The sequence below is a fragment of the Raineyella antarctica genome (assembly GCF_900092135.1).
GTDB classification, from domain to species: Bacteria; Actinomycetota; Actinomycetes; order Propionibacteriales; family Propionibacteriaceae; genus Raineyella; species Raineyella antarctica.
On the sequence record NZ_FMYF01000009.1, the window covers coordinates 1 to 56,875 of the forward strand.

Annotated in this window: 49 protein-coding genes and 1 pseudogene (1 of these 50 cut by a window edge); 28 read left to right on the forward strand and 22 right to left on the reverse strand. The window is 70.8% G+C overall.

From position 1 onward, the window contains the following. Window positions 1–84: 84 nt before the first annotated feature. The 5 genes and pseudogenes from GA0111570_RS12755 to GA0111570_RS12775 form a co-directional block, all read left to right on the forward strand. Window positions 85–2,253: pseudogene (locus tag GA0111570_RS12755) on the forward strand (MMPL family transporter); the annotation flags it as partial. A 722-nt stretch (window positions 2,254–2,975) separates the two neighbouring features. After that, window positions 2,976–5,570, forward strand: coding sequence for a YhgE/Pip domain-containing protein (locus tag GA0111570_RS17705; protein WP_092611901.1), 2,595 nt, complete (start codon window positions 2,976–2,978; stop codon window positions 5,568–5,570). 65 nt (window positions 5,571–5,635) lie between these two features. Then, complete coding sequence (locus GA0111570_RS12765) at window positions 5,636–6,355, forward strand: RelA/SpoT domain-containing protein (protein WP_092611904.1); 720 nt, start codon at window positions 5,636–5,638, stop codon at window positions 6,353–6,355. Window positions 6,356–6,360: 5 nt separating this feature from the next. Further along, on the forward strand, window positions 6,361–6,651 hold the full coding sequence (locus GA0111570_RS12770; RefSeq protein WP_139283244.1) for a hypothetical protein: 291 nt from the start codon (window positions 6,361–6,363) through the stop codon (window positions 6,649–6,651). Between the two features lie 96 nt (window positions 6,652–6,747). Next, window positions 6,748–7,572 carry a tyrosine-protein phosphatase gene (locus GA0111570_RS12775; RefSeq protein ID WP_217634159.1) on the forward strand — a complete coding sequence of 275 codons (825 nt, stop codon included), beginning with the start codon at window positions 6,748–6,750 and terminating at the stop codon, window positions 7,570–7,572. A 46-nt stretch (window positions 7,573–7,618) separates the two neighbouring features. Here GA0111570_RS12775 and GA0111570_RS12780 read toward each other — a convergent pair whose 3' ends face one another. From GA0111570_RS12780 to GA0111570_RS12815, 8 genes are all read right to left on the reverse strand, one after another. Further along, window positions 7,619–8,677, reverse strand: coding sequence for an alanine racemase (locus GA0111570_RS12780; RefSeq protein WP_245703199.1), 1,059 nt, complete (start codon window positions 8,675–8,677; stop codon window positions 7,619–7,621). A gap of 46 nt (window positions 8,678–8,723) precedes the next feature. Beyond that, window positions 8,724–10,106, reverse strand: coding sequence for an FAD-binding oxidoreductase (locus GA0111570_RS12785; RefSeq protein WP_092611911.1), 1,383 nt, complete (start codon window positions 10,104–10,106; stop codon window positions 8,724–8,726). Between the two features lie 84 nt (window positions 10,107–10,190). Further along, window positions 10,191–11,306 (reverse strand): lipid II:glycine glycyltransferase FemX, encoded by a 1,116-nt coding sequence (locus tag GA0111570_RS12790; RefSeq protein ID WP_092611914.1) that lies wholly within the window; start codon window positions 11,304–11,306, stop codon window positions 10,191–10,193. A gap of 87 nt (window positions 11,307–11,393) precedes the next feature. Next, entirely contained in the window at window positions 11,394–13,346 is a 1,953-nt protein-coding gene (locus GA0111570_RS12795) for a bifunctional metallophosphatase/5'-nucleotidase (RefSeq protein ID WP_092611917.1), read from the reverse strand. Between the two features lie 261 nt (window positions 13,347–13,607). Next, on the reverse strand, window positions 13,608–15,359 hold the full coding sequence (locus GA0111570_RS12800) for an FAD-binding oxidoreductase (RefSeq protein ID WP_092611920.1): 1,752 nt from the start codon (window positions 15,357–15,359) through the stop codon (window positions 13,608–13,610). Further along, on the reverse strand, window positions 15,356–16,318 hold the full coding sequence (locus GA0111570_RS12805) for a lysophospholipid acyltransferase family protein (RefSeq protein ID WP_092611923.1): 963 nt from the start codon (window positions 16,316–16,318) through the stop codon (window positions 15,356–15,358). Before GA0111570_RS12805 ends, GA0111570_RS12800 begins: the two co-directional genes overlap by 4 nt. Window positions 16,319–16,396: 78 nt before the next feature. Next, window positions 16,397–17,182 carry an SDR family NAD(P)-dependent oxidoreductase gene (locus GA0111570_RS12810; RefSeq protein ID WP_092611926.1) on the reverse strand — a complete coding sequence of 262 codons (786 nt, stop codon included), beginning with the start codon at window positions 17,180–17,182 and terminating at the stop codon, window positions 16,397–16,399. Between the two features lie 10 nt (window positions 17,183–17,192). Continuing rightward, the gene (locus tag GA0111570_RS12815) at window positions 17,193–18,005 is read right to left on the reverse strand and encodes a deoxyribonuclease IV (protein WP_092611929.1); all 813 of its coding nucleotides are present in this window, start codon (window positions 18,003–18,005) and stop codon (window positions 17,193–17,195) included. A 197-nt stretch (window positions 18,006–18,202) separates the two neighbouring features. Here GA0111570_RS12815 and GA0111570_RS12820 point away from each other — a divergent pair, with 197 nt between their 5' ends. The 3 genes from GA0111570_RS12820 (at window position 18,203) to GA0111570_RS12830 (ending at window position 21,752) form a co-directional block, all read left to right on the forward strand. Further along, window positions 18,203–18,658: a DUF3592 domain-containing protein gene (locus GA0111570_RS12820; protein ID WP_092611932.1), complete on the forward strand. Its 456-nt coding sequence runs from the start codon at window positions 18,203–18,205 to the stop codon at window positions 18,656–18,658. Window positions 18,659–18,743: 85 nt separating this feature from the next. Then, on the forward strand, window positions 18,744–19,805 hold the full coding sequence (gene mgrA / locus GA0111570_RS12825; RefSeq protein ID WP_281245213.1) for an L-glyceraldehyde 3-phosphate reductase: 1,062 nt from the start codon (window positions 18,744–18,746) through the stop codon (window positions 19,803–19,805). Between the two features lie 99 nt (window positions 19,806–19,904). Further along, the gene (locus tag GA0111570_RS12830) at window positions 19,905–21,752 is read left to right on the forward strand and encodes an AMP-dependent synthetase/ligase (RefSeq protein ID WP_092611935.1); all 1,848 of its coding nucleotides are present in this window, start codon (window positions 19,905–19,907) and stop codon (window positions 21,750–21,752) included. Window positions 21,753–21,850: 98 nt separating this feature from the next. Here the strand turns inward: GA0111570_RS12830 and GA0111570_RS17860 are convergent, their stop codons facing one another. Then, entirely contained in the window at window positions 21,851–22,537 is a 687-nt protein-coding gene (locus GA0111570_RS17860; RefSeq protein WP_217634160.1) for a DUF805 domain-containing protein, read from the reverse strand. Between the two features lie 224 nt (window positions 22,538–22,761). Between GA0111570_RS17860 and rpsF the strand changes: the two genes are divergently transcribed. The 4 genes from rpsF (at window position 22,762) to rplI (ending at window position 24,623) form a co-directional block, all read left to right on the forward strand. Beyond that, on the forward strand, window positions 22,762–23,055 hold the full coding sequence (rpsF, locus tag GA0111570_RS12840; RefSeq protein WP_092611938.1) for a 30S ribosomal protein S6: 294 nt from the start codon (window positions 22,762–22,764) through the stop codon (window positions 23,053–23,055). A gap of 146 nt (window positions 23,056–23,201) precedes the next feature. Further along, complete coding sequence (locus tag GA0111570_RS12845) at window positions 23,202–23,798, forward strand: single-stranded DNA-binding protein (RefSeq protein ID WP_092611941.1); 597 nt, start codon at window positions 23,202–23,204, stop codon at window positions 23,796–23,798. 124 nt (window positions 23,799–23,922) lie between these two features. Continuing rightward, complete coding sequence (rpsR, locus tag GA0111570_RS12850; protein WP_092611944.1) at window positions 23,923–24,156, forward strand: 30S ribosomal protein S18; 234 nt, start codon at window positions 23,923–23,925, stop codon at window positions 24,154–24,156. A gap of 20 nt (window positions 24,157–24,176) precedes the next feature. Then, window positions 24,177–24,623: a 50S ribosomal protein L9 gene (gene rplI, locus GA0111570_RS12855; RefSeq protein WP_092611947.1), complete on the forward strand. Its 447-nt coding sequence runs from the start codon at window positions 24,177–24,179 to the stop codon at window positions 24,621–24,623. A 165-nt stretch (window positions 24,624–24,788) separates the two neighbouring features. On the opposite strand, the gene GA0111570_RS12860 is transcribed toward rplI, so the two are convergent. From GA0111570_RS12860 to GA0111570_RS12870, 3 genes are all read right to left on the reverse strand, one after another. Then, entirely contained in the window at window positions 24,789–26,108 is a 1,320-nt protein-coding gene (locus GA0111570_RS12860) for an MATE family efflux transporter (RefSeq protein ID WP_092611950.1), read from the reverse strand. Between the two features lie 124 nt (window positions 26,109–26,232). Next, window positions 26,233–27,174, reverse strand: coding sequence for a hypothetical protein (locus GA0111570_RS12865; protein ID WP_092611953.1), 942 nt, complete (start codon window positions 27,172–27,174; stop codon window positions 26,233–26,235). Between the two features lies 1 nt (window position 27,175). Further along, window positions 27,176–27,874: a cytochrome b N-terminal domain-containing protein gene (locus GA0111570_RS12870; RefSeq protein WP_092611957.1), complete on the reverse strand. Its 699-nt coding sequence runs from the start codon at window positions 27,872–27,874 to the stop codon at window positions 27,176–27,178. A 60-nt stretch (window positions 27,875–27,934) separates the two neighbouring features. On the opposite strand from GA0111570_RS12870, the gene GA0111570_RS17400 reads away from it, so the two are divergent. Together GA0111570_RS17400 and GA0111570_RS12880 are read left to right on the forward strand one after the other, a co-directional pair. After that, window positions 27,935–28,174, forward strand: a complete 240-nt coding sequence (locus GA0111570_RS17400; RefSeq protein ID WP_139283245.1) for a hypothetical protein — start codon at window positions 27,935–27,937, stop codon at window positions 28,172–28,174. Window positions 28,175–28,349: 175 nt separating this feature from the next. Beyond that, a complete protein-coding gene (locus tag GA0111570_RS12880; RefSeq protein WP_092611963.1) occupies window positions 28,350–28,733 on the forward strand; it encodes a nuclear transport factor 2 family protein in 384 nt (127 codons plus the stop codon). 140 nt (window positions 28,734–28,873) lie between these two features. On the opposite strand, the gene GA0111570_RS12885 is transcribed toward GA0111570_RS12880, so the two are convergent. Further along, the gene (locus tag GA0111570_RS12885) at window positions 28,874–30,064 is read right to left on the reverse strand and encodes an amino acid aminotransferase (RefSeq protein WP_092611966.1); all 1,191 of its coding nucleotides are present in this window, start codon (window positions 30,062–30,064) and stop codon (window positions 28,874–28,876) included. Window positions 30,065–30,261: 197 nt separating this feature from the next. Here GA0111570_RS12885 and GA0111570_RS12890 point away from each other — a divergent pair, with 197 nt between their 5' ends. Further along, window positions 30,262–32,073 (forward strand): DUF885 domain-containing protein, encoded by a 1,812-nt coding sequence (locus GA0111570_RS12890; protein WP_092611969.1) that lies wholly within the window; start codon window positions 30,262–30,264, stop codon window positions 32,071–32,073. Here the strand turns inward: GA0111570_RS12890 and GA0111570_RS12895 are convergent. After that, window positions 32,044–32,607: a GNAT family N-acetyltransferase gene (locus tag GA0111570_RS12895; RefSeq protein WP_175557482.1), complete on the reverse strand. Its 564-nt coding sequence runs from the start codon at window positions 32,605–32,607 to the stop codon at window positions 32,044–32,046. The two genes, GA0111570_RS12890 and GA0111570_RS12895, sit on opposite strands and share 30 nt — an antisense overlap. A gap of 181 nt (window positions 32,608–32,788) precedes the next feature. Here GA0111570_RS12895 and GA0111570_RS17865 point away from each other — a divergent pair, with 181 nt between their 5' ends. Both GA0111570_RS17865 and GA0111570_RS12905 read left to right on the forward strand, forming a co-directional pair. Then, complete coding sequence (locus GA0111570_RS17865) at window positions 32,789–33,487, forward strand: arsenate-mycothiol transferase ArsC (protein ID WP_092611975.1); 699 nt, start codon at window positions 32,789–32,791, stop codon at window positions 33,485–33,487. Between the two features lie 5 nt (window positions 33,488–33,492). Further along, entirely contained in the window at window positions 33,493–34,008 is a 516-nt protein-coding gene (locus GA0111570_RS12905) for an SRPBCC domain-containing protein (RefSeq protein ID WP_092611978.1), read from the forward strand. 116 nt (window positions 34,009–34,124) lie between these two features. Here the strand turns inward: GA0111570_RS12905 and GA0111570_RS12910 are convergent, their stop codons facing one another. Further along, on the reverse strand, window positions 34,125–34,778 hold the full coding sequence (locus GA0111570_RS12910) for an NADPH-dependent F420 reductase (protein ID WP_092611981.1): 654 nt from the start codon (window positions 34,776–34,778) through the stop codon (window positions 34,125–34,127). Between the two features lie 10 nt (window positions 34,779–34,788). Next, window positions 34,789–35,625: an undecaprenyl-diphosphate phosphatase gene (locus GA0111570_RS12915; RefSeq protein WP_092611984.1), complete on the reverse strand. Its 837-nt coding sequence runs from the start codon at window positions 35,623–35,625 to the stop codon at window positions 34,789–34,791. 196 nt (window positions 35,626–35,821) lie between these two features. Here GA0111570_RS12915 and GA0111570_RS12920 point away from each other — a divergent pair, with 196 nt between their 5' ends. Next, complete coding sequence (locus GA0111570_RS12920) at window positions 35,822–37,048, forward strand: PucR family transcriptional regulator (RefSeq protein ID WP_092611987.1); 1,227 nt, start codon at window positions 35,822–35,824, stop codon at window positions 37,046–37,048. Here the strand turns inward: GA0111570_RS12920 and GA0111570_RS12925 are convergent. Together GA0111570_RS12925 and GA0111570_RS12930 are read right to left on the reverse strand one after the other, a co-directional pair. Continuing rightward, window positions 36,997–38,226, reverse strand: coding sequence for an FAD-dependent oxidoreductase (locus GA0111570_RS12925; RefSeq protein ID WP_092611990.1), 1,230 nt, complete (start codon window positions 38,224–38,226; stop codon window positions 36,997–36,999). The two genes, GA0111570_RS12920 and GA0111570_RS12925, sit on opposite strands and share 52 nt — an antisense overlap. A 239-nt stretch (window positions 38,227–38,465) precedes the next feature. Beyond that, window positions 38,466–39,800: an HNH endonuclease signature motif containing protein gene (locus GA0111570_RS12930; RefSeq protein WP_175557484.1), complete on the reverse strand. Its 1,335-nt coding sequence runs from the start codon at window positions 39,798–39,800 to the stop codon at window positions 38,466–38,468. Window positions 39,801–40,008: 208 nt separating this feature from the next. Between GA0111570_RS12930 and GA0111570_RS12935 the strand changes: the two genes are divergently transcribed. The 5 genes from GA0111570_RS12935 (at window position 40,009) to GA0111570_RS12955 (ending at window position 47,755) form a co-directional block, all read left to right on the forward strand. Then, the gene (locus GA0111570_RS12935; protein ID WP_092611996.1) at window positions 40,009–40,857 is read left to right on the forward strand and encodes a YhfC family intramembrane metalloprotease; all 849 of its coding nucleotides are present in this window, start codon (window positions 40,009–40,011) and stop codon (window positions 40,855–40,857) included. Between the two features lie 61 nt (window positions 40,858–40,918). Continuing rightward, on the forward strand, window positions 40,919–43,687 hold the full coding sequence (locus GA0111570_RS12940; RefSeq protein ID WP_217634161.1) for an MGH1-like glycoside hydrolase domain-containing protein: 2,769 nt from the start codon (window positions 40,919–40,921) through the stop codon (window positions 43,685–43,687). A 48-nt stretch (window positions 43,688–43,735) separates the two neighbouring features. Next, complete coding sequence (locus tag GA0111570_RS12945; RefSeq protein WP_092611999.1) at window positions 43,736–44,569, forward strand: glucose 1-dehydrogenase; 834 nt, start codon at window positions 43,736–43,738, stop codon at window positions 44,567–44,569. 194 nt (window positions 44,570–44,763) lie between these two features. Then, window positions 44,764–47,175 (forward strand): nitric-oxide reductase large subunit, encoded by a 2,412-nt coding sequence (locus GA0111570_RS12950; RefSeq protein WP_217634162.1) that lies wholly within the window; start codon window positions 44,764–44,766, stop codon window positions 47,173–47,175. A gap of 109 nt (window positions 47,176–47,284) precedes the next feature. Then, complete coding sequence (locus GA0111570_RS12955; protein ID WP_092612002.1) at window positions 47,285–47,755, forward strand: hypothetical protein; 471 nt, start codon at window positions 47,285–47,287, stop codon at window positions 47,753–47,755. Between the two features lie 108 nt (window positions 47,756–47,863). Here GA0111570_RS12955 and GA0111570_RS12960 read toward each other — a convergent pair whose 3' ends face one another. Continuing rightward, entirely contained in the window at window positions 47,864–49,453 is a 1,590-nt protein-coding gene (locus GA0111570_RS12960; RefSeq protein ID WP_092612005.1) for a DHA2 family efflux MFS transporter permease subunit, read from the reverse strand. A 169-nt stretch (window positions 49,454–49,622) separates the two neighbouring features. Here GA0111570_RS12960 and GA0111570_RS12965 point away from each other — a divergent pair, with 169 nt between their 5' ends. Beyond that, a complete protein-coding gene (locus GA0111570_RS12965; protein ID WP_139283246.1) occupies window positions 49,623–50,438 on the forward strand; it encodes a HEAT repeat domain-containing protein in 816 nt (271 codons plus the stop codon). A gap of 31 nt (window positions 50,439–50,469) precedes the next feature. On the opposite strand, the gene GA0111570_RS12970 is transcribed toward GA0111570_RS12965, so the two are convergent. Beyond that, window positions 50,470–51,120, reverse strand: a complete 651-nt coding sequence (locus GA0111570_RS12970; RefSeq protein WP_092612011.1) for a VOC family protein — start codon at window positions 51,118–51,120, stop codon at window positions 50,470–50,472. A 165-nt stretch (window positions 51,121–51,285) separates the two neighbouring features. Between GA0111570_RS12970 and GA0111570_RS12975 the strand changes: the two genes are divergently transcribed. Beyond that, entirely contained in the window at window positions 51,286–51,798 is a 513-nt protein-coding gene (locus tag GA0111570_RS12975; RefSeq protein WP_092612014.1) for an NUDIX domain-containing protein, read from the forward strand. On the opposite strand, the gene GA0111570_RS12980 is transcribed toward GA0111570_RS12975, so the two are convergent. After that, the gene (locus tag GA0111570_RS12980) at window positions 51,791–53,221 is read right to left on the reverse strand and encodes an FUSC family protein (protein ID WP_092612017.1); all 1,431 of its coding nucleotides are present in this window, start codon (window positions 53,219–53,221) and stop codon (window positions 51,791–51,793) included. The two genes, GA0111570_RS12975 and GA0111570_RS12980, sit on opposite strands and share 8 nt — an antisense overlap. Window positions 53,222–53,323: 102 nt before the next feature. Here GA0111570_RS12980 and GA0111570_RS12985 point away from each other — a divergent pair, with 102 nt between their 5' ends. From GA0111570_RS12985 to GA0111570_RS12995, 3 genes are all read left to right on the forward strand, one after another. Continuing rightward, window positions 53,324–54,523: an FAD-dependent oxidoreductase gene (locus GA0111570_RS12985; protein ID WP_092612021.1), complete on the forward strand. Its 1,200-nt coding sequence runs from the start codon at window positions 53,324–53,326 to the stop codon at window positions 54,521–54,523. Between the two features lie 193 nt (window positions 54,524–54,716). Next, entirely contained in the window at window positions 54,717–55,088 is a 372-nt protein-coding gene (locus tag GA0111570_RS12990) for an ArsR/SmtB family transcription factor (protein WP_092612024.1), read from the forward strand. A gap of 23 nt (window positions 55,089–55,111) precedes the next feature. Continuing rightward, entirely contained in the window at window positions 55,112–56,320 is a 1,209-nt protein-coding gene (locus GA0111570_RS12995) for a cation diffusion facilitator family transporter (protein ID WP_092612027.1), read from the forward strand. 58 nt (window positions 56,321–56,378) lie between these two features. Here GA0111570_RS12995 and GA0111570_RS13000 read toward each other — a convergent pair whose 3' ends face one another. After that, window positions 56,379–56,875, reverse strand: partial view of a phosphodiester glycosidase family protein gene (locus GA0111570_RS13000; protein WP_092612030.1) — the 3' end only. 661 nt of this gene lie beyond the right edge of the window; only the last 497 of its 1,158 coding nucleotides appear in the window; the start codon falls outside the window, past its right edge; it ends in the stop codon at window positions 56,379–56,381.

Sequence of the window (56,875 nt, forward strand, 5' to 3'; positions counted from 1 at the left end):
TGCCGGTGGTCGGGTAGGCTCACCCCGGATACAGGTGTGTTTTCCTTGTGTCCTGTGCGGCGCGGCGTCACCAGGAGGCACCAGATGTCCACCTTCCTGTATCGGCTCGGGCGCTGGTGCTTCCGTCACGGTGGCCGGGTGCTGGCCGGCTGGTTGCTGGTGCTGGCCGTGACCGGCGGCGCCGCGTTCGGCCTGATGGGCAAGTTCGACAACGCCTTCACGCTGCCGGGCACCCAGTCGCAGGTCGCGCTCGACCAGCTCAGGATGACCTTCCCGGAGATGGCCGGGACCTCGGCCACCATGGTCGTCGTCGCACCCCCGGGTGAGACCCTGGACGACCCACCCGTACGCGCGGCCGTCGAGGCGACGGTGACCCGGATCGGGAAGCTCGACTTCATCGCCAGTGCCCAGTCCCCCTACTTCGAGCTGACCGACGGGATGATCAGCGCCGACCGGAGAGCCGGCCTGGCCAGCCTGATGCTGGACGGATCCCTGACAGACTTCACCGACCCCCAGAAGGCCGCACTGATCGGGGAGGCCGAGCAGCTCCAGGCCGCCCTGCCCGGGGCGACCGTACGGATGGGTGGCGAGGCGTTCAACGCGACGATCCCGTCCCTGGGACTGGTCGAGGCCCTCGGCGTCGGAGTGGCCGTGGTCGTGCTCGTGCTGGTGATGGGCTCGCTGGTCGCGGCCAGCATGCCGCTGGTCACCGCCCTGGTCGGCGTGCTGATCTCGATGGCCCTGATCCTGGCCGCCACCGGTCTGACGACCGTCAACTCGACCACGCCGATGCTGGCCCTGATGCTCGGCCTGGCCGTCGGGATCGACTACGCGCTGTTCATCCTCTCGAGGCACCGCGAACAGCTCGGGGAGGGGATGGACGTCGAGGAGTCCGCAGCCCGGGCCGTGGCCACCTCCGGGTCCGCGGTGATCTTCGCCGGAATGACCGTCTTCATCGCCCTCGTCGGACTGTCCGTGGCCCAGATCCCCTTCCTCACCACCATGGGCATCGCCGCTTCGCTCGGCATCGCCGTCGCGGTGGCGGTCGCCCTGACGCTGGTGCCCGCGATGGCCGGGCTGGCCGGTGAACGCCTCCGACCCCGGGCCCGGCGTCGGCTCGGACGTGGGCTGGGGCGAGGGCCGGACCGGCACGAGGCGGCCACGGACCGGCACGAGGCCGCCCGGCTGCGGATGCAGGCGGTGGCGGCCGGCCGCGGCGGTGGCATGGCCGGATGGTGGGTCCGGACCGTGACCCGGCGCCCGGTGCTGACCATCGTCGTCGTGGTGGTGGCCCTCGGCGCCCTCGCCCTGCCCGCCCGGGACATGCAGCTCGCGCTGCCGAACGCCGGCCAGAACAAGGTCGGCACCTCCTCCCGCGAGGCGTACGACCTGATCGCCCGGGAGTTCGGGCCGGGCTACAACGGCTCCCTGGTCGTCACCGCGCAGATCATCGGCTCCACCGACCCGCTCGGGGTGATGGCCGGGCTGCGCAAGGACATCGAAGCGATGCCCGGCGTCCAGCTGGTCGTGATCGCCACCCCGAACCGTACGGCCGACACCGGGATCGTCCAGGTGATCCCGACCACCGGCCCGGATGACCCGACCACCAACGCCCTGGTCGAGCGGCTCCGGGCCGCGGCGCCCGGCTGGCAGGACCGGTACGGGGTGCAGACCGCCGTCACCGGCTACACGGCCGTCGCGATCGACGTGTCCCAGCGGCTCGGCGCGGCGCTGGTGCCGTTCGGCATCTTCGTGGTGGGGATGTCGCTGGTGCTGCTGACGATGGTGTTCCGCTCGATCGTCGTGCCGATCAAGGCCACCGTCGGCTACCTGCTGTCGGTGCTGGCCTGCTTCGGCGCCACCACCCTGGTCTTCACCCACGGCGTCGGGGCCCACCTGGTCAATGTGGAGATCCTCGGGCCGGTCATCTCGTTCCTGCCGATCATCACCATGGGCATCCTGTTCGGCCTGTCGATGGACTACGAGGTCTTCCTGGTCTCCCGGATGCGGGAGGACCACGTCCACGGCACCCCGGCCCGGGCGGCGGTGCACACCGGCTTCGTCGGGTCCTCGATCGTCGTCCTCGCGGCGGCGGTGATCATGGTCGCGGTCTTCGCCTTCTTCGTACCGGAGTCCGACCGCGGCTCGATGCAGCCGATCGCCTTCGCCCTCACCGTCGGGGTGGCGATCGACGCGTTCATCGTACGGATGACACTGGTTCCTGCCGTGATGTCACTGCTGGGGGAGCGCGCCTGGTGGCTGCCGCGCTGGCTCGACCGCGCGCTGCCCGAGTTCGACGTCGAGGGGGCGGCGCTCGCCGAGGAGCTGGCCCTGCGCGACTGGCCCGCCGGACCGCCGGTCGCCCTCGCCGCGGAGAGGCTGGTCGCCGGCGACCAGGAGCGGGCACTGCATGCCCCGGTCGACCTCCGGGTCCCGCCCGGAGGCCGGCTGCTGGTGACCGGCGAGCCGGCGCAGCGTACGGCCCTGCTGCTCTGCCTGGCCGGGCGGCTGCCGGCCGCCGAGGGCAAGGGACGCGTTGCCGGGCAGCTGCTCGAGCACGCCGGCCGGGTCCGGCGCCGGGTCAGCGTGCTCGACCTGCGCCGTACGCCGGCCGCGATCGACGAACTGGTCCGGCTCGGCGAGGAGCCCGGCGACCCGCTGCACGTCGTCATCGTCGACAATGCCGATGCGGCGGCCGACCTGCGCACCCGGGAGCTGCTGGTCACCCTGGTCCGCGAGAGCCGGTCCACGGTGGTGGTCGGCGCCCTCGACGAGCGCGGACTGGTGCCGATCCTGCCGTTCGCGACGCCTCGGCTCAAGGTCCGGTCGTTGGCGCCACGGCCGGATCCCCGGCCCGAGTCACGGCTCGGCCCATGGTTCGACCCCGGCGCCCAGCCCGACTCGATGCCCGACGTCGGACTGGACCTGCTGGATCCCCCCACCGACCGCCCGACCATCCAGGTAGGTGACCCGCGATGAGCCCGACCGACACGACCCGACCCCGCGAAGCAGGCCGGAACCGGCGCTGGGCGGTGCTGGCCACCCTCGTCCTCGTGCCGCTGCTGCTCGTCGGCACGCTCGGCTGGGCCACCGCCGGTGCCGAGTCGCGCCGGCCCAGCGTCAGGGCCGCGATCGTCAACCACGACCAGCCGGTGACGCTCCAGGGCCAGATGGTGCCGCTGGGCCGCCAGCTCTCCGCCGCCCTGGTCGAGGGGCCCACCGACGGGACCAGCTACACCTGGGTGCTCAGCGACGACTCCGACGCCGCCGACGGGCTGGCCTCGGGCCGGTACGTGGCGCGGGTGGTCATCCCGGAGAACTTCTCCCACGCGGCCACCTCGTACGGCGGGGACGCCCTGGCCGCCGAGCACGCGACCATCGACATCACCACCTCCCGGACCACCGGCGTCACCGATGCCGAGGTGGCCCGCCAGCTGGCCGCCGCGGCCGCCCGGAGCCTGAACACCACCCTGACCGAGGGCTATCTCGACCAGGTCTACCTGGGCTTCAACAAGTCCGCCGAGGGCATGCGCAAGCTCGCCGACGGGACCGGACAGCTCGCCGACGGAGCGGCCCAGCTCTCCAGCGGCGCAGGCCAGGCCCGTGACGGCTCGGTCCAGTTGGCCGACGGCCTGGGATTGCTGGCGACCAACGGGAAGCCACTGGTCGACGGCGCCGGAGGCCTGGAGTCGGGCGCCCGGCAACTCGCCGACGGCCTCGGCCAGTTGCAGGCGGGCACCAAGGACCTGCCCGCCCAGACCGCCCAGCTCGCCAGTGGGTCGCGCCAGGTCGCGGACGGTGCGGCGGCCCTGTCCGCCGGTCTGGACCAGCTCTCCGCCGGCGCCGGGCAACTCTCTGGTGGCGCGGCCACCTACAGCTCCGGGGTGAAGCAGTACACCGATGGCGTCACCGCTGCCGCGGGCGGGGCGGCCCAGCTCTCCGCCGGCATCGACCAGCTGACCCAGGGCCTGGATGCGGCGCTGCCCAGCCAGGCGCAGCTGCAGCAGCTCCAGCAGGTGGTCGACCAGCTCCGTCCGGTGCTGGAACAGGTCAGCGCCGCGCTCAAGGACATGCAGGGCACCGCCGACCGGCTGGCCGCCGGCACCGGTGCCGTCGTGACTGGTCTGGACCGTACGGTGACCGACCTGAAGGCGCTGCAGACCGGCACCCCCACCTGCCCGGCCGAGATACAGGCCCAGGGCGAGGCTGCCTGCACGGCCTGGCAGCAGGGCGTCAGCAGCGGGGCCTCCCGCGCCCTCGCGCTGCTCACCACGAAGGACCAGTCCACCGGGTACAGCATCGTCACCGCCGCCCACGCCGCCGACCAGGGTGCCTCCGGCCTCCGGGCCCTGGTCACCGCCAACGGTGGCTCCCTGCCCGGCCTGGACCCCGCCCAGGTGCAGCAGATCACGACCGCCCTGAACGACCTGCCCGGCACGGTGTCCCAGTTGCAGGACGGCGTGCACCAGCTCAATGACGGCGCGTCCCAGCTCTCCGCCGGTCTGGATCGACTCAGCGCCAACGGCCCGGCCCTGGTCAGCGGCGCCGACCAACTGGCCACCGGCGCCGCCGGGATAGCCTCCGGTGCCCAGCAGTCCGCCTCGGGCGCCTCCCAGCTCGCCTCCGGTGCCGGCAAGGTCGCCACCGGCAACGAACAGCTGGCCGCCGGCATGGTTCCGCTCGCCGACGGCATCGCACGCTCGGCCGACGGGGCCCGGAAGTACGCCGACGGGGTCGGAACCTTCCGGACCGGCCTGGCCCAGTACGTCGACGGCGTCGGGCAGTCCGCCACCGGGGCCCGGACCCTGTCCGACGGGCTCGGGGGGCTGGCGACCGGGGCCTCCCAGCTCGCCACCGGGACCGACCAGCTGCACACCCAGGTCAAGGACGGCGTCGGCTCCATCCCGACGTACAACGACGCCGAGCGGAAGAATTTGGCCTCGGTGGTGGCCGCGCCGATCGCCACCGACAACCTGTCCGCCAACCCGACGCCTCGACTGGCGGCCGGTGCCCTGATGGCCGCCATCGCGCTGTGGCTGGGCGCCCTGGTCACGTACGTGGTGCTGCGCCCGCTCTCGGACCGGCTGCTGTCCTCCTCGCGGTCGACCGGCGCGGTACTGCTGCGTACGCTCGGCCCCGGTATCGGCGTCGTGCTGGTGCAGGCGGTCGGGGTCGCGGCGGTGGCCGGCCCGGTGATGGGGCTGGGCACGGGCCGGGCCTTCGCGGTGCTCGGCGTCCTGCTGCTCGGTGGGGCGATGTTCGCGCTGGTGAACCATGCCCTGGCCGCCTGGCTGGGCCACTTCGGCCGACTCATCGCCCTGGTGATGGCGGCACTGGCCATCGCCGGCGCACTCACCTCGGCCGTCCCGCGGCTCTATGACGTGCTGCGTCCGCTGCTGGCACCGGTTCCGGTGCTCGAGGCGGTGCGTGCGGTCGCGACCGGCGGGTCGGTCGGTGGCCCGTTGCTCGGCATCCTGGCCTGGGCCGTGCTCGCGGCCGGGGCGAGTGCGCTGGCCGTCGCCCGCCGGCGTGGGCTGACGGTGGCGCAGTTCGTCCGGGCGTACGCCTGATCGGCGGAGGGGCGTTGCTGCGGGCCCAGCACTGGATTGTCTGTGTCGATTGCAAGACTTCTCCCATGACATCGCAGCCCTCTGCTGCCACTGACCCTCCGAGCAAGAACCAGGTGCGCCAGGCTGGCAGGACGGTGCGACACAGCCTGCAGATGCCCTTGTCCGTCGACGAGGAGACATACGCAGAGGCGATCGCCATCATTGAGCGGCATCGTGCTGCTCATGCGCGTCCCATGGTCACGGCCAACGTTGCACTTCGGCAGATGTGTCGACGTCTCGGCCTCAACGCGAAGGTGACTCAGCGGCTCAAGCGGATGGAGACGATCCGGGACAAGCTTCTCCGAGAACCTGGATTGAATCTCGACCGTATGCAGGACTTCGGGGGCTGCAGGGTCATTGTTCCGACGATCGAGGACGCCTACCGCCTTCGCGACAGGATCCTTCGACGCCACCCCGACGCCCGCGTGAAGGACTACGTTGCGGAGCCGCGGGGGTCCGGATACCGCGCGATCCACGTGATCGCCGAGTACGGCCTACCGAAGAAGCCCATCGAGATCCAGATCCGCACGCCGGAGATGCACGAGTGGGCCGACATGGTTGAACGGGTCTCTGGCATGCTCGGCATCAATTACAAGCAGGAGGGGCATGCCGAGTTCCAGCTATGGGCGAAGGTCCTGTCCCGGATACTTGAGCTCCAAGCGGCGGGACGGCCTGTTCCCGAGGCCCTCCGGGAGAACTATGCTGCAGTGACACAGCGACTCTTCCGCGATCTCGAGGGCAGGTGAAGGACATGACGGCATCACCCCATCCCATCAAGCACTTCCTGCTGGTGTATGACCGCGCTGAAGGCCACCAGGTCGCCGTTGAGGAGTTCGGGACCGATTCTGCAGCAGCGGTCCGGCGCTACCAGGAGCTGGAGAGGGAGCACGCCTCCAATCCTCGGATGGACATCGTCCTGGTCGGCTCTGATTCCCTCGACACCGTGCGGGTCACCCACGCGAATTACTTCGTAGAAGGGGCTGCCACCGTCGAGGCTCTGGAGTCCTACCTCAGGTCCTTCTCGGAACGCTTCGTCTACTGAAGATCCACTGCAGACGCAGGGGTGACAACGAAGTGTGGGATTCGCCGGGTGCCGGATGTTCACCCGCCGTTGGGATCGGCCTGCCAGACTGCGGGGGTGAGCGTGCAGTGGTTGGAGTTCGATTCCCTGGTCAACGCCCGTGACGTCGGAGGCATCCCCACCACCGACGGCCGGCAGGTGCGGTCCCGGCGCCTGATCCGCTCGGACAACCTGCAGGCGCTGACCGAGGCCGACGTCGCCCGGCTGCGCGGGCTCGGCGTCACCGACGTGGTCGACCTGCGTTCGGTCTACGAGGTCGAGTCCGAGGGCCCCGGTCCGTTGACGACCGCCGACGGCTTCACCATCCACCACCACTCGTTCTTCATCGAGCGCTATGCCGACGGCAGCGAGATCGCGCCGGGCGGCGAGGAGGGCGGCCTGCACACCGGCGAGAGCGAACTGCCGGGCGATGCCCTGCCCTGGGCCGGCAAACGGGCCCACACCATCCAGGTCGAGGACGGCTTCGCCTCGTCCTACCTTTCCTTCCTGGCCGACCGGCCGGCCTCGGTGCTCGGCGCGCTGCGCAACGTGGCGTACGCCCCGGGGGCCACGCTGGTGCACTGCGCCGCGGGCAAGGACCGCACCGGCACCACCGTCGCGTTGGCGCTGATGGTCGCCGGGGCCGAGCGGGAGGCCGTCGTCGCCGACTACGCCGCCAGCACCGAGCGGATGGAGCTGATCGTCGCGCGCCTGGTGGAGCGGGACACGTACGCCGCGAACCTGGCCGACCGGCCGCTGTCCTCCCACGACACCCGGCCCGAGTCGATGCTGGCCTTCCTGGAGTACGCCGAGGACAGGTTCGGCGGGGTCGAGCCGATGCTCGGCCAGATCGGCTGGACCGCCGCCGACTCCGCGCAGTTGCGCCGCAAGCTGCTGGACTGAGCCCGAGGATCTCTGGACTGAGCCCGAGGGCCGCCGGGCCGGCGGCTCAGGCCTCGACGACCTCGTCGAACGCCGCGGTGGTCATCCGCACCTCGACCGGTACCTCGTCCCCGACGGTCGGCGGCTGGGCACTGCTCGGCACCAGCACCATCGAGGACTGCATGTGCGGGGGCTCCACGAACATCCGCTTGCGGCCGTCGATCGTGTACGGGGACAGGGCGCGGCCCGCGGCCTCCAACGCGCCGGTCGCGACCGAGATGGCCTTGGCCCGTACGGTCGACCCGGAGGTCGGGGCCTCCATGCCGATGCCGTGCGCGGTGCCGCCGGAGAGCACGACGACCCAGCCGTCGCCCGGGGCCCGGTGCTGGTGGTAGCCGATCCGGTCCCCGCGCTTCACCTCGTGCACGTCGAGCACGCTCGCGGTGGTGCGGTAGGCGGAGCGGGCGCCGAGCCACAGCGCGGTGCCGACCCTCAGCCGGACCGGAAGGTCCTCCCCGGGGGCAGTGAGCTCCGCGGAGATCTCCTGGGCGGTGGTGGAGGGGATGTGGGAGAGCCACAGCGGGGCGCGGTAGGCCTCGACCGCCTTCCGGCTCAGCTCGCGGGCCTCCGCGACGGTCTGCTCGGAGTGCAGTGGCAGGTGGATCGTCCACCCCTCGACGTCGAGCAGGGCCGCGGCCGCCTCGGCGGCGGCCAGGTCCTCCGGGTCCAGGCCGTGCCGGCGCATCGAGGTGAGCACCTCCAGGACCGCCCGGGGACGGAAGTCGGCGCCGACGTTGCCGAGCACCTCTATGTCCTCCAGCCGGGAGACGGTGGTGATCACCCGCGGGTCTCGGACCAGTTCGACGGCCTTGGCGTCGAGGGGCCGCCACGGCTGGAGGATGACGATGTCGCCGTCGAAGTGCTCCCGGACCCGGGCCACCTCGTGCGGCAGCCCGACGGCCAGCCTCGTCACGCCCAGGCTGCGTGCCTCGGCGGCCAGCCGCTCCAGCCCGAACCCGTACCCGTTGCCCTTGGCGACCGGGATGATGCCGGGGGTGGCGTCCACCAGGGCCCGCTGGTGGGCGCGCCAGGCGGCGGTGTCGATGGTCAGCTTCAGTCCACTCACAGCCGCCAGCCTAACGTCGATGGTTCCCCGGATGGCCTCGGTGCCGTCATCGGGGCCTGATGTTCTGGTTGGAACGGAAGACGTTGGCCGGGTCGTAACGGGCCTTGATCTCGGCGAGCCGGTCGTAGTGCGCGCCGTAAGCGGCCCGGATGCGGGCCTCGCCCTCGTCGTTGTGGAGGAAGTTCACGTACACCCCGCCCGTGCTGTGCGGTTCGAGGTCGGCGAACATCCGGCGGCACCAGGCGATGTCGGGATGGTCCGACCCGGCCTCGGGCCAGGCCGCGTTGACGTTGATCGCGTGCAGGGCATCCCGGCCGCTCGCGGCGCTGCTGTCCGCCGGGATCCGGGAGACGGCGCCACCCAGGTGGAACATCACGGTGTAGGACGTCGGGGCCGTCTTCTGCCAGGCATTGTGGACCAGCACGTCGATGGTCCCGTCCGTCAGGGGCGGCAGGTAGTGCGACTTCCAGTAGTAGCCCCAGTGGTGCGGAACCGTCGCGTCGAACATCGCCTGGTGGGCGAGGTAGGTCTTGCGCTGCACCAGGTCCGCGGCCGGGGGGCCGAAGCGCCGCAGCGGTTCCAGGAAGGCCTCGCCCTCGGCGAGGTCCCCGCTCCAGCACGGGATCAGCATGACCACGTCCTTGCCGCGTACGTCTGCCGGCACCCAGTCCAGTTGCGGGGCCGTACGCAGGTTGACGTAGACCGACAGTTCGTCCGGCGCGTCCTTGATGAAGTCCCGGTAGAAGTCCAGCACCTCCCGGGCCCGGGAGGCGTCGTGCATCAGCGGCCCGGCGAGCACCATCGTCCCCGAGTGGTGGAGCCGGAAGGTGAACCCGGTCACGATGCCGAAGTTCCCACCCGCACCACGCACCGCCCAGAAGAGTTCCTGGTTCTCCTCCTCGGAGGCGCGGACCCGGCTCCCGTCGGCCAGCAGCATCGCGACCGATTCGACGTTGTCCGAGACCAGCCCCCAGCGCCGGCTCAACCAGCCGAAACCGCCACCGAGCGTGAGCCCGGCCACCCCCGTGTGGGTCACGATGCCGCCCGGCGTGGCGAGGCCGTGCGCCTGGGTCGCCTGGTCGACGTCGGACCAGAGGGCGCCTGGTTGCACCCGCGCCAGTCGTGCCCCGGGGTCCACGCTCACCCCTCGCAGGGCGGAGAAGTCGATCACGACGCCGCCCTCGACGACCGCCGAGCCGGCGACGTTGTGGCCGCCGCCGCGGATCGACAGCGGAAGGCCCTCGCGTCGGGCGTACGCCAACGCGAGCGCGGCATCGTCAGTGCTGGCGCATCGGGCGATCAGCGCCGGATGGCGGTCGATCGCACCGTTCCAGACGCGGCGTGCCGCGTCATAGCCCTCATCCGAGGGGCTCAACAACTCGCCGGTGAACCCGGCAAGACCGGGCAGGGACCCGATTCCACCGTTCATGGATAGAGGTTACGCGCGGAGCGCCCGGGCACGGCATCCGCCGGGACGGCCAATTCCCGGCGGACCGGAACGCGCTGCGACGGCTCAGCCGCGACGCTTCATGTAGAGGTCGAAGGCGGTGTACAGGACCCGGTTGATCGGCAGGTCCCACTCGCCCAGGTACTCCACGGCCTCGCCGCCGGTGCCGACCTTGAACTCGATCAGGCCGACGTGCGGGTCCTTCTTGTCGACCGAGTCGGTGATGCCGCGCAGGTCGTACACGTCGGCTCCGGCAGCGATCGCGTCCTGGATCATCCGCCACTGGATCGCGTTCGAGCCGCGCACCTCGCGCTTGTCGGTGGAGGAGGCGCCGTACGAGTACCAGGTGTGCGTGCCGACCCGGACCCACGTCGTGGAGGCGACCAGGTCGCCCTCGTGCTCGGCCAGGTAGAGGTGGATGCGGTCGGGGTCCTCGGACTGCATCGCCTCCATCATGGTGCGGAAGTAGGCCAGCGGCCGGGGCGTGAAGCCGTCCCGCTTCGCGGTCTCGGCGTACAGGCCGTGGAAGGCCGGCAGGTCATCGATCGTGCCGCGGCGCACCGTGACACCCGCCTTGTCGGCCTTCTTGATGTTGCGCCGCCACAACTGGTTCATGCCCTTGAGCACGTCGTCGGGCGTACGTCCGGCCAGCGGCAGCTGGAAGTTGTACTCCGGCTGGCCGGCCGCGAAGCCCTCACCGGACTTCGGCGGGTGCCAGCCGAGGCTGCGCAGGTCGTTGTAGACGCGGGCGGCGGCGATGTTCGTCTCGTCCGGTTCGACCTGGCGAAGCGAGGTGACCGACTCGTCGGCCAGCGCGTCCTTGATCGCCCGGGTGCCCCAGCGGCGGACGATGACCGGCGGGCCCATCCGTACGCCGAACGCACCCTGGTGCTTCACGTGGGAGACGAACGGGGGCAGGTAGGCGGCCAGGTCGGCCTTCTCCCAGTCCAGCACCGGGCCCTCGGGGACGTACGCGAGGAAGCGCTTCACCTTGGGGATCTGCCGGTAGAGCACCAGGGCGACGCCGACCAGGGTGTCGCCGTCGAACCAGCCGAGCGACTCGTTGCGCCACTCGCTCTTCACCTTGGCCCACGCGGGGGTCTGCAGGAAGCTCGCCGAGCGCAGGGTGGTGAGGAAGTCGAGGTGCTGGGAAGCCGGGATGGTCCGTACGGTGATCGCCACGCCACGACTCTACCGGCCGGGACGGACGACGGCGGCACCCCGGGGAACCGGGATGCCGCCGTGCGAACTCGTGCCTATCGGCTCAGGTCACGCAGTCTTGCCCTTGGCGAGGCCCTGGGACTTGCCGTTGCCGTTGTCGTGCCCGCCACGTGGGGAGACCTCTACCGGGACGGTGACCGTGGTGCCGGAGTCCTGCGCGCGCAGGACCAGGTAACGGTCGCCCTGCTTGACGCTGGGGGACACGGTGATGTCGATGCTGGCCACACCGTCGACGACGGTCGCGGTACCGACCTTGACGCCGTCGATGGTGGCGGTCAGGGTCTGGTTGGCCGGAGAGCCCAGCGAGGTCATGTCCAGCGAGCCGTTGGCCACGGCCTTGGCCGGATTCACGCCGACCCTGAGGGTGGAGGCCTGCTGCTGCACCAGGGCGGTCGAGCCGGTCACGGAGACGCCTCGCTTGGCGTACGACGGGGTGATCGTCTTCTGCTGCTTCAGCCACGCGGTCCAGGCGTCCAGGTCGGTCCAGCCGGTGTCGGTGGTGTTCCGGCCCTGCGTCAGGACGCGGAAGTTGTCGCCGCCCTCGATCAGGAAGTTGCCCGAACCGACGGTGTAGGTCGCGGCCGGGTCGAGCGGCTTGCCGTCGATCGTGACGGAGGTGACCCGGTCACCCTCGGGGCGGGACTCGTCGAAGGTCCACGACACGTTGTCCGACAGCGACAGGGCCAGGAACGGGCGGGACGGGGTGGCGCCGGCGGCGTCGCGCTGCCACTGCTGCTCGAGCATGGTCTTGAACTGGGCGCCGGTGATGTCGGTGGTCTTCAGCGTGTTGGCGAACGGCAGGATGCCGGCGGCCTCCTTGTAGGTCACCTCGCCGGCCAGCAGGTCGGCGCGGGTGCCGCCGGGGTTCTGCACGCCGATGACGTTCTTGCCGGTCACGTCGGACAGGTAGTCGGCGAACATGTCGGCGACCAGGTTGGACATGGTCGACTCGTCGCCGCGGTCCTCCTTGCCCTGGATTCCGGGTGTGACGGGATCGGAGTCGACGCCGATGCCGCCGCGGGAGAAGTCCCCGGTGGCGTTCGCCACGACGGCTGCGCCCTCGATGGCGGACTGCTCGACGGCCTTTTCGGAGATCGACTTGGCCGCGGCGAAGGCGGGGGAGGTGTAGCCAGTGGCCGTGGTGAACCCGTTCTTCGGGTCCAGCACCTTGGCCGACTTCACCGTCACCGTGTCGGTGGCCTGGTCGTAGCCGAGGTCGATCCGGCCGAGGTTGGCGCCGTACGAGCCGGCCTGGACCACGGCGCGGGTGCCGCCGATGGTCTGGGCGTACACCTCGTGGCTGTGGCCGTTGAGCACCAGGTCGACCTTCGGGGAGGTACCGGTGGTGATCGCGTCGCTGTGGCCCTCGTGGTAGCCGGCGATGATGACGTCGGCCTCACCGTTGGTGGTGTTGCCGTCGGTCAGTTGGTCGGCGACCTTGTTCACCGCGGCGACCGGGTCGGTCACGGTCAGGCCCGTCAGGCCGGCCGGGGAGACCAGGGAGGGCAGGTCGGCGGTGGTGGCGCCGATGTAGGCGACCTTGACGCCGTTCTTCTCCATCAGCACGTACGGCTTGAGAGCAGCTTCGGTGCCGGTGATGTTGGCCGAGGTGTGCGGGTACTGCGAGGACGGCGCGATGTCGTCGCGCAGGTCGGCCCATCCCTTGTCGAACTCATGGTTGCCGACCGAGGAGGCGTCGACGCCGATGGCGTTGAGCATGTCGATGGTCGGGTCGTCGTCCAGGATCGAGGACTCGAACAGGGTGGCTCCCACGTTGTCACCGACGGACAGCACGGCGGTGTTGTCGGCGCCGGCCTTCGTACGCTCGGCATCCAGGGTGGCGAAGAAGTCCAGGTTGGTGATGCGACCGTGGAAGTCGGTGAACGTCAGGACGGTCAGGTTGGTCTCGGCGGCAGCGGCGGGCACGGCGGTGAAGGCACCGGCTCCCAGCGCCAGGGCGGCGACGCCTGTCGCCGCGCGCTTCCAGGCAGGCTTGCGCATGGTTTCCTCTCCAAGGGGACTGCCCCGCCCGTACGACGGGCAGCTCCGGCAGGGGCGCGACGAACCGCACCCACCTCGTTCCTCTCACGGCCGAATGAACGTTCAGCAAAATCTCAGGAACGATGGGGTGTCCATGCGGTCACAGCCTCGCAGCGGTCACAGCAGCGGTCACAGCAGCGATCGCGGACGTGACGCGGCCCCTGCGGGTGGGTCACCCGCAGGGGCCGTGGTCACTGTCCGGTCGTCCGGGCGGTGGGATGTTCAGGCGCTCGGCACCTGCTCGGCCCGACCCGACACGCCGCCGGGCGCGGGCGCGTCGTACGAGTGCATGGCGATGCCGGGCTCCCCGTCGTGGAGGATCTTGCCGGGGTTGAAGTTGTTCCCCGGGTCGGCGCCCTCGAGCAGCGCGCGCTGGAGCTTCGTACCCGCCGGCGAGATGTCCTCGGCCATCCACGGGGCATGCTCGCTGCCGACACCGTGGTGGTGGGAGACGGTCGCGCCGTTGTCCATGAAGTTCTGCTGGATCGCCCGCTTCACGGTGTCGTAGTTCTGGTACGACGTGGCCTTGTCATTGTCGGGCAGCGCGAAGGTGAAGTAGAGGCAGGCCCCGCTGTGGTACGAGTGCGCGAAGTGGCACATGATGAAGCCCTTGGTGCCCGCGGTGTCGAAGGCGTGGTTCGCCGCCTCGATCGTCGTGTCGTAGAGGTGCTTCAGGTTCGACCACGGGGTCGTCGTCTCCGACACGTCCGCGGTCGCGCCGCGGTCGAGCAGGAAGTCACGGATGTAGGGCGTGTCGAACTTCTTGGAGTCGTAGACCGAGCCCACACCGGTGCCGACGACGATGCCGCCGTGCTTGGTGACGATCTCCTTGACGATGGCCTGGTTCTGCTTGACGTAGCGCCGGCCGCCCTCGAAGCCGATGTAGGACAGGCACATCTTCTCCAGGTCCCAGCCGCGGCGCTTGAGGTAGCCGAACAGGGTGTTCATCACCAACTTCTTGCGGCCCTTCTGGGCGCGCTGGGTGGCGAAGGACATCTCCGTCTCGTTCGCGTCGGAGATGCGGGTCACGATCGTGTGCGCGTCGGAGGTGTGGATCTCCTGCATCGCGTCGAGGCCCGAGGTGAAGTCCGGGAAGAAGTAGCCGACGATCTCGCGGACCTCCGGCACCCGGTGCACGTTCACCCAGGCCTCGGTGATGATGCCGAGGCGACCCTCGGAGCCGATCACCATCTCGCGGACGCTCGGGCCCGACGAGGTCGACGGCAGCGGGCGGAGCGCCAGCACCTCGCCATGGCGCACGGCTCGCAGGCCACGGACGATGTCGGCGATGTCGCCGTACTTGTCGGACTGCATGCCGGTGGAGCGGGTGGCGATCCAGCCGCCGAGGGAGGAGTGGTTGAAAGAGTCCGGGAAGTGTCCCATCGTCCAGCCGCGCCGTCCCAGCTGCTCCTCGATCTGCGGGCCGAGCGCACCGGCCTGGATCCGGGCCAGCCCGGACTCGTCGTCGATCTCCAGCACCTTGCTCATCCGGCCCAGGTCGACCGAGACGACCGTACGGCGCTCGGCCGGCATCGGCTCGAGGGCGCCGACGATGTTGGAGCCACCGCCGAAGGGGATCAGCACCGCATCGGCGTCCACGCACAGGTCGACGATCTTCTGGACCTGGGCCTCGTCGGCGGGGTACACCACGACGTCGACGACACGGCGCAGGTCGCCGCGGCGGATCCGCATCAGGTCACGTACGCCCTTGCCCAGGGTGTGCACGACGCGGTCGAGGTCGTCGTCGAGCAGGTAGCGCTCGCCGACGACGTCCAGCAGCCGGGTGCGCAACGCGTCGTCGATCACCGGGGCCGGGACGTCGAGGTCCTCGAACTTGGGCGGGGTGCCGGGCTTGGAGATGTCCAGGCCGATCGCCTTCTTCACGAAGGGGGCGAAGTTCGGCTTGCCCTCCGGGTTGAAGCCGATGCCCTCGACACCCCATCCCCACCACTTCTGGTGCTTGACTCCGCTCATCGGTCGTCCTTCCCCTCCGGGTCACCGGGGTGCGTGGGATCCACGTCCTCCGGCTCGTGCTCGTCGTGCTTCAGGTCTCCGCCGTGCTTCTTCGACGCGGCAGCGATTCTCTTCTCCTCCAGCGCGGTGGCCCTCCTCGCCTCGGCGAGATGGCGCTTCGCCTCCGCCTCGGCCGCCCTGCGCTCCTCGGCGGCGGCCTTGTCGAGCTGCTTCTGCTCCTCGGCGGCGGCGTCCTCGACCTTCTTGCGCTCGGCGGCGATGCGGTAGTCCTCCATCGTCGGGAAGCCGGTCGCCCGGGCCATCGAGTCGTGCATGAGCAGGACCTGGTCGTGCATCCGGTCGGCGAACTTGCGGGCCGTCTCGCCCTTCTGGGCCCACATCGGCTTGCCGAACACGACGTGTACGTCCGGGCGGCCCGACTTCGGCAGGGCCGCGTCGGTCGGCATCGCCAGGTGGGCGCCGACCAGGGCGATCGGGATCACCGGGACGTTGCGGGAGATGCACAGGGCGGCCGGGCCCGGCTTGAACGCGGCCATCGCACCGGTGCGGGAGCGGGTGCCCTCCGGGAACAGCAGGATCGGCACGCCCTCGGTGAGCAGGTTGCCGGACAGGCCCTTGTGCTTGGAGCGACCACCGCCCCGGTCGACCGGGAAGGCGTTCATGAACAGCGTCGGGGCCAGCGCCTTGGTCGGGCTCGTGAAGAAGTAGTCGGCCGCCGCGCCGGTGGCCAGGTAGCGGGTCAGCCGGGGCGGCAGCGAGGCCATCACCAGCGGGCCGTCCAGGTGGCTGGAGTGGTTGGCGATCGCGATGTAGGGCCCGGACAGTCCGGCGAGGTTGCGCTTGCCGTGGACGTGCACGTTGAGCATGCTCCAGAACAGCGGCTTCATGAAGAAGCGTTGCGCGATGAAACGGACCATGGCCCAGCTGCCGGAGGTGTACCGCTGGTGTCCCATCGTCATCGCACCAGCCTAGGCTCGTCGTGGGTGGGCGCCCCGGCGGGTCCCGCCATGGTGGGCCCCGCGTCGGACCGGCGTACGTCAGAGCACATCGGTCGCCCTGGCCCGCGAGCTGATCAACTTGCCGGACAGCCACCGGATCATCCCGCGCGGGGCGAACCGGGCGATGCCGACGCCGATCTTCCACTGCAGCGCGGGGACGCAGATGACCTTGCCCTTTGCGACGTGGTCGAGGGCCTCGCGGACCGCCTTGTCGACGTCGATCCACACGATCGAGGGCAGCTTGGAGGCGTCGATCTCGGCACGTTCATGGAACTCGGTGCGCACCCAGCCGGGGCAGAAGGCGGTGACGTGCACCTTCGTGCCGGCCAGTTGGGTCGCCAGCCCCTCGCTGTAGACCAGCACCCAGGCCTTGACCGCCGAGTAGTTGCCGGTGGTGATGAACGCGGCGGCGGAGGCGGTGTTGATGATCTCCCCGGCGCCGCGGCGCAGCATCGAGCGGGCAGCCGCGCCACCGAGCAGGTAGACGGCCCGGATCATCACGTCGATCGCACGCTCGTCGTGCTCGGTGTCGGTGGTCAGCAGGTCGGCGTGCAGCCCGAAACCGGCGTTGTTGATCAACGTGGTGATCGGGTTGACCGAGGACTCCAGGCGCGCGACGACCGACTGGACCTGCGTACGGTCGGCGAGGTCGGCCTGTAGCACCTCCACACCCACCCCGTACGCGGCACGCAGTTCGGCGGCCCAGGACTCGAGCCGCGCGTGGTCCCGGGCGACGAGAACGAGGTCGTCACCGCGCTCCGCGATCGCCCGGGCGTATGCGGCCCCGATTCCTGAGGTGCCCCCGGTGATCAACGCAGTACCCATGTGTTGCAGCCTAGCGGGGCCGGAGCCGGTCGCGTAGCCAGGCGATGTCCGCGGTCCGCTCCTCCGTGCCACCCGGCGTCTCCAGGATCACCGGGACGCCGGCGGCCCGGATCACCTGCACGATCTGCTCCGGATCGATCTGTCCCTGGCCGAGGCCGGCGTGCCGGTCCTGGCCCGAACCCGCATCGCCACGGGAGTCGTTGAGGTGCAGCAGGTCGATCCGGCCGGTGGCCGCCCGCACGTCGTCGACCACCGTGGCCAGGTCGAGTCCGGCCGCGAAGGCGTGGCAGGTGTCCAGGCAGAAGCCGACCCGCTCCCCGTTCTCGGCAGCGGAGATGGCCTCCCACAGCTGCTCGAGCTGGGGCAGCGTACGTGCCATCGCATGGGACCCGCCGGCGGTGTTCTCCACCAGCATCGGCACCTCGAGTTCGGCGCCGCCCACCGCCTTGAACCAGTTCTCGTAGCCCTGGCCCGGGTCGTCCTCGGCGGTGACGTGGCCGCCGTGCACGATGACGCCGGCCGCCCCGATCTCCGCGGCTGCGTGCAGGGTCTGGTTGAGCAGCTTGCGGGAGGGGATCCGGATCCGGTTGTTGGTGGAGGCCACGTTGATGACGTACGGCGCGTGCACGTACGCGGTGATCCGCGCCTCCTGGAGGGCCTCCCGGAGGGCCGCCGGGCCGCCGTCGTACGAGACCACCGGCTTCTTCCAGCCCTGGGGGTCGCCGATGAAGATCTGGACCGCATGGATGCCGAGCGCGCGGGCATCGTCCACAGAGGTGGAGGCGTCGACATGCGCGCCGATGAGCACGGGGAGATCAGCCATGGGGTGACCCTAGCCCGGCCACCCGGCATCGGATCCAATTCCGGGCCGCCGGGGCCGGTCCGTAGGGCGTCGGACGGCGGGCCGGACGGCGGCGGTCCAGGGCTGCGACCGCTGGAGCCGGACGGCGGGGGTGGCGGCCGCGACGGATGGAATAGTGTGCCCGAGCGGGAAGTGGCCGCGAGCCTGCGGGAGGTGCGATGGGGACCGTCGGGTCGGTGTTCGCCGTCGTCGGCTTCCTGCTCCTCGCGATCGGGGCCGTCCTGCTCTCCACGTACGTGGTGGTCCGGTTGCGGGTCCGGCACTGGCGGCAGGTCCGGGTCCTCACGATCGGGGCGATCTCCAAGCTGCCCCGGCTGACGTCCTACCCGCACACGCTGGAGGTGACCTACCTGGACCCCGACGGCCGCCCGTACGTCCTGCGGCAGCGCTGGAACGGGGCGTTCTCGGCGCTGCCGAGCGTCGGGGACCCGGTGCCGGTCCGGCACGAGGTCGACCGGCCCGAGGTCGCCGGGGTCGACAGCCCCCTGCTGGGTGCCCTGGTCACCGCCCGCCTGCTGCGGATCGCCGGGCTCGGAGCGGTGGCACTGGGGACGTTGTCGGTGCTGGTCGGGGTGGGCCTGCTGTCGATCATGCGCTCGGGCCACCTCGGCTGAGCCCTTCCCGGGGGACCGGGGACACGTCGAAGACGTCGCCCGGGGCTCTGGCCGGGGCGGGGCCGGGAGGGCAAGAATGGGCGCCATGATGCTCTCCGGAACCCCCTACGTCGCCGCCGAGGACCGCTACGAGGCCGACCGACCCGGCGCCATGGTCTACCGCCGGGTCGGGAAGTGGGGACTGAAGCTGCCCGTCCTCTCGCTCGGCCTGTGGCACAACTTCGGCGACCACCACCTGCTCGGGCGCCAGCGCGAGATCCTGCACCGTGCCTTCGATCGTGGCATCACCCACTTCGACCTGGCCAACAACTACGGGCCCCCGTACGGTGCCGCGGAGGTCAACTTCGGCCAGTTCCTGCGCACCGACCTCAAGCCCTACCGCGACGAGATGATCATCTCCACCAAGGCCGGCTGGGACATGTGGCCCGGACCGTACGGCCAGGGCGGCGGGTCGCGGAAGTACGTCCTGGCCAGCCTGGACCAGTCGCTGGAGCGGATGGGGCTGGACTACGTCGACATCTTCTACAGCCACCGCTTCGATCCGGACACCCCGGTCGAGGAGACGATGATGGCCCTGGACCAGGCGGTCCGCTCCGGCAAGGCGCTCTACGTCGGCATCTCCTCCTACTCCGCGGAGAAGACGGAGGAGGCCGCGCAGATCGCCCGCGAGCTCGGCACCCCGCTGCTGATCCACCAGCCCTCGTACTCGCTGCTGAACCGGTGGATCGAGGGCGGACTCCTGGACACGCTGGAACAGCAGGGGATGGGCTGCATCGCCTTCACCGCGCTGGGCCAGGGGCTGCTCACCGATCGCTACCTGCACGGGGTGCCGAAGGGCTCGCGCGCCGCGATGCACTCCTCGTTCGACCAGGACTGGCTCAACGAGGAGACGATGGACAGGGTCAGGGGCCTGAACCGGATCGCCGCCGAACGGGGCCAGTCGCTGGCCCAGATGGCGCTGTCGTGGGTGCTGCGCGACGAGCGGATGACGTCCACGCTGGTCGGCGCGTCCAGCGTCGAACAGCTCGACGACAGCCTGGGATGCCTGGCGCACCTCGACTTCACCGCCGACGAGCTGGCGGCGATCGACGTGTTCGCGGTGGAGGCCGGGATCAACCTGTGGGCGGCGCAGACCGAGGAGGAGTGAGCCGGGCCACGTGTGGGGGCCGCCCCGGAGCCCCCGCACGGCTCAGTATCCTTGGGGGACCGAGGACTCGTGGTTCTCCACCTCTCTGACAGGGGCACCATGCCGAACAACATTCCCGAGCTGTTGATCGACAGCATCGCCGCCCACCCGGACCGCATCGCGACCCGCGAACTGGTCGATGACACCTGGCTGACCCGCAGCTACCGCGAGCTGGGGGAGGCGATCGACGCGAGCGCCTCTCGCCTGGTGGCCGAGGGGATCCGGAAGGGCGACCGGGTCGCGATCTTCGCCCCGAACTCGCCGCAGTGGACGGTGACCGACTTCGCGGTCCTGTCGATCGGCGCGGTCGTGGTCCCGATCTACCAGACCTCGACCCCCGACCAGGCCCGGGCGATCCTGGACAGCTCGGGGACCCGCTGGCTGTTCTGTGGCTCCGCGCTCGAGGCCGACCGGGTCGCCGAGGTCCGCGACGACCTCCCCGGGCTGGAGCGCGTCGTGGTGTTCGACGACGAGGTGCTGGAGGACGATCCCGCCCCGGAGGCGTACGAGGAGGTCGCCTCGCGCCGGGCAGCCGTCGGTCCCGACGACCTGGCCACCCTGATCTACACCTCCGGCACCACCGGGACGCCCAAGGGCGTGATGCTCACCCACGGAGCCTTCCTCAGCGAGATCGAGGCGGTGCTCGCCTCGTTCGACATCACCCCGCAGGACACGAGCCTGTGCTTCCTGCCGCTGGCGCACGCGCTGGAGCGGGCCTGGACCTTCATCGTGCTGTCCAGCGGCGCGATGAACACCTACCTGGCCAACCCCCGCGAGCTGGCCACGATGATGCCGCGGGCCCGTACGACGATGATGGTGATGGTCCCGAAGGTCTACGAGACGGTGCTCAGCACCGTCCGCGACCAGGCCGCCTCACCGGCCAAGAAGCGGATCCTCGACTGGGCGATCGCCACCGGCCTGGCGGCACAGCGGGCCGGGCGGGACGGGCTGGCGAGGGACCGGATGCTGCGCGGACGACTGGCGCTGGCCGACCGGCTGGTGCTCTCCAAGGTCCGGCATGCGATCGGTGGCCAGAAGAAGGTCATGGTCGCCGGTGGCGCCCCGATCCGGCTGGAGGTGGAGGAGTTCTTCTGGGCCTGCGGGATGGTGATCTACACCGGGTACGGGATGACCGAGGCCGCCCCGCTGATGACGTACAACTCGCCCGCCTCGGTCCGCTTCGGGTCGGTCGGCAAGCCGATGCCGGGATCGGAGCTGCGAGTCGTGCCGGTGCCCGGGTACGAGGACGGCGAGGGGGACGGCGAGATCGAGTTCCGCGGCCCCAATGTGATGGTCGGCTACTGGCACGACGAGGAGGCCACGGCGCAGGCGTTCGACGACGGGTGGCTGCGCACCGGGGACATCGGCCACTTCGACGTGGACGGCAACCTCGTCATCACTGACCGACTGAAGGACCTGATCGTCACCCAGCAGGGCAAGAACATCGCTCCTGCGCCGATCGAGGCCGAGCTCAGCACCGACCCGATGATCGCCCATGCCGTGCTGGTCGGCGACGACCGGCCCTGCGTCACGGTGCTGATCTCCCCCGATGTGGGCGCGCTCGAGGCCTGGGCCGAGGCCCATGCCATCGCGTACGAGTCGCAGGAGGAACTGCTCGAGCACCCCGCGGTGCTGGACGAACTGCGCCACCGGGTGGAGCGCGTCTCGGCGAAGCTGCCGCACCAGGAGAAGATCCGGGACCTGCGGGTGGTGCTGGGGGAGTTCTCGATGGAGAACGGCCTGCTCACCCCCACGCTGAAGGTCCGCCGGCGCGCCGTGGAGCAGAAGTTCGCCGACGTCGTGGACGACATGTACGAGCGGATCGCCGCGGGCCGCAAGGCGGCGAAGGCGGCGGCCGGTCATGCGCGTGACGTCGCAGCGAGCTTCGGGCGGTCCGACAAGGACTGAGGCCGCACCGGGACGGCCGAACGGCCCGGGCGTCGTGCCCGCGCCGTTCGCGTCGGTGCTGGTTCAGAGCATCGTGCTGGTTCAGTGCGCTGGGCGCCTCACTGCTGGGGCGGCTGGTTCGACGGCGGCTGCTGGCCGTACGGGTCCTGCGGGGGCTGGCCGTACGGGTCCTGCTGGCCGTAGGGCGCTTGACCGTACGGCTGCTGGCCGTAGGGCGCTTGACCGTACGGCTGCTGGCCGGGCTGTTGGCCGTACTGGCCGGGCTGCTGGCCGTACTGGCCGGGCTGCTGGCCGTACTGGCCGGGCTGGTAGGGGGCCTGGCCGTACGCGTTGGGGTTGTACGCGTTCGGGTCGTACGTGCCGTAGCCGCCGGTCGGTCCGCCCTCGACGCCCTTGGGGTTCGGGCCGAAGCGGTTCGTCCCGGGCTCGGAGTCCTTGATGTAGTACGCGAAGAGCAGGATCAGCGAGCCGATCAGCGGGATGAGGTTCAGCAGGACCCACCAGCCCGACCTGCTCCGGTCGTGCAGGCGGCGGACGGCCACCGCCAGACCGGGCAGGAACAGGGCGAGGGAGGTGAGGTCGGCGATCGGCCCGCTGACCCTGGCGCTGCCCCCGCCCGCGATGTCCCAGCTCCTGTCCAGGCCCAGCATGGAGTCGAGACTGCCGGCGACGATCCCGACGATCGCGGTGAAGAGGAACCAGTACCAGAACTCAGATCGCCGTGCGCGGCCGTTGAAGTCGACGTATTTGTGCAGACAGGTCCGGATTGCTTCGGAGAATCCCATGGTTGCTCCTGGAAGAACGGCAGGCGGGGATCCCCGCCACGTCTCCAGCGTAGGTGGGGCCGGGTCAGCGGCGGGTCCGCGCGACCGGCGGCATTTGGCCGGGACGACCCCGCGGGCCTAGACTGTCCCCTTGGTCCCTGCTCCCGTGAGGAGGGGCCGGCAAACGCCCTCCTGCCATGGGACATTCCCATGGCCGCAGAGACCACAGGAGGTGGGATACGCGTATGCGCAAGTACGAAGTCATGGTCCTCATCGATCCGGACACCGATGACCGTCAGGTCACCCCGATGATCGACAAGCACCTCGAGACCATCACCAACGAAGGCGGCACCGTCGACAACGTTGACCACTGGGGCAAGCGCAAGCTCGCCTACGAGATCAACAAGAAGTCCGAGGCCTACTACGCCGTCATCAGCCTGACCGCCGCTCCGGCCTCGGTCCAGGAGATGGACCGCCTGATGACCATCAACGAGCAGATCATGCGCACCAAGGTGCTCCGCCCGGACCTGCACGCCTGACCGTCCCCACGCGACCCACCCCACCGGTCGGCCCGCCGTCGAATCTGTCGGCGGCTACTGGCAAGGTGGGGGCATCGGCCTGACTCATCATCAGTACGGATGCACCGGGTCACCCAAGGACACACACAATCTCGACTGGAGATCCCATGGCTGGCGAAACCGTCATCACCGTCGTCGGTAACCTCACCGCCGACCCCGAGCTGCGCTTCCTGCCCTCCGGCGCTGCTGTTGCGAACTTCACCGTGGCCTCGACGCCGCGGACGTTCGACAAGCAGTCCGGGGAGTGGAAGGACGGCGACGCGCTGTTCCTGAGCTGCTCCGTGTGGCGCCAGGCGGCGGAGAACGTCGCCGAGACGCTGCGCAAGGGTATGCGCGTCATCGTCCAGGGTCGGCTGCGCCAGCGCAGCTACGAGACCCAGCAGGGCGAGCGCCGTACCGTCGTCGAGCTCGAGGTCGACGAGGTCGGACCCTCCCTCCGCTACGCGACCGCTGCGGTCACCCGGACCACCAGTGGTCAGGGCGGCCAGGGCGGGCAGGGTGGCGGTGGCCAGGGCGGCGGCTTCGGCGGCGGACAGGGTGGCGGTGGCTACGGTGCCCAGGGCGGCCAGGCCGCCCCGGGCGGTGGCTACGGCCAGCCGGCCGGCTACGGCCAGGGCGTCCCGGCACCGCAGGGTGGTGGCGACAACCGCCAGCAGATGGCCGACCCGTGGGGTCAGCCGCAGAGCGACGAGCCGCCGTTCTGATCCACCGGTGAGGGTCCGGACCGGGTTCGTCCCCGGTCCTCCGGCCCCGCTCCCGTCGAGGGACACACCACACATCCAAGGCACATTCCGGCATCACGCCGGGCTCTGAAAGGAGAGCACCACAATGGCCGTACGCAAGCCCATCAGCAAGAAGAAGGCTGCGCCGATCAAGAAGACGCGCATCGGCAAGGTCGACTACAAGGACACCGCGCTGCTGCGCAAGTTCATCTCCGAGCGCGGGAAGATCCGTGCGCGTCGTGTGACCGGCCTGTCGGTCCAGGACCAGCGCAAGGTCGCCATCGCCATCAAGAACGCGCGTGAGGTGGCCCTGCTACCGTACGCCGCGGCCTCTCGCTGATCAGGAAGGGTAGGAAAAACATGAAGCTCATCCTGACCAACGCAGTGGACAACCTTGGTATCGCCGGCGACGTCGTCGAGGTCAAGGACGGCTACGCCCGCAACTACCTGGTCCCGCAGGGCCTCGGCATCAAGTGGAGCCGTGGCGCCGAGACCCAGATCGAGGGCATCAAGCGCAACCGTGACGCCCGCCAGGTGCGCGACCGCTCGCACGCCGACGAGCTGCGCACGCAGATCGAGGGCCTGAAGGTCCAGATCGCCGTTCGCTCCTCCGAGGAGGGCAAGCTGTTCGGCGCCGTGACCGCCGCCGACATCGCCAAGGCCGTCAAGGCCGCCGGTGGCCCGACCATCGACAAGCGTGGCGTGAAGATCGAGCGTCCGATCAAGTCGGTCGGTTCGCACAACGTCGGCGTCAAGCTGCACGAGGCCGTCACCGCGCACTTCGCGGTCGAGGTCGTCGCCGCCTGAGGCCCGACGGCCTGAGGTAGCACCGCTCGGGGCAGTGCCCTGGGCAATGATGGTTGATCGTACGCAGGGCCGGTTCCCACGGGAGCCGGCCCTGTGTCGTTCCCCTTCCCGTTCCCGTCCCCGTCATCCTCCCCTTCCGTCCCCTCCTCCCCGGTGTCCCGGGACTCAGGTACCCACCTGCATCCAGGCGGTCCCGCGGGCGCGCAGCCACAGGGTCAGGGCCCGCGCCGCGATCCACACCCCGTACCCGGCCCACAGCCACGCCAGCCCCGCACCGGTCGCGCGTACGGCCAGGGCCAGCGGCGTGTAGACCAGCGTGACCAGCAGGCCGACCAGCGACAGGTAGCGGGCGTCGCCGGCCCCGATCAGCACCCCGTCCAGGACGAACGTCACCCCGCCGATCGGCACCACGCAGGCGAGCACCACCAGCGTCACCATCAGCACGTCGTGGACGCCGGGGTCGGCACTGAAGAAGCCGATCAGCACCGGGCGCAACGCCACCAGGACCAGTCCGACGAGCAGGCCGAAGCCGACCCCCCAGACGAGGACGCGCCGGGTGATCCGCCGGGCCCCGGCGACGTCCCCGGCCCCCAGCCGCAGGGCGATCAGGGCCTGCGCGGCGATCGCGAACGCATCAAGGGCGTACGTCATGGTCTGCCACAGGGCGTACGCGACCTGGTGGCCCGCCAGCGAGGCCTCGCCCATCCCGGCGGCGGTGAAGGTGGTGACGGTGATCGCGGCCTGCAGGGTCGCCGCCCGCAGCACCAGCCAGCCGCCGGCGCGGGCGGCTCGGAGCACGCCGCCGAGGCGGGGCCGGAAGCGTACGTCGTTGCGGGCAGCGCCGCGCAGGACGGTGAGTCCCAGCACGGTGGCGCCGCCCCACTGGGCCACCGCTGTGCCGATCGCCGCGCCGGCGATGCCCAGCCCGACGCCGTACACCAGCGTCAGGCTGAGGGCGATGTTGGCCAGGTTGACCCCGATCGCGACCCACAGCGGCGTACGGGTGTCCTGCAGGCCGCGCAGTACGCCGGTCGAGGCGAGGCTGACCAGTTGGGCGGGCAGTCCGAGCGCGACGATCCGCAGGTACGTTCCGGCGTACCCGGTGGCCTCCGGGGTCGAGCCGTACAGGCCGAGCAGCCAGGGGCCGGCCAGCGCCAGCCCGGCCGCCAGGAGGAGCCCGATCACCAGGCCCAGGACCATGCCGTCCATGCCGCCGGCGAGGGCGCCCCTGCGGTCACCGGCCCCCAGCCGGCGGCCCACCGTCGCGGTGGTGCCGTACGCCAGGAAGATCGACAGGCCGACCAGGACACCGATCACGTTGGAGGCCAGGGTCAGGCCGGCGAGCTGGGCGGTGCCGAGGCGTCCGACGATCGTGGTGTCGACCAGGATCAGGATCGGCTCGGCCACCAGGGTCGCGAAGGCAGGGACGGCGAGGGCGAGGATCCCGCGGTTCAGGGAGCGTTCGTCGCGGTCGGCCGGGGTCACCGGGCCAGCATAGGGTCGCGCGCGGAGGCGGCCGCGCCGTCGGACGATGGCGTGGGACAGCGGCACCGGCCGCTGCCGCGGGGCAGTCCGGACGATGCCGCTGTCGGGTCAGGCGGAGGCAGCTTCAGCTGCCGTGGCGGGAGTGCCAGTCCCGCCAGACCAGTCGGTGCACCCCCAGGTAGCGGGGCAGGCGATTGAGTCCGGGGATCCAGGGCACCAGCAACAGGATCAGGAACAGCACCCCGGCGATGGTGAAGACCTGGACATCGGCGTTGTCGGAGGTCGAGAAGGGCGGGATCTGGTACCAGAGGCTGACGAACCACAGCCAGGGCTGGCCGGGATAGTTCCCGGTCTCGTTCATCATCCCCCACTGGTCGCCGCCGAGGTACTGCGCCCGGGCGAGGCTCTCCAGGTAGCCGCCGTCGGCGAGGAACAGCAGCGATCGGGTGCTGTCGGTCCCGTAGAACGCCCCGCCCGTGGTGAACCGGCCCTCGAGCATGCCGGTGGAGGCGAGCCGGACCTCCGCCGCACAGAGCTGCGGCACGGGACCGTAGTCACCAGCGGCGACCTTGGCCGGGTCGTTGTCGGGAGCCTGGCCGAGGGCATCCACGTACGCACTGGCCCACGCGGTCTGCTGGTCGGGTGACGCGCCCTTCCACCGGCTGAGCGCGCTCCTGGTGGCCGGGTCGGTGGCCGCATCGGTCAACGGAGCGATGACGAAGTAGTTGGCCGCGTCCACCGGGGTGGTGACGCCGCCCCACTTCTGCAGGGTGAGCGGGCCGAGGGCCTGCCCGTCGCTCGCCGTGTTGTACGGCGGTCCGTACCCGGCACTGGTACTGCTGCCGGCCAGTTCGCCGGCCGTCGTGGCGACCAGGTCGGCGGGATCCTGGGCGGCCCATTGCTTGTAGGTGACGGCGGGTTCGTCCGGGGACCCGAAGACGGCCGCGAGGATCACGACGATGACGATGACCGCCCCGAGGGCGATGCAGAACTCCTTGACCAGGTCGTAGGGCCGGGTCGGGAACGCGTGGGAGTCGGGGGTCGTGTCACGGGGTGTGCGTGCCATCTCAACGCACCTCCTCGGTGGCGGTCCCGGACATCTCGACCGGCTCCTCGGATCCGTCCGGCACCGTGGCGCCGATCGGGGGCACCACGCCGTGGCGGCGCACCAGGAGGAGGTGGAGGACGACCAGGACTCCCAGGACGAGCGGCAGCAGCGAGACGTGCCACAGCACCATCTGGGAGAAGTTCATCGCATTGAAGCGTGCGCCCACTCCGACGGCATTCAGGCCGTCCTTCGCCTGGGTGCTGATCCACTGGGAATCGAGGTTGTTCTGCATGACGTACCCGGTGAACGCGGTCCCGATCGAGGCGGCAAAAGTGAGTACCCCGGTGAACCATGTCATTCCGCGACGGCCCCGCCAGGCGGCCATGAAGAACTTCCCCCACAGGTGGACGGTCATGGCTGCCAGGAAGAGTTCGACGCTCCACAGGTGGAGGGAGTTGACGAAATGGCCGATGGCGCTGTGGTGCCACCAATTGGCTCCGCGCACCGACAGCAGGATCCCGGTGCCGATGACGACGACCATGGCGGCGAGCGTGGTCACGCCGAAGACGTAGATCCAGGACGCCACGTACGCCGGTTGCCGGCCGGGGAGCCACTGGCCGCGCGGCACCAGGCCGGCGATCCAGCGGGCGAGTCCGGTGCTCCAGTTGCCCGCATCAGGGGCTTCGGTCCGGCTGCGATGATCTCCGGTGGTGGTCATTTCCGTTTCCCGCTCTCATGCGATGTCGGGAAGGGGATGACCAGGGCCAGGATGAACACGATGATCATCGTCGCGATCACGATGGTGTTGGGAACGGTGATGGTGATGAATCCCCAATGCAGGACATGGATGTCCAGCGGCACGAGGGAATTGATGAAAGGCGAACTGGTAAAAGGCATGGAGGTGCCTCCGTCACTTCTTCGTTCAGTCAGCTCAGATGGGATGGTGAAGGAGGCGCCAGACCTTGACCGCAAGGCGAACGTAGCACCGTGGCAGGAGCGTTTTCCGGCAAATGGTTGAAACTGAGAGCACCCTTGGAGGTCATGGCTCGGGGAAATCTCAGGGAATGCGCCCGGCAGGCGACTCCGCCTCGGCACCGAACGGATACCGGGACCCCGAGGGTGCAGTCCGCCACCCGGTGGTCGGGTCCGCGCACCTCCGGTGGACAGCGGTCTGCACGGGCTAGCGTGTCGACATGGACATCTCCGGCGACCTGAACGCCCTCTTCGAGACCTACAGCAAGCTGCTCTCCGAGGGCGACGTGGAGCACATCGCCCGCCTGTACGCCTACCCGGCGATGGTCGTCGCCCCGCATGCGCGGCTGGTGGTCCAGGACGCGGGGCAGACCCGTGGCTACTTCTCCGGCGGCCTGGACAAGTACGCCCAGCAGGGCATCGTCAGCTCACACCCGAGCGTGTCCTGGAGCGACCAGCCCAGTCGCGGGATCGCGGTGGCGTACGTCAACTTCAGCAACCACGACGCGGCAGGCAACGAGGTGAACCAGGAGCGCTACCTCTACCAGCTCGTCCAGGTCGACGGCTGGTGGAAGATCAGCGTGGTGACCCCGCTGCTGGCCTGAGCTCCACCGCTGGGGCCGACTCGAACCGCTGGGCCGACGGCCGGATGGTTCTGCGCTTCCGTGCCAGGCACCACGAAGGGTCCACCCCCGAACGGGAGCGGACCCTTCGTACGTGGATTACCGCCAACGGCGCGGCGCGATCACCAGACCGCGGCGATGGCCTTCGCCACGTGGGCGATGTTGTTCGGGTTGAGCGCGGCCACGCAGATCCGGCCCTTGTCGGTGCCGTACACCGCGAACTCCTCGCGCAGCCGAACCATCTGGTCCTTCGTCAGGCCCGAGTAGGAGAACATCCCGACCTGGTCGGTGATGAAGGACACGTCGTCAGTGATCCCCGCGGCCTGCAGGCCCTCGACCAGGGCGGCGCGCATCTCCTTGATCCGGTCGCGCATCTCGCCGAGCTCGGTCTCCCACTGGGCGCGCAGCTCCGGGTCGCCCAGGACGGTCGCGACCAGGCGGGCTCCATGGGTGGGCGGGTTGGAGTAGAGCGTACGGACGACGGGCTTGAGCTGGGACAGCACGCGCTTGGCCTCGTCGGCGTCGGCGCAGACGATCGACAGTGCGCCGTCGCGCTCGCCGTACAGGGCGAAGCTCTTGGAGAACGAGGTCGAGCAGACGAACTGCAGGCCGGCGTCGGCGAAGCGGCGCACCACCCGGCCGTCCTCGTCCAGCCCCTCGGCGAAGCCCTGGTAGGCCATGTCGATGAACGCGACCAGTTCGCGCTCCTTGACGGCCTCGATCACCTGGCCCCACTGCTCGTCGTCCAGGTCGTAGCCGGTCGGGTTGTGGCAGCAGGCGTGCAGCACCACGATCGTGCCGCGCTCGGCGCTCCGCAGGTCCTCGACCATGCCCGCGAAGTCGATGTCCCGCGCCGCTGCGTCGTAGTACCGGTACGACTCGACCTCGTAGCCGGCCGCGGTGAACAGTGCGCGGTGGTTCTCCCAGGACGGGTCGGACAGCAGCACCTTGGCGCCCGGGACGACGGACTTCAGGAACTCGGCGCCCACGCGCAGGGCGCCGGTCCCGCCGAGCGCTTGCACGGTGGCGACGCGCTCGATCACGGGGGAGCCTGCGCCGAAGACGAGTTCCTTCACCGCCTGGTTGTAGGCGGGCAGGCCGTCGATCGGCAGGTACGGCTTGGGCTGGGGGACCGAGGCGACCCGGCGCTCGGCCTCTGCCACGGACGGGAGCAGCGGCAGCTTGCCGTTGGCATCCTGGTAGACGCCGACACCGAGGTTGGCCTTGTCCGGGTTGGTATCGGCCTTGAACTTCTCGGTCAGGCCCAGGATCGGGTCGGCGGGCGCCATTTCGACGGTGGAGAACCAGGACATGAGGACCCCTTCGGGTGGATTGCTGCGATGCTGCCGGTCTCGGCGAGCGCCTCCAGAGTAGTGCGCGGCGCGCCGACCTTGTGTGACCGACCGCACCCGGGGGACGAGGGGCGCACCCGGGGGACGAGGGATGCACCCGGGAGACGAGGGGCGCACCCGGGGGACGCGGCGTGCACGGTGCCGGTAGCCTCCCTCCCGTGCGCCAGCCTTCCGCCATCGATGTCATCGCCGAGGACCACGTCCGCCTGTTCGCCGTGCTGCGTCCGACCTGGGCGACCAGTCTGGGGATCCCGGGCCACGACGACCGGATGGGTGACCTGTCCCCGGCCGGACACGAGGAGTACGCCGAACTGGTCCGGACCACGTTGCAGCTGCTGGACTCCGCCGAGCGGGAGGTCGCCGGGACCGACGCGGCCCAGCGCGACGCCGTCACCCTGGCCGCACTGCGCGATCGGCTCGGCCTGGAGCTGGAGTCGTACGAGGCCGGCGAGTACCGCGCGGCGGTGAACAACATCGAGTCCCCGGTGCAGGGGCTGCGCGACGTGTTCGACCTGATGCCGAGCGAGACCGCGGCCGACTGGGAGATGATCGGCGCCCGGCTCGCCGATCTCCCGCAGGCGATCGAGGGCTACATCAGCTGCCTGCGCGAAGGGCTGGCCGGTCCCGGCCCGCGCCCGACCCGCCGCCAGGCCGAACAGGGCCTGGCCGATGCCGTCCTGCTCGCCGACCCGGCGCACTCCTGGTTCGTGACCTTCGTGGCCGGCGCCCGGCCGGACGGCCAGGCGCCCGGTGCTCCGCAGGGCCTTGGTGTCGCGCCGGGCCTGGGTGATGCCCTGGCCGCGCGGTTGCACCGCTCCGCCCGCTCCGCCGCCGAGGCGTACGACCACCTCGCCCGGGTGCTGCGCGACGAGGTGCTACCCGGCGCGCCGGAGGCGGACGCGGTCGGCCGGGAGCGCTATGCACGGTTCTCCCGCGAGTACATCGGCGCGGCCGTCGACCTGGACGAGACGTACGAGTGGGGCCTGGACAACCTGCGTGCGATCGCCGCCGAGCAGCGCCGGCTCGCGGCCCGGATCGCCGGCCCCGGCGCGAGCGTGGCCGACGCGGTCGCGGTGCTCGATGCCGACCCGAGCCGCCGGGTGCATGGCACCGCGGCCCTCCAGCAGTGGATGACGCAGGTGACCGAGGAGGCCATCACAGCCCTCGACGGCACCCACTTCGACATCTCCGGTGAGCTGCGCCGGCTCGAGTGCCGGATCGCCCCGACCACCACCGGTGGGATCTACTACACCGGCCCCAGCGACGACTGGTCGCGGCCCGGTCGGATGTGGTGGTCGGTGCCGCCGGGGGTGGAGGAGTTCTCGACCTGGCGGGAGCGGACCACCGTCTACCACGAGGGCGTTCCCGGCCACCACCTCCAGATCGGCCGGGCGGTGGTGAACAAGGACGAGCTCAACATCTGGCGCCGGCTGGTCTGCTGGACCTCCGGCCACGGTGAGGGCTGGGCCCTGTACGCCGAGCGGCTGATGGCCGAGCTGGGCTTCCTGGACGACCCGGGGGACCGGTTCGGGATGCTGGATGCACAGATGCTCCGCGCCGCCCGGGTGGTGTTCGACATCGGGGTGCACCTGGGCAAGCCGGCCCCGGCCGAGTTCGGCGGGGGCACCTGGGACGCGGCGAAGGGCTGGACGTTCCTGCGCGAGCACGTCGCCTCCGACGAGGCCACCCTGCGCTTCGAGTGGAACCGCTACCTGACCTGGCCGGGCCAGGCGCCCAGCTACATGGTCGGCCAGCGGATCTGGCAGGACCTGCGCCGCGAGGCCGCCGCATCGGCGGAGGCACGGGGCGAGGTGTTCTCGCTGCGGGACTTCCATGCCCGGGCCCTGGCCCTGGGCTCGTTGCCGCTGCAGGTGTTGCGTACGGCACTGTCCGGTGGATCGGGTGGGCCAAGTGGGCCGGGTGCGCCAGGTGGATCGGGATCAGGTCGGGCCGGCGTACATCACGGCTGAGCACTCGCACGGCGGCGCCCCGCAGACCGGGCAGATGAAACCCTCGGCCAGGCTCGCCTCGCGCCAGAAGTCCGGCACCTCCGCGAACGGTTCCATCCCTGCGCGGGTCAGCAGCGACTCGACGGTGGTACCGAGCCGGGAGCGCCAGGCCGGGGTGGCCCAGACCCGGACCTTGTCGGAGCGGAAGCGCCCGCGGGCCTCCTCCAGCAGCGCGGTGCCGAGGCCCCGGCCGGTCAGGTCGGGCCGTACGGCGAGGGTGTCCAGCAGTCCCACCTTCCGGCTGCGCAGGACGTCCGGGAGTCCGCTGCGGAAGATCCGCGCCATCGCCCCGGGCTTCATGATCGAGCACATGCAGACCCCGGCCACCGAGCCGTCGACGACCGCGACCAGCGCGAACCCCTCGGAGTCCTTGTACAGCGCATCGACCTCGGCGTCCAGGTAGCCGTGCCCCACTTGGGCGTCGACGATCGCACGCATCGCGGCCAGGTCGGCCCGGGTAGCGGTGCGAATGACGGTGGAGGTACGTCGCGGCATGGCGAGTGCCACAGTAGGCGCCGCCCGGGTCCGCCCCAAATCCCGGCCGGTCGGGTTCGGCTCCAAGGCGTGTGGTCGGTGCCACATCGCGTACGCGACCGTATCCAACTACACCCCTGAGGGTCTAGGCTCGTCGGACCACGGCAGCCCCAGCCCGTCGCGCGGGAGGAGATTCGGATCGATGCCAGACACCACCCGTCCCCACGCCGATCCCCAGGTCGACACCGGTCTGCTCCTCGAGGAGAGGCTCGATCGCGTCACCGATGAGTTGGCCGTCGCGTTCTCCGGCAGCTTCACCCGGGAGACCATCAGCCGCTTCGTGGCCGAGTGCCACGACATCGTCACCTCCCTGCTGATGCCTCCGCTCCGGCCCGGCGAGCAGCCCTCGCCGCGGACGAACACGCGGGTCAGGGGCCTGACCCGCCGGTTCGCCCTCGAACGACTCGAGGCCCTGGCCGTCGACGAGGTCATCGGTGGCGAGCGAGTGCCCGAGGTGCTGTTCGTCTGCGTACAGAACGCCGGTCGTTCCCAGATGGCGGCGGCGCTGATGGAGCAGCTGGCCGCCGGACGCGTACGGGTGCGCAGCGCAGGGTCCTCGCCCGGCCCGGCCGTCCACAGCGAGGTCGTCGAGGCGCTGGCCGAGGTCGGGCTCGCGCCGACCCAGGCCCGCCCGGCACTCCTGACCGACGAGGCCGTGCAGGCCGCCGACGTGGTCATCACCATGGGTTGCGGGGACCGTTGCCCCATCTACCCCGGCAAGCGCTACGAGGACTGGCCGGCGACCGCCCCCGTCGGCGACGGGATAGCCGGGGCGCGGGCGATCCGTGACGAGCTCGCCGTACGGGTCCGCGAGCTGGCCGGCTCGATGGGCCTGGGCTGATCGCGATGGCCGAGCCCGCCCGACTGGTCGAGGTCCGGGGCCGTACGGCGGTGCGGTTCGTCCGGCGCCACCCCCAGCCGGTCACCCGGGTCTGGGACGCCGTGACGGCTCCGGAGGAGCTGGCCCGCTGGTTCCCGTCCCCTGAGGTGACCTACCTGCCACAGGTGGGTGCCCGGATCGTCTTCGCCGGTGACCCGAACCTGCCGGCGTCCGTCGGCACGGTGCTGGCCTGGGAGCCGGAGCGACTCTTCGCCCTCGGCTGGGGAGGCGACGAGCTGTGGATCGAGGTCGGCCCGGACGGGGAGGACACCGTGCTCTCCCTGACGGACGTGCTGGATTCGGCGGACGCCGCGGCCCGGAACGCGGCCGGCTGGGAGGTCTGCCTCCGGGCGCTGGACCGGGCCCTGGAGGACCTGGCCGGCCACGTCCCACCGGACGGTTCCGACCTGTCCTGGTACGAGTCCTACCAGCGCTACATCGATGCCGGCTTCCCCTCCGGAGCCACTGTGCCGGGGCTGTGATGGCCTGTGAAAGTGCGGCCGGACGTCTCACCGAGCTGGTCTGTCCGGTCAGGACTGCCTAAGCTGGGTGGCAGCGCCGGTGCCCGCCGATCCCCCCTGAGGCTGGGCACCGGTGTTCAATTGCTCTCCGCACCTGCTCCGGACGTCGCGAGGGACAGGGCCTCCCGCAGGCCCTCGGCGGTCCATCGCCCATGGAAGATCACCGACCCGGGCGCGAACGCCCGGCTGTTCGCCAGGGGTCCGGCATCGACCGGATCGAAGCCCATCGTGTCCACGAGTTCGGCGACCATCCGCCGGGCCCGGGGGTCGTCGCCGGCCACCGCCAGCGCCCGGCGGCCCTCCTCGCCGGCGGCCCGGGAGTCGGTGCTGAGCTCCCGGGCGCCGATGTGGTTCAGGGTCCGGACCACCCGGGCGCCGACCAGGTACTCCTGGACGACCTCGCTGGTCGTACGGTCGCCGGCGTCGAAGCCCGGCAGGGGACCGTCGGTGAGCGGCAGGTGGTTCATCACGTCGACCACCACCCGCCCGGCCAGCCGGTCCGCCGGCACCGCACGGAGCCGGCGCAGTGGGATCGCCAGCACGACGATGTCGCTCTCGTAAGCCTCGGCGCGCGACAGGGCGGCCACCCCGGGCAGGTACGGGGCGATCTGCTCGGCGGTGGCCGCGGCCGGGTGGCGGGTGGCGATGCCCACCTCGTAGGCCGTACCGAGAAGTCGGCTCGCCACGGCCATGCCGAGCGGACCGGCGCCCAGGATGCCTACGCGAGTCATCGCCGGCCCGTCAGGCGGTGATCAGGCCGGCCATCAGCAGGCCGACGATCACGACGCCGAGGATGACGCGGTAGATGATGAAGCTGGTGAAGGTGTTGGAGGAGACGAACTTCAGCAGCCAGGCGATGGAGCCGTACGCGACCACGAACGACACGGCCGTTGCGATCAGGGTCGGGCCCCAGCCCACGCCGGCCGCGATGTCGCTGCCCTTGGTCACGGCCTCCAGGGCGCCGGCCGCGACCAGCGCGGGGATGCCCATGAAGAAGCTCAGCCGGGTCGCCGTCACGCGGTCGAAGCCGGCGAACAGACCGGCGGAGATGGTCGCGCCCGAGCGGGAGATGCCGGGGAACAGCGGTGCCAGGGCCTGGAACAGGCCGATGACGAGGGCGTCCTTGACGGTGACGTCGCGCATCTGGCGGTTGCGGCCGGGACGCCGATCGGCGATCCACATCACGATGCTCCACAGGAGCAGCGCGCCGGCGATCACCCACATGCTGCGCAGCGTGGTCTCGATCGCGCCCTTGAACAGCAGGCCGACCACGGCGACCGGGATCGAGCCGACGATGATGCCCCAGCCCAGCCGGTAGTCGTGGTCCTGGCGGGCCTCCTTGTCGCGCAGGCCCTTGAACCAGGCCACGGCGATCCGGACGATGTCCTTCCAGAAGAACACGATCGCCGCGATGATCGCGCCGACCTGGATGACGGCCGTGAAGGCAGTCATTCCGGGGTCGTCGATCTGGTAGCCCAGGAGCTTCTCGACGATGTTGAGGTGACCGGTGCTCGAGACGGGGAGGAACTCGGTGATGCCCTCGACGATGCCGAGAAGGACGGCGTGGAACCAGTTCATTGTGGCCTTTCCGGGGAAGGATGGGGACAGGGGGCACCCTGACGCTACCCCCCGACGGCCCCCGGTCGCTTCTTCGGGACCTGGAGGCGGCACGCGCCAGAGTGGATCGTACGCCTCGGCGGTCGCGGCCTGCGCCCGCTGATCCAGCAGCCCGCTACCAGCCCGCTACCAGCCCGGGCCCACCCGAAGGAGCAGCATGCGCCCGGTGATGAACCTGGACGACTCCCTGCAGGACCTCTCCGAGGCGCTGCAGCGTCGCCTCGTCGTGCTGGACGAGCGGATGCGGGTGCTGGCCTACTCGATCCACGAGTCCGAGGAGGACCGGGAGCGGCTGTCCCACCTGCTCGCGCACAGCGACACCTGGCGGCCGCTGCCGGCCGGCATCGAGGGCCCCGAGCTCCGCGACGCCGGGGCGGGGGCGCGCTGGGTGCTGGTGCCGCTGCGCGACCACCGCCACCGGGTCGGCTACCTGGTCCACTTCCTGCCCGCCGGGGAGGACCTCCCGCCCGAGGCGGTGGCGGGGCTGGCGGAGGGCGCCGGCCGGCTGGGCGTGCTGTTGTCGCTGCGGACGATGTACGCCGAGCGCGACGCGGCCCGTGCCCGCGACCTGCTCGCCGGGCTGCTGGACGTCCGGGCGCCGGCCGACGAGCGGGAGCGTACGGCCCGGGCGATGGTCCGGGAGGGGATGGTCGGCGGCTCGGAGCAGTACTGCGCCGTGGTGCTCGGCGTGCCGCCGGCCGTGCCGGACGAGGCGGCCTGGAAGGCGCGTACCGCGGTCGAGGCGACGCTCGACTTCGTGGCCCGCACCTCGACCGCGACGGTGGTCGGTGCGGTCGTCGAGGGCATCGGCGTGCTGGTCTTCCCGCGTCCGGTCGTCGCCGAACGCCTGGAGCGGGTGCTGCGGACACCGGCCCTGGCTGAGGTCCGGGCCGGGATCGGCGGTCCGGTCGGCCGGTTGGAGGACGTACGGACGTCGTACGGGCAGGCCGAACGTGCCTGGCTGGCGGCCTGTCTGGATCCGGTGACGTACCCGAGGGTGACCGGATGGGCCGACCTGGGCCTGGACAAGCTGCTGCTCGACCTGCCGCTGGACCGGCTCACCGTGGACGACCTGCCCGATGGGGTGCGCAGGTTGTTGGCCTCCGACCACCGCGAGGTCGACGTGCCGACCCTGGAGGCCTACCTCGACGCCGGAGGTGAGGCCAGCTCCACGGCCGCGGCCCTCGGGATCCACCGCTCGACCCTGTACTACCGGCTCGAGCGGATCCGTACGACCACCGCGGTCGACCTGTCCGACGGCGTGGCCCGGCGTGACCTGCACACCGGGCTGCGGGTGGCCCGTCTCGCCGGGATGCTGGGGCTGGCGGGCGGTCAGCCCACCAGCGCACCAGGCCTCAGCCCCTGGTCGACGGTCGGGTCGTAGCCGTGGATCCAGGCCAGCTTGTCCTCGATGAAGTCCGTCTCCGCCATGGCGGCATTGCGGGCATCCGCCTCGGGGCCGTCCGGCACCTGCAGCGCCTCGGCCACCTGCCAGGACGCGAACTGCACCCCGCGGGTCCGCAGCTTGCGCCGTGCCTCGTACGCCTCGAACGCGGCGGTCGGGTTGTTGAGGTCGCCGCGGGCCAGTTCCTCGGCGAGCACGTACGTGTCCTCGATCGACTGGTTGGCGCCCTGGCCGTGGTGCGGGACCAGCGCGTGCGCGGCGTCGCCGAGCAGCACGACGCGGCCGCGGTGCCAGGTACGCAGCGGGGGACGGCGCATCAGGGCCCAGCGCTGGTCGATGTCGACCGCACCGACCATCTGGGTGACGGCTGGGTGCCAGCCTGCGAAGGCCGCGAACTTCTCCCGGTCCTCGGCCGCGACGACCCAGTCCTGGGCGGTCCACTGGGCCGGGGTCCGGGTCACTGCGAGGAAGTTGACGTCCTCACCCTGGCCGCCGATCGCGTAGTGCAGCAGGTGGCCGGTCGGCCCGACCCAGAACTGGATCGCTCGCGGGTCGGGAAGTTCGGTGAGCTGCTCGGTCGGGACGATGCCGCGGAAGCCGGAGCGGCCCGAGTAGATCGCGTCGTCGTGGCCGACGATCCACTTGCGGACGATCGAGCGGGCGCCGTCGGCACCCACGACCACGCCGGCGCTCAGCTGCGAGCCGTCGGCCAGGTCGATCAGTACCCGGTCGTCCTCCTCGCGCAGGCCGGTGACCTTGTGGGACAGGCGGATGGAGTCCATGCCCACGGCCCCGGAGAGCACCCGCTGCAGTTCGGCGCGGTGGATACCCCAGTAGTCGGCGCCGAACCGCTCCTTGTAGCTCTCGCCCACCGGCGTACGAGCCAGGGTGGCGCCGGTGCGACCGTCCCGGAAGACCAGGTCGGTCTGCGGCCAGGAGACCTCGTCGAGCGCGTCATACACGCCGTAGCGGTGGTAGAGGTTGGTGGCGTTCGCCGACAGCGCGACGGCCGCACCGACCTCGCGCAGCTCGGAGGTGCGCTCGAGCAAGGTGGCCTGGATGCCGCGCTCGCGCAGTGCGAGGGCGAGGGTGAGGCCGCCGATGCCGGCGCCGATGATCACCACGTCGGTGTGGGGGACCGTCTGCTGCGTTGTCATGTAAATCACACTACGTAGGACGGCATGACGGTGTCATCGCCAATTCTGACGCAATTCGACTTGATCCTTTCAGACAGAGTGTCGCATTGTGGTGAGTGGCCGGCGCGGGGCGGGTCGTCTGGCATACGTCGGGCGCTGCAGCTCGGGCGCTGCAGCTCGGGCGCCGCAGCTCGGGCGCTGCAGCTCGGGCGCCGCAGCTCGGGGACCCAGGATGGGGGCCCAGGTTCACGGGCCGATGCTCAGGCGACGGGGCAAGGGTCGAAGCGGCGGTGGCGGCGGGGCGCCATGCTGCGATCGACCCGGCGCGGTGGCAGCACCTCGGCCAGACCGTCCGCCCCGAGGCGTACCTGCCAGCGGTGTTCGACAGGTCCGGTGACCGGGGGCTCGACGATGGCGTGGTGGTGGGGGCAGGCCAGGACGAGGTTGTCGAGGCTGGTGGGCCCACCCTGCTGCCAGGGGATGATGTGGTGCGCATGGCAGGCGGCCGGTGGCCTGTCGCAGCCCGGGAAGACGCAGCCTCGGTCCCGCACGCCCAACGCGGTGCGGATCGGCGCGGTCACGAGGCGGTGCTCGCGGCCGACGTCGAGGACCTCGGAGTCCCCACCCAGGACGACCGGCACCAGGTCGGCATCGCAGCACATTCGCCGCAGCTCCCCGGGGCTGATCCGGTCCCCGGAGGCGAGAAGCCCGGCACCAGTGGCACCGTCCCGCAGCCAGGACTCGGGCAGGTGCACCACGACGCGCGGTCGGTCACCGCCATGGGTGGGAGCGTCGCCGTGCAGGGCGGCGGCCTCGGCCAGTGCGACGAGCGCGTCGGCCCGCCGCATGGCCGGCGTGGTCTCCTCGGCGAGCGGGTCCAGGGCGTCGAGGGCGCGACGGCGCTCGGCATGGGCGATCGCGTCGAGCTGGGCCATCAGGGTCTGTGCCTGCACCAACGGCAGCTTGCCGCGGATGAAGACCGACCCATGTCCGTCGGGGCTGAAGTCGAGGTGACGGTTCCGGCGGGCCAGCCGCTCCTCCCGCTCCAGTCGCGCGGCCTCCAGTTCGTCGGCCTGCTCGGGAGCGACGACCTCGAGCAGGTGTCGGGCCAGCGTCGTCAGCCCGCGGGAGTCGAAGTCGGCCGCGTGGTCGACCATCGTCTGCTCGGCGAGTCGGCGCTGGCCGGCGTCCAGGTCGTCGGGCAGGTCGGACAGTACGCCGGTGATCGCACGGGCCTGCTCCGGGGACGCGGTTCCGGCCAGGGCGGCCTCCCGCAGCAGCGGGAATTGCGCAAGATCGCGACCACGCAGGAGCAGGGCAGACGCCTCACGTCGGGTCATCGGGTGGGTGCTGGTCAGCCAGCTGGTCAGTGACAGGCCGGTCGCGGCGACGTCGGAGCCGGCCGCATGGATCTCCGCAGCCAGTACCGAGGCGACGGTCTGCAACCGGTGGGCGGCTTGCAGGGCGGAGTCGAGGAGGGCCAGGCGTTCGCCGTCGGTTGCGAACGCCCGGTCGTGGTCGTGGTCGAGCGAGTCCAGTGTGTCGAGGATCCCGGCCAGCGAGCGGCCGGTCCGGGTCCCCCATTCCCGTTCCATGAGTTCAACGCTAGAGACCTCCTCTGACATTTTTTCGAACGCCTGTTCGACACCCCGTACGAACCACCCCGTACGAACCACCCCGTACGAATGATCTCCGCGTGAGCCCCCGGCTGATGCCGCTCGGGCATCGGGGCGGCAGGGCCGTCACTAGCATGGAGTGTTCCTCCATCCCTCGCGATGACCTCGCCCACCGGAAGGTCTCCAGATGGTCCCCACCCTCTCGATCGTGTTCATGGCCGTGTCTATGGTCATCTGCTTCGTCGTCCCCCTAGGAGGCCTCGCGTTCCTCCTCACCCGTCGCGACGCCGGCGGGGGCAGGCGCTACCCGGGTGTCGGCCGAGCCTTCGCTGCGGGCATGCTCGCCTTCGGCGCCTCGCAATTGCTGGTCCGCATCCCGCTGATGACCCTGGTGGTGCCCCGACTGCCCGAGCCGATCGCGTCCTTCCTGCTCTCGGCCCCGATCGCGAGCCTGACAGCTGGACTGTTCGAGGAGACCGCGCGGCTGGTGGTGATCGTGTGGTTGTTGCGCCGCTTCCATCGCTGGGTGGACGGCGTCGCGTTCGGCCTCGGGCACGGTGGGCTCGAGGCGATGGTGCTGGTGGGTCTGCCCATGGTCAACAACCTCATCATCGCCGTCGCGATCAACACCGGGCGGCTGGACAGCCTGACCGCGGCCCTTCCGGCCGAACAGGTCACCCTGCTGCGCACCTCCCTGGTCGGGACCGACCCCTGGACCTTCCTGCTCGCGGGGGTGGAGCGGATCGGGGCCATCGCCTTCCACGTCGGAATGTCGGTGCTGGTCCTGTGGGGCGTGCACCGCTCCCGCCGGCTGCTGGCCTGGGTGCTGGCCGTGGTGGCCCACGCCGCCCTCAACGTGTCGGCCGTCGGCCTCAGCCGCACCGGCGCCTCGCCCTGGTTGGTCGAGGTCGTGGTGCTGGCCTGGGCCGTCGCGGCGGTGCTGCTGGTCCTGCGGCTGCGCCCCGCCTTCCCGAGGAACGTCGAGCCCGACCTGCGTACGCTGCCGGCGCCCACACCAAACACGCCCCAGCCCTGACCGCTCCGGCGCCGAGAATCCGAGGGTTCCCACGGGCGCTCGCGCTGGCTAGCCTCGAGGCGTGCGCGATTCCGTGGCAGCAACGCAGGAAGGCCGGCGCCTCGCCCAGTCGGCGAGCGACGACTCCGCCTGGCGACGGTGGGGCCCGTACGTCGCGGCCCGGCAGTGGGGCACCGTACGCGAGGACTACTCCGCCAACGGCGACGCCTGGCGCTACTTCCCCTTCGACCAGGCCCACCAGCGCGCCTACCGCTGGGGTGAGGACGGGCTCGGCGGCCTGTGCGACCGCTACGGCTTCCTCAACCTCGCCGTCGCGCTGTGGAACACCCACGACGACCGCCTCAAGGAGCGCCTGTTCGGCCTGACCGGCCCGGAGGGCAACCACGGCGAGGACGTCAAGGAGTACTACTGGGCCCTCGACGCCACCCCGACCCACTCCTGGGCGCAATGGCTCTACCGCTACCCGCAGGCCGCCTTCCCCTACCAGCAACTCCGCGAGGCGAACGCGCACCGCGGCTACCACCTGGACGAGTACGAGCTCGCCGATACCGGGATCCTGGCCGAGGACCGCTTCTTCGACGTCACCGTCACCCACGCCAAGGCCGGCGCGACCGACATCTGCGTGGTGTACGAGGCCACCAACCACGGCCCCGACGCCGCGCCGCTGCACCTGGTCCCGCAGCTCTGGTTCCGCAACACCTGGGTCTGGGGCGAGGACCGGCGGATGGCGACCATGCAGCAGGAGCAGTTCGAGGACGAGCGCGGCTACGTCGCGATCTCGGCCGAGCAGGCCTGGCTGAACCGCTACACGCTCTTCGCCGAGGGTGCACCGGAGGTGCTGTGGTGCGCCAACGAGACCGACGACGTCGCCTGCTTCGGCGCCGAGGAGAACCACCACCCGTACCCGAAGGACGCCGTCGACCGGGCGATCGTGCACGGCGACCGTACGCTCCTCAGCCCCGAGCCCAACGGCACCAAGGTGGCCCTCGACTACGCGTACGACGCCGTTCCCCCCGGTGCCACGGTCCGGGTGCGGTTGCGGCTCGTGGCCGGGGACGGCCCGAAGCACCCCTTCGACGACGGGTTCGACCGGGTCCTGGCCGACCGCCGGGCGGAGGCCGACGAGTTCTACGGCGCGGTGATCCCGGCGTCCGCGGACGCGAACGACACCCTGGTGGCCCGCCGCGCCTTCGCCGGCCTGAACTGGGGCAAGCAGCTCTACCGCTACTCGGTCCGCGAATGGCTGAGTGGCGATCCGGCCATGCCGCCCCCACCCGACCAGCGCCGCGCCCCCGAACCCGCCGGTCGCAACACCTCCTGGGGAAGCTTCGACCTGGCCGACGTCATCTCGATGCCGGACGACTGGGAGTACCCGTGGTTCGCCTCCTGGGACCTTGCCTTCCACACCGTCGCGCTGGCCGACATCGACCCGGCGTTCGCGAAGAGCCAGTTGCTGCTGATGTGCCGGGAGTGGTCCCAGCACCCCGACGGGCAGTTGCCGGCGTACGAGTGGTCGTTCAGCGACGTCAACCCGCCCGTGCACGCGTGGGCGGCCTGGCAGGTGTACCTGGCCGACGGCGGGACCGACCGGGTCTTCCTGACCCGCATCATGACCAAGCTGCTGCTGAACTTCGGCTGGTGGGTCAACCGCAAGGACGAGGCCGGGAACGAACTCTTCGAGGGCGGCTTCCTCGGCATGGACAACATCTCGGTCTTCGACCGCTCCCGGTCCGTCCCCCAGGGCTGGCGCCTCGAGCAGTCCGACGCCACCAGTTGGGTGGCGTTCATGTGCCTGTCCATGCTGCGCATCGCGCAGGAGCTGGCGCGGGCCGACCCGGCGTGGGGCGACATCGCCACCACCTACCTGGAGCGGTTCCTGGCGATCAGCCAGGCGGTGGAGAACTTCGGCACCAACAAGACGTCCCTGTGGGACGAGCAGGACGGCTTCTTCTACGACATCCTGGTCGACGGGAACGGGGCCGTGCAGCCGGTACGGGTGCGTTCGCTGGTCGGCTTCGTGCCCCTGCTAGCGGTGGCGAACTCGCCGGCCTGGGTGGGCCGCGAGATCCCCCAGCTCGCTCGGCACCGGGCCTGGTTGAAGCGGCACCGTCCCGACCTTGCCCGCTACATCCTTGCCGATGCGCAGTCCGAGGATGCCGGGGTGACCCTGTCGCTGGTCGACCGGGACCGCTACCCGCGCCTGCTCGAGCGCCTGTTCGACCCCCGGGAGTTCCTCGCCGACCACGGCATCCGCTCACTCCCCGCCGACTACCGTGACGGGGTGGAACTGGACCTGCTCGGGCAGAAGATGGGGATCCGCTACACCCCGGGCTACAGCGAGGACGGCATGTTCGGGGGCAACTCGAACTGGCGCGGCCCGATCTGGTTCCCGCTGAACGTGCTGCTGATCGACGCCCTGCGGACGCGGGCCGAGGGAGTGGGGGGGCCGTTCGAGGTCGAGTTCCCGACCGGCTCCGGCGAGAAGGTGACCCTCGACGAGGCGGCGAACCGAATCGAACAACGGCTCCTCGACCTGTTCCGCCCCGCCCCCGACGGCCGCCGCCCGGGCGAGCAACGCGACCATCCGGGCGGCCCGCTCTGGGACGCCCACCCCACGTTCAGCGAGTACTTCCACGGGGACGACGGAACCGGTCTCGGCGCCTCGCACCAGACCGGCTGGACGGGCATGGTGGCGCACCTGATCTGCACCCCACCGCCCGCCGGCTCGCCCGCCGGCTCGCCTGCCGCGTCGCCCGCCGGCTCGCCCGCAGACCCGCCCGCCACCCCGCCTCCCGCCTCGCCCGCCGATCCGACCCCGTCGCATCCCTGACCCGACCCCACCGCCGGCCCCGTACCCCCTCGTCACCCAGGAGACCCCATGTCCCAGACCCCAGCGCCTCCCACCCCCGCCCCCGTTCCGGCGCCCGCCCCGGTCACCGGCCCGGTCAGCCTGCGGGGTCGTACGATCGTCGTGACCGGCGCCAACACGGGAATCGGCGCCGCGATCGCCAAGTTGGCGGGCGCCACTGGCATGAACGTCGTGATCGACTACGTCGCCCACCCCGAGCTCAACCAGCCGCTGATCGACGAGATCGTCGCCGCCGGTGGACAGGCCATCGCCGTCCAGGCCGACGTCACCAGGGTCGAGCACCTGCAGAGCCTGGTGGACGCGGCCGTCGACGCGTACGGCCGGCTGGACGTCTGGGTCAACAACGCGGGGGTCGAGACCAGGCTCAGCCTGCTGGAGGACACGGAGGAGAAGTACGACTTCGTGATGGACATCAACATGAAGGGTGCGTACTTCGGCGCCCAGGTCGCGGCGAAGCGGTTCATCGCACAGGGCAGCCGCGGGGTGATCGTCAACGTCTCCAGCGTGCACGAGGACTGGCCGATGCCCGGCAACACGGCCTACTGCGTCGCCAAGGGCGGCCTGCGGATGTTCGCCAAGAACGTGGGTGTCGAGCTGGCCGACCATGGCATCCGGGTGGTGAACGTGGCGCCCGGCGCGATCAGTACGCCGATCAACAAGGAGACCGAGGCCGACCCGGGCAAGATCAAGCAGTTGAACGAGTCGATCCCAGCCGGCCGGATCGGGCAGCCGTCCGAGGTCGCGAGCGTGGTGCTCTTCGTCGCCAGCGACGAGGCCAGCTACATGACGGCCACCACTGTCACCGTCGACGGGGGCATCACCCAGGGGGCGGCTGGGCTCTGACGCCGTTCGTCCCGCGGCCGGCGCGTGGCGAACGTGACGACGTCGGCCGTGGGGGCGCGGACCCTTCGCACCGGCGTGTCCACAGTCCGCCCTCTGTGGTGCGTGTCACAGTTGGGCCAACCCCTCCCGGCGTGTTGCGGCGGGGATGGGGAGTGAGGTATTAAATACGGGAAGACCGTATTTAAGGAGATTCCGTGTCGACCGTCAGAGATCACAACCCGCCCCCCGTCATTCTCCGCCCGGTCAATCGCCGGGACCGGCGCTGGTGGACCGCCCTCATCCTCGTCGTGGTGCTGTCCTTCGGTGTCCTGCTCTACATGGGCCACCAGATCCAGGTGAACAAGCCGCCGATCCCCACCAAGGTCGTCGACACCAGCGGCCGGGTCCTGATGACCGGGGCGGAGATCACCGAGGGCCAGAACGTCTGGCAGTCGATCGGTGGCCAGGAGATCGGCTCGGTCTGGGGCCACGGTGCGTACGTCGCGCCGGACTGGACCGCCGACACCCTGCACCGCGAGCTCACCTACGTCCTCGACCAGTACGCCAAGAAGGAGGGCGCGGCCTCGTACGATTCCCTTGATCCCGAGCGCCAGGCCGCCCTGAAGGCGCGCCTCAAGGCGAACGTGCGGACCAACACGTACGACCCCGCGACCGGCGTCGTCACGATCGATCCGTTGCGGGCCGAGGCGTGGCGGCTGAACTCCGAGCACTATGCGCAGGTCTTCTCCCAGGGCAACGTGCGCTATGCCATCCAGGCCGGCGCGCTGACCGACCCCACGCAGCTGCAGCAGATGAGCGACTTCTTCTGGTGGAGCAGTTGGGCCGCCTCGACGAACGCGCCCAACAGCGACGCGACCTACCTGCAGAACTGGCCGCACGAGCCGCTGATCGACAACGTGCCGACATCGACCAACGTGCTGTGGAGCATCATCAGCTTCATCCTGCTCCTGGGTGGCATCGCCGGCATGGTCTGGTACCACAACTACCACGCCGACGATGACGAGCCCCCGTCCGAGGTCCCGGACCGCGACCCGCTCCTCGGCTACCGGCCGACGCCTTCGCAGAAGGCGACGATCAAGTACTTCTACGTCGTCGGGGCCCTGTTCGTCGCGCAGATAGGTGTCGGGATCCTGAGCGCCCACTACGGCGTCGAGGGGGGCTCGCTCTACGGCATCCCGATCGACAAGGTGTTGCCGTACGCCGTCACCCGTACGTGGCACACCCAGCTCGGCATCCTGTGGATCGCCACCGCCTGGCTGGCGACCGGACTGTACGTGTCCCCGGCGGTCGGCGGACGTGAGCCGAAGTACCAGCGTCTCGGCGTCAACGTGCTCTTCTGGGCGCTGATCGTCGTGGTCGCCGGCTCGATGGTCGGCGAATGGCTGTCCATCATGGGCTACATGGGCCACGGCCTGCCGATCAACTGGTGGCTCGGCACGACCGGCATGGAGTACCTCGACCTGGCCCGGGTCTGGCAGATCGGCCTGTTCATCGGCCTGTTCCTCTGGTTCTTCCTGATGGCCCGCGGCATGTGGCCCGCCCTGAAGCGGGCCCGCTCCGGTGAGGGCAACCGCCCGACCGACACGGCGCCGCTCGCGGCCGGCGGCCAGCGCACCCTGATCCTGATGCTGCTGATGAGCTCGCTGGCGATCGCCAGCTTCTTCGGGGCGGCCTTCGGCATGGACCGGGGCACGCACCTGTCGATCACCGAGTACTGGCGCTGGTGGGTCGTGCACCTGTGGGTGGAGGGCTTCTTCGAGGTCTTCGCCACGGTCGTCATCGCCTTCCTCTTCGCCCGCCTCGGCCTCATCCGCAGCCAGATGGCCGCGACCGCGACCCTGGCCTCCACGGCCGTCTACCTGGCCGGTGGCATCATCGGGACCGGCCACCACCTGTACTTCACCGGTGCCGACCACATCGTGATGGCGTGGAGCGCCACGTTCAGCGCCCTCGAGGTCGTCCCGCTGGCACTGGTCGGCTTCGAGGCGTTCAAGCACCTGCGCCTGCTGAAGGTCAGCAGCTGGGCCGTCGGCTACAAGTGGGCCGTCTACTTCTTCGTGGCGGTCTCCTTCTGGAACATGCTGGGTGCCGGTGTCTTCGGCTTCCTGATCAACCCGCCGATCTCGCTGTTCTACGTCCAGGGCCTCAACCTGACCGCGCTGCACGCCCACACCGCCCTGTTCGGGGTCTACGGCATGCTCGGCATCGGCCTGATGATGTTCGTCATGCGCTCGCTGATGCCCGGCAAGGAGTGGAACGAGAGGTGGATCGCGATCGGCTTCTGGGGGCTCAACGTCGGTCTGTTGCTGATGGCCCTGCTGAGCCTGCTCCCGCTCGGCATGGCGCAGGCGTGGGCGTCCATCACCCACGGCCTGTGGTACGCCCGAAGCTCGGACTTCCTCTACACCCCGGCGCTCACCGTGCTGCGGTGGATGCGTACGCCCGGCGACATCGTCTTCACCATCGGTGGGCTGTCGATCGGTGTCTTCATGGTCGGGCTCCTCTTCGGGTACTCGGTCCGCAAGAGCGGCGGGGAGCAGATCACCGGTTCGGTCTTCACCCAGCTGGACGAGGAGGAGCTGGAGGAGGTCGGCGCCCCCGAGTAGCACGCGCGGAGCGGCGGGTGGCCGCGGATCGCCCACCCGGAGGCATGGTCCTGCGGGGGCCCTCCTCGTACGCTGAGAACTGAACCGTCACCGACCAGGGAGTCGACCCATGAAGATCAGCCACCTGCCCGTCCGGCTCGCCGCCGGCGCGTTCTTCCTCAACTCCGGCATCTCCAAGCTCGGCATGGGCGAGGAGCAGGCCGCGGGCCTGCGGCAGATGGGCGCCGCCGGCCTGCCGCTGCTGGACAAGCTCGACGACAAGACCTTCGCCAAGGCCCTGCCGGCCGGCGAGATCGCCCTCGGCGCCGCCCTGCTGCTGCCGTTCGTACCGTCCTGGCTCGCCGGCCTCGGGCTCACCGCCTTCGGCAGTGGCCTGGTGAACATGTACCTGCACACGCCGGGCATGACCCAGGAGGACGGCATCCGTCCGACCCAGGAGGGCATCGGCCTGGCCAAGGACGTCGCCTTCGCGGGCATCGGCGCGACGCTGGTGCTGGACTCGATCTTCTCGCGCCGCCGCGTGGTGAAGAAGGTCCGCGCCGACAAGATCAAGGTCAAGAAGGCCCACCGGGAGCACTGAGCCCGGGACTGGCAGGACCCATGGACAGAGCGACCGCCCGGCACCTCGGTGCCGGGCGGTCGCTCTGTCCCGTCCGTGGGCCGGCGGAGACATCTGGTCCCAGTGGTCTCAGCTGGAGCGCTGGTGCATGTGGGACGCCGGCGGCTTGGTGAAGAACGCCGCCGCGATGATCGCGACCAGGACCGCAGCGGCCCCCAGCAGCAACGACTGGCCCATCGCGTTGGCGAACGCGTCGTGCAGGAACGGCGGCAGGCTGCCGGAGAACTGCTCCGAGGGACCCCCGGCCGGGAGGTGCGCCCGCTGCGCCGCCGGCAGCGCATCGACCGCCTTGGTCATCTCGACCTGCAGCCGGCTGGACATCATCGCGGCGATCGAGGCCGAGCCCAGCACGCTGCCCATCTGGCGCGTGGTGTTGTAGATACCAGACCCGGCCCCGGCCAGGTGCGGCGGCAGGTTCCGGGTGGCGGTCATCGAGACCGGACCCCAGATGAAGCCGTTCGAGATGCCGAGCAGGCCCAGCGGCAGCAGGAACATCCACACCGGCGTGTCCGCGTGGGTGATCGACCAGGCCCACACCTGCGACACCGAGAACAGCGCGAAGCCGAGCATGGCCAGCCACTTCGGGTTGACCCGGGTCTGCAGCTTGCCGACCACGGGTGCCAGGCCGCCGGAGAAGATCGCCATCGGGATCAGCGTCAGGGCCGACTGGGTGGGGGTGAGGCCCTTCACCTCCTGGTAGAAGAGCATCAGCGGGAACGAGGTGCCCACCACGCAGAAGCCCATCACCGTGATCGCGGCGTTCGCCGCGGAGAAGTTCCGGTCCCGGAACAGCGCCAGCGGCACCAGCGGCTCGCGGTCGTTCTGCGCCTGCCACACCACGAACAGGGCCAGCACGGCCACCCCGGCGATGATCAGCCCCCAGACCGAGACCGGTACGCCGGTGTGGACGCCGGCGACGGTGAGGTCATCGGTCATCCGGCCCCAGGCGTACGTGTTGCCCTCCTGGATGCCGAAGACGACCAGGAACGTGCCCACGGCGCTGAGCGCGACCCCGATCCAGTCGAACGTGTGGGCGTGGACGGGCAGCCGGGGCACCACCCGCGCCGCCGCGACGAAGCCGACCACGCCGATCGGCACGTTGATGAAGAAGATCCACTCCCAGCCCAGCGCGTCGGTCAGCAGGCCGCCCAGCAGCGGGCCGACCAGCATCGCCACGCCGGCCGTGGCGCCCCACAGCGACATCGCCTGGGCCCGCTCCTTGGGCGGGAACAGGCGGGTGATCACCGCCATCGTCTGCGGCGACATCAGGGCGGCGCCGAGGCCCTGCACGACGCGCCAGGTGATCAGCTGCGCGGCCGAGCCGGACAGGCCGCAGGCCAGGGACGAGAGGGTGAAGATGACCAGCCCGACCAGGTAGAGCCGCTTCGGCCCGTACCGGTCGCCGAGCCGGCCGGTGACCAGCAACGGGACGGCGTACGCCAGCAGGTAGGCGCTGGTGACCCAGATCGCCGCGTTCAAGGTGGTGTCCAGGCCGGTGATGATGTGCGGCATCGCGACGGACACGATGGTGGTGTCGATCAGGATCATGAAGAAGCCGATGATCAGCGCGAACAAGGCGCGCCAGGCGTCGCGGCCCGAGATCCCGTGGTCCTCCAGCGTGCTGGTGCCGGGCCCCTGGTCGCCGGGGGTGGTGGTCATGGCGCTCCTGGGTGTTCGGGGGCGTGGACGGTGTGCCCACGGGTGGGGGAGCCTACGTGATGGACCTCGGAGAGGGCTGAAGACGCGGCGGAGCGTGCCGTCCGGTGCTGCGCTCCGCAGGGTGGCGTCGCCCGGGGCCAGTAGATTCTGCGACGACGAAAGGATCCCCATGACCTCCACCGCGGCCCTCGCCACGCTCCTGACCGATCCCGACCGCAACATCCGCCTCCGGGCCGCGATGGAACTGGGCATCTCCCAGGACGCGGCGGCCGCCCCGGCGCTGGTCGCGGCACTCGGTCCCGAGCTCGACTCCCGGGTCCGCGGCATGATCACCTGGGCCACGGTCCAGCACGCCGGCGAGGCGATCGACGAGCTCGTCGCGCTGCTGCAGGACGGTGACCCCGCCGTACGCCACCAGGTGCTGCACGTGCTGAGCAAGATCGGTGGCCGCGAGATCCTTCCGTACGTGCTGCCCGCGGTCGCCGACGAGGACCCGCAGGTGGCGATCAAGGCCTACCGGGCGGCCGCCAGCACCGACGCCCCCGAGGTCGTACCCGCCCTGGTCGCCCGGCTCGGGGACGGCGACGACGAGCAGCGCGACCAGCTCAACCGCGCCCTGCGGCTGCTCGGCGCCTGGCCGGTCGAGCCGCTCGCCGACGCGCTCGCTGCCGAGGATCCGGCCGTCCGGCTGCACGCCGCCGACGCGCTGGCCGAGATCGGCAGCCCGGACGCCGAGCCGGCGGTGATCGCCCTGGCCCGGACGACCGAGGACCCGGAGGCGGAGGTCCGCCTCGCCGCGGTCTGCGCCCTGGGGGAGCTGGAGGACGAGGACTCGGTCGAGGTGCTGCGCCAGGTCGCCACCGGAGCGGATCAGGTGCTCGCCCGGGTCGCCGGCCGACTGCTCCGGTCGCGGGCCGCCCGGGCCGCTGCTGCGGCCGAGGAAGCTGCGGCGGTCGAAGGGGCTCAGGGGGCTGTGCAGGGCTGAACCCGGCACGGCCCGACCCCGGCGCCAGGCCTCAGCCCTGCTCGCGTCCCTGCCAGGTGCACAGGGCGACTTCGTTGCCCTCGGGGTCGGCCAGCAGCCAGGCCGACGGGGCGTCCGTCTCCTGCACCAGTCGGCCGCCGGCGGCCAGTGCCCGCGCGATCCGGGGCCGGGCCTCGTCGTGGGCGACCCAGACGTCCAGGCGGACCCGGTTGCCTGGCGTACGCTCCTCGTCGGCCGGCTGGAACCACACCTCCGGCCCGAGGCCTTCGGGGTCGGACAGCGACCGCTTGCCCCTCGCGGGCGGGTAGCCGAGCACCGCGGCCCAGAACGGTCGCACGGCCGCCTCGTCCGTCACGTCGATCGCGACCTCGACGCCGCGCAGTCGGCCGTGGTCCGGGTGGATGCCACGCTCGGCGAGCAGGGCACTCACCCGGCCCGCCAGCCGTACGTCCCGGTCGGTGAGGGCGCCGACGTCGTGGGAATGGACGGACAGGTGCACCCGTGAGTACCGGATGTCGATGTCGGGGTGGTGGTCCAGTTCGCGGGCGACCGCCGCGACCTCGTTGACGAAGGCCATCGCCTGGTCGAAGCCGCCCAGGTCGGCCGACAACTGGAGGCGTCCGAGGACGACGCGCCAGCCAGGGGCGCCCAGGGACACCTCGCGGAAGGACAGTGTGCTCATGGGGAAGGCCTTTCTGGGCGGATGTGCCGTGGGGGTCCGGTGGCCGGGGAGGCCGGTGCGTGGGGCCCGCTCCCATCGTCCCCGTTCGCCGCGCCGGACGGAACCCCGGCGACCTGCCTGATCCGTCACCGCCGCCCGGGACCCCGGCGGGTGCATGCTTGGTCCATGAGCCAGAGCCCCGACGAATCCGGCCAGCAGCAGGGCGATCCGTTCGCCGGCCTCATTCCCCAGGAGATCCCGGTCTCGGCCGGCGCGATCCTGCTGGACCCGCGCGATCGACTGCTGGTGCTCAAGCCGACGTACAAGTCCGGCTGGACGATCCCGGGCGGCATCATGGAGGCCGATGGCGAGTCGCCGTGGGAGGCCTGCCGTCGCGAGGTGCTGGAGGAGACCGGGCTGCACGTCGAGGGCGGCCGACTGGTCTGCGTCGACACCCGCCCGGCCCGCGAGGGCCGCAAGCTGGGTCTGCGGTTCCTCTTCCACTGTGGGCAGCTGCGCCCCGAGCAGGTCGCCGACATCGTGATCGACCCGCTCGAGATCGAGGACTTCCGCTTCGCCCCGCTCGAGGAGGCGCTCCAACTGCTCCGCAAGCCGGTGCGTCGGCGCGTACGCCGGGGCATCCGGGCCCGGCGCTGCGTCTACCTGGAGAACGGACGCCCGGTCACCGGCGTCAACTGATCCCTCCGGGTCGGTGGCCGTCCTCCGGCCGCGGCCCGTCCTGCTGTTCGCTTCCCGCCGGCCTGCGGCGGTCGGGCTCGGGCTCAGGGGCGGGGGCTGGCCCGGTCCGGGGCTGGGGGTCCGGCTCGGCCGGGATCGCCGGGAACGTCAGCGTGCCCCACAGGTCGGAGGACTCCTCGCTCGGCAGCGTCTCGGCGTCGTCGGAGCGTACGTCCAGGTCGCCGGTGTCGGGCAGGGCGGAACGGGCCTGGGGGACCGACAGCCCGGTGATCTGCAGCAGGTCGACGATGACCGAGCGGAGCAGCGAGACCAGGGCGTTGCTGCGCCAGTCCGCGGACTCGCCCAGCGCGTCCGGCTCCAGCCGGGCTGCGAGGGCCATCGCCTGTGCCCGGGCACCCTCGGGCTTCTCCCACCGGCCGACCTGGCGGGCCAGGCTGCGCAGTGTTCGCCCGGCCTCGGCGGTCAGCTCGGCCACCTCCGGGTAGGCGCCGGACTCGCCGATCATCCCGGCCGCCTGCCGGGTGAGCATGAAGACGCTGCCGTGCAGCCGGTCGCCGAGGCGCAGCATCCGGTCCAGCTCGGCCAGGTCGGCCCGCTCGGCGCGCCGGGACGGCTTGAGCTGCACCATGTCGGAGGCCGAGCGCTGGGCCGCCTCGCCGTCGGTGAGCTGGGTCCGGGCCACCGCCAGGGCTGCGTACGCCGCCTTGCCCCGGTTGACCTCGCCCTGCTCCAGGCCGTGCCCGACCGCATCGAGGGCGTCGGCGATGCCGCCGAGGGCCGTCGCGGTGTAGCGGCGCGGACGGCTGGTCAGGCTGCTGGGCAGGATGATCGAGGCGACCAGCGCGATGCCCGAGCCGATCAGGGCATCGGTCCACCGGCCGAAGGACGCAGCCCGGGGATCGATACCGGAGCTGGTGGCCAGCTGGATCATCGAGCCCACCACCACCGCGTTGATGGCGGTCTGGAAGGTCAGCAGGTCTGAGTTGGCGAGGAAGCGGGCGAGCAGCGGGGTGGTGAGCAGCAGGAGCAGGAGTTGCCACCAGCCGAAGCCGACGGCGTGGGTCAGCACCTCGCCGATGAACACGCCGATGGTGGCACCCAGGCCGACCTCCAGCACGCGGCGGGGTTCGCGGTTGCGGCTGAAGCCGAGGCACAGGAACGTGGCGACCGGGGCGAAGATCGGGTTGGGCGCGCCGAGGAGCTGGTGGCAGATCAGCCACGAGAACGTCGCGAACACGGCAGCCTGGGTGTTCGGCACCACGGCGCCCCGGACGCGCTGCCAGCCGGCCTTCGCGGTCGAGCTCAGGTAGGTCAGGACGATCCGGGGGTTGGGGCGGTCCGCCCCGGCCCGAGTGTCGGTGCCGACCCGGCCGGGTGTGCCGGGTCCTTCGTCCGGGCCGGGCTGGGCCTTGCTGGGGGTCACGCGGCCACTCTAGGACGGCGGTCGTACGCCGGCGGTGGCACCCTCAGGCACATGTGGTTGATTGATCAACTATGCTGGTGGGGTCGAGACTGAGGAGTCAGCATGCAAGCCGCCGTCGTGATCGGAGCGGGCCAGGCCGGCTTGTCCGCGGCCCACCACCTGCTGCGCAAGGGGCTGCGGCCCGAGACGGACGTGGTCGTCCTCGACGCCAATGAGGGTCCGGGCGGGGCCTGGCGCCACCGCTGGCCCTCGCTCACCCTCGGCCGCGCCCATCGCGTGTACGACCTGCCAGGGTTCCCGTTGGGGACGCCGGACCCGGACGAGCCCTCCTCGGCCGTCGTCTCCCGTTACTACGCGGAGTACGAGCGGCGCTTCGGGCTGCCGGTGCATCGCCCGGTCCGGGTGCGCCAGGTCGTCCGGCTGGATGCCCGCGACGGTGTCGGGGGCGGACTGGAGGTGCGGACGGACGCCGGCACCTGGCGCAGCCGCTTCGTGGTCAACGCGACCGGCACCTGGGACCGCCCGTACTGGCCCTACTACCCGGGCCGGGAGGGCTTCCGCGGGCGCCAGCTGCACACCCACGACTTCTGGTCGGTCGAGGAGTTCCGTGGCCTGCGCGTCGTGGTCGTCGGCGGCGGTACGTCGGCGGTGCAGTTCCTGCTCCAGCTCGAGGGTGTCGCTGCGGCGACCACCTGGGTGACACGTCGTCCGCCGCAGTGGACCGCGACCGAGTTCGACGCCGGATGGGGCCGGGACGTCGAGGACCGGGTGAACGGTCGTACGAGTGCCGGGCTGCGTCCCAACAGCGTCGTGTCGGTCACCGGCCTGCCGCTGAACCCGGAGTACCGCCGGGGGATCGAGGCGGGGACCCTGGTCTCCGCCGGGCCGATGGAAGCGGTGACCCCCGGAGGCATACGGCTGGCCGACGGTCGCGAGGTCGGGGCCGACGTGGTCCTGTGGGCGACCGGGTTCCGGGCCTCGCTCGACCACCTGGCACCGCTGCAGCTGCGCGAGTCCGGCGGCGGGGTCCTGGTGGACGGTGTGCGCGTGGTGAAGGAACCGCGACTGTTCCTGGTCGGCTACGGGGCCTCGGCGTCCACCCTCGGTGCGACCCGCGCCGGGCGAGATGCCGCGCTCGCGGTGGTCCGGGCGGACCGGGTTGACCGGGTGGTCGCCGCAGGCCGCGTGGGTTCGGAGGACGGGCCGGACCGCGCGGTGACGGAGGTCGCGACCGATGCCGCGGGAGCCTTGGCGGGGGCCGGTGTTGGATCCGCCGACCGGACTGCCGGGGCATCCGGGTAGTAGGCCACGGGGCGGGCCCGAATCCTGGCAGCCCGGTTCGTCCGTTGTCCGTAACGGGTGATTGAGAACCGAGGGCCACTCAGACCCGGACAGCCCAGAACCGGGGCGCTCGTGGGCGATCCAGGGGACCTCGGAACGGTGTCGCCGGCTCGCGACGTGGTGGGTCCACGGTCGCCGGTGTTAGTATCTGCGCATGCATGCAGATAGTTGTATGGATCCGGACAACCCGGACGTCGTGCTGGCGGCCGAGATCTTCAGCATGCTCTCCGACGTCACCCGGGTGCGGATCGTCGTCGCGCTCGTGAACCACGACGAGATGCCGGTGGGGGAGCTCTCCAAGCTCGTCCACAAGTCGCCTGCGGCCGTGTCGCAGCACCTGGCCAAGCTGCGGCTGGCCCGTATCGTCGCCGGCCGCCAGGACGGCAATCGCGTCTACTACCGTCTGGCCAACGAGCATGCCGAGCGCCTCGTGCGCGCCGCGCTCGAGCAGGCCGAGCATGCGGCCTCCGACACCCCACTGCACCACCAGCAGCCCGCCGCCGTGGCGAAGCTCCACGGCGTCTGAGCGCCCCGACCACAGGAATCGTCATGCACATCCACGAGCACGCCAGGGCCGAGGCCCCTCAGGTCGGGGACGGCCACGCTGCGCACCTCCACGACCACACCGGCCACGAACACGACCACACCGGCCACGAACACGACCACACCGGTCATGAAAACGGACACGACCACACCGGCCACGAACACGACCACACCGGTCATGAACACGGACACGACCACGCGCACCCGCACGACCACGCGCACCCGCACGGCGGCCTGCGCGGCTTCCTCTACGAGACCTTCGTCCCGCACAGCCACGACACGGCCGACAAGGTCGACGATGCACTGGAGGCCAGTGGCGAGGGGATCCGGGCGGTCAGGATCAGCCTGGTCGTGATGCTGGCGACAGCCGTCGCCCAGGCGGTGATCTTCGGGTTCAGCGGCTCGGTCGCCCTGCTCGCCGACACCATCCACAACTTCTCCGACGCGCTGACCTCGGTGCCGCTGTGGATCGCCTTCGTGCTGTCCCGGCGCGCCCCGACCCGGCGGTTCACGTACGGACTGGGCCGGGCCGAGGACCTGGCCGGCCTGTTCATCGTGGCGATGATCGCGCTCTCGGCGGTGATTGCCGCCTGGCAGGCCATCGATCGGCTCCTCCACCCCCAGCCACTGACACACCTCGGCTGGGTCGTCGCGGCCGGCGTCGTCGGCTTCCTCGGCAACGAGATCGTGGCCCGCTACCGCCTGGGCGTCGGCCGACGGATCGGCTCGGCCGCCCTGGAGGCCGACGGCGTGCATGCCCGGACCGACGGGTTCACCTCGCTGGCCGTCGTTGTCGGCGCCGTGGGCGTCTGGCTCGGCGTCCCGCTGGCGGATCCGATCATCGGACTGGTCATCTCGGTGTTGATCGCCCTGATGCTGGGCCGCACCGCCACTGACATCTGGACCCGGCTGATGGACGGGGTGGCGCCCCGCCTGGTCGCGGCGGCCGGCGAGTCGCTGAGTGCGCTGCCCGAGGTCCGTGGACTCCATGACCTGCGGATCCGCTCCGTCGGCCACGTCCACCACCTAGAGGTCACCCTCGACGTCGGGGTGGACACCTCGCTCGGCCAGGTGGAGGACCTGCGCCGGGCGGCCGAGCTCTCGGTCCGTCAGGAGCTACCCCGGCTGGAGACCAGCACGATCGCGGTGCACTCGGAACACCCGGCAGTGCCCGGCACTGGAACCGCGACCGACTCCGGGCACCCGCTCCGGTAGCGGGTGCCGCCCCTCGCAGGGCTTCGCGTCCCTCAGGACTTCGCCTCTCGGGACTTCCTCAGGACTCCCCGTGGGGCATCACGGCGACGAAGTCGCGGCTCGAGGGCTGCAGGTAGCGGTTCGCCGCGGCGAACTCGTCGCTGGTCAGCTTCGTTGGCGTGGTGCCACTGTGGTCGTGGGTGTAGGTGATGAAGCTCGTCCAGTCCTTGTTGATGTCGAGCTGCATCGCCTCCACCGCGCCGGTGTCGCGGAGGATCTGTGCAAGGGCGGTGACGGTCAGCGAGGGCCCGAGCACCACGACCGTGGACCCGTCGGCACGGGTCCCGACGCCGCTGCGCCAGACCGCCGAGGCATTGCCGACGGTCTTGCCCCACACCTTCGAGCTCGGATCGGACACCGCCGGGGCCACCTTGCCCTTGTCGACCAGCAGGGTGAGGTTCTGCCGCACCGCCGCCACGCCTGCCCCGGGCTGGCCGCCCGGCCAGCTCTCGACCTTGAGTGACCCGTCGTTGCCCAACACCATGGAGGCAGCGCCGGCGCGCAGCGGAGCCACGG

Bases quoted from the DNA above. Each gene is read 5' to 3' on its own strand.
- GA0111570_RS12885 (WP_092611966.1), bottom strand. From the start codon at position 30,064: ATGTCCTGGTTCTCCACCGTCGAAATGGCGCCCGCCGACCCGATCCTG.
- GA0111570_RS12805 (WP_092611923.1), bottom strand. From the start codon at position 16,318: ATGACGATGGGACACCAGCGGTACACCTCCGGCAGCTGGGCCATGGTC.
- GA0111570_RS12815 (WP_092611929.1), bottom strand. From the start codon at position 18,005: ATGGCTGATCTCCCCGTGCTCATCGGCGCGCATGTCGACGCCTCCACC.
- GA0111570_RS12995 (WP_092612027.1), top strand. From the start codon at position 55,112: ATGCACATCCACGAGCACGCCAGGGCCGAGGCCCCTCAGGTCGGGGAC.
- mgrA (WP_281245213.1), top strand. From the start codon at position 18,744: ATGATGCTCTCCGGAACCCCCTACGTCGCCGCCGAGGACCGCTACGAG.
- GA0111570_RS12975 (WP_092612014.1), top strand. From the start codon at position 51,286: ATGAGCCAGAGCCCCGACGAATCCGGCCAGCAGCAGGGCGATCCGTTC.
- GA0111570_RS12895 (WP_175557482.1), bottom strand. From the start codon at position 32,607: ATGCCGCGACGTACCTCCACCGTCATTCGCACCGCTACCCGGGCCGAC.
- GA0111570_RS12920 (WP_092611987.1), top strand. From the start codon at position 35,822: ATGCGCCCGGTGATGAACCTGGACGACTCCCTGCAGGACCTCTCCGAG.
- GA0111570_RS12955 (WP_092612002.1), top strand. From the start codon at position 47,285: ATGAAGATCAGCCACCTGCCCGTCCGGCTCGCCGCCGGCGCGTTCTTC.
- GA0111570_RS12830 (WP_092611935.1), top strand. From the start codon at position 19,905: ATGCCGAACAACATTCCCGAGCTGTTGATCGACAGCATCGCCGCCCAC.
- GA0111570_RS12820 (WP_092611932.1), top strand. From the start codon at position 18,203: ATGGGGACCGTCGGGTCGGTGTTCGCCGTCGTCGGCTTCCTGCTCCTC.
- GA0111570_RS12795 (WP_092611917.1), bottom strand. From the start codon at position 13,346: ATGCGCAAGCCTGCCTGGAAGCGCGCGGCGACAGGCGTCGCCGCCCTG.
- GA0111570_RS12915 (WP_092611984.1), bottom strand. From the start codon at position 35,625: ATGAACTGGTTCCACGCCGTCCTTCTCGGCATCGTCGAGGGCATCACC.
- GA0111570_RS12970 (WP_092612011.1), bottom strand. From the start codon at position 51,120: ATGAGCACACTGTCCTTCCGCGAGGTGTCCCTGGGCGCCCCTGGCTGG.
- GA0111570_RS17865 (WP_092611975.1), top strand. From the start codon at position 32,789: ATGCCAGACACCACCCGTCCCCACGCCGATCCCCAGGTCGACACCGGT.
- GA0111570_RS12870 (WP_092611957.1), bottom strand. From the start codon at position 27,874: ATGACCACCACCGGAGATCATCGCAGCCGGACCGAAGCCCCTGATGCG.
- GA0111570_RS12945 (WP_092611999.1), top strand. From the start codon at position 43,736: ATGTCCCAGACCCCAGCGCCTCCCACCCCCGCCCCCGTTCCGGCGCCC.
- GA0111570_RS12985 (WP_092612021.1), top strand. From the start codon at position 53,324: ATGCAAGCCGCCGTCGTGATCGGAGCGGGCCAGGCCGGCTTGTCCGCG.
- GA0111570_RS12925 (WP_092611990.1), bottom strand. From the start codon at position 38,226: ATGACAACGCAGCAGACGGTCCCCCACACCGACGTGGTGATCATCGGC.
- GA0111570_RS12785 (WP_092611911.1), bottom strand. From the start codon at position 10,106: ATGAACGGTGGAATCGGGTCCCTGCCCGGTCTTGCCGGGTTCACCGGC.
- GA0111570_RS12810 (WP_092611926.1), bottom strand. From the start codon at position 17,182: ATGGGTACTGCGTTGATCACCGGGGGCACCTCAGGAATCGGGGCCGCA.
- GA0111570_RS17860 (WP_217634160.1), bottom strand. From the start codon at position 22,537: ATGGGATTCTCCGAAGCAATCCGGACCTGTCTGCACAAATACGTCGAC.
- GA0111570_RS17705 (WP_092611901.1), top strand. From the start codon at position 2,976: ATGAGCCCGACCGACACGACCCGACCCCGCGAAGCAGGCCGGAACCGG.
- GA0111570_RS12765 (WP_092611904.1), top strand. From the start codon at position 5,636: ATGACATCGCAGCCCTCTGCTGCCACTGACCCTCCGAGCAAGAACCAG.
- GA0111570_RS12880 (WP_092611963.1), top strand. From the start codon at position 28,350: ATGGACATCTCCGGCGACCTGAACGCCCTCTTCGAGACCTACAGCAAG.
- GA0111570_RS17400 (WP_139283245.1), top strand. From the start codon at position 27,935: ATGATCATCGTCGCGATCACGATGGTGTTGGGAACGGTGATGGTGATG.
- rpsR (WP_092611944.1), top strand. From the start codon at position 23,923: ATGGCCGTACGCAAGCCCATCAGCAAGAAGAAGGCTGCGCCGATCAAG.
- GA0111570_RS12845 (WP_092611941.1), top strand. From the start codon at position 23,202: ATGGCTGGCGAAACCGTCATCACCGTCGTCGGTAACCTCACCGCCGAC.
- rpsF (WP_092611938.1), top strand. From the start codon at position 22,762: ATGCGCAAGTACGAAGTCATGGTCCTCATCGATCCGGACACCGATGAC.
- GA0111570_RS12800 (WP_092611920.1), bottom strand. From the start codon at position 15,359: ATGAGCGGAGTCAAGCACCAGAAGTGGTGGGGATGGGGTGTCGAGGGC.
- GA0111570_RS12960 (WP_092612005.1), bottom strand. From the start codon at position 49,453: ATGACCACCACCCCCGGCGACCAGGGGCCCGGCACCAGCACGCTGGAG.
- rplI (WP_092611947.1), top strand. From the start codon at position 24,177: ATGAAGCTCATCCTGACCAACGCAGTGGACAACCTTGGTATCGCCGGC.
- GA0111570_RS12910 (WP_092611981.1), bottom strand. From the start codon at position 34,778: ATGACTCGCGTAGGCATCCTGGGCGCCGGTCCGCTCGGCATGGCCGTG.
- GA0111570_RS12865 (WP_092611953.1), bottom strand. From the start codon at position 27,174: ATGGCACGCACACCCCGTGACACGACCCCCGACTCCCACGCGTTCCCG.
- GA0111570_RS12965 (WP_139283246.1), top strand. From the start codon at position 49,623: ATGACCTCCACCGCGGCCCTCGCCACGCTCCTGACCGATCCCGACCGC.
- GA0111570_RS12935 (WP_092611996.1), top strand. From the start codon at position 40,009: ATGGTCCCCACCCTCTCGATCGTGTTCATGGCCGTGTCTATGGTCATC.
- GA0111570_RS12930 (WP_175557484.1), bottom strand. From the start codon at position 39,800: ATGGAACGGGAATGGGGGACCCGGACCGGCCGCTCGCTGGCCGGGATC.
- GA0111570_RS12990 (WP_092612024.1), top strand. From the start codon at position 54,717: ATGCATGCAGATAGTTGTATGGATCCGGACAACCCGGACGTCGTGCTG.
- GA0111570_RS12770 (WP_139283244.1), top strand. From the start codon at position 6,361: ATGACGGCATCACCCCATCCCATCAAGCACTTCCTGCTGGTGTATGAC.
- GA0111570_RS12905 (WP_092611978.1), top strand. From the start codon at position 33,493: ATGGCCGAGCCCGCCCGACTGGTCGAGGTCCGGGGCCGTACGGCGGTG.